Source organism: uncultured Thioclava sp., from assembly GCF_913064665.1.
GTDB lineage: Bacteria > Pseudomonadota > Alphaproteobacteria > Rhodobacterales > Rhodobacteraceae > Thioclava > Thioclava arctica.
Window position 1 is genome coordinate 1 of record NZ_CAJYBT010000020.1, and the last position, 55,806, is coordinate 55,806.

The 55,806-nt window shown below is 60.0% G+C and carries 57 protein-coding genes and 1 pseudogene (1 of these 58 only partly in view); 33 read left to right on the forward strand and 25 right to left on the reverse strand.

Translation table 11 applies throughout. The features are described 5' to 3' along the window. Nucleotides 1–304: 304 nt before the first annotated feature. The 6 genes and pseudogenes from QZ571_RS10105 to pip all read right to left on the reverse strand — a co-directional run. Nucleotides 305–1,354: pseudogene (locus QZ571_RS10105) on the reverse strand (translation initiation factor IF-2 N-terminal domain-containing protein); the annotation flags it as partial. Next, a complete protein-coding gene (locus QZ571_RS10110) occupies nt 1,351–1,980 on the reverse strand; it encodes an RNA-binding protein (RefSeq protein ID WP_295534054.1) in 630 nt (209 codons plus the stop codon). The gene QZ571_RS10110 and the pseudogene QZ571_RS10105, both read right to left, overlap by 4 nt. A 31-nt stretch (nt 1,981–2,011) precedes the next feature. Continuing rightward, nucleotides 2,012–3,619: a transcription termination factor NusA gene (gene nusA / locus QZ571_RS10115; protein WP_295534056.1), complete on the reverse strand. Its 1,608-nt coding sequence runs from the start codon at nt 3,617–3,619 to the stop codon at nt 2,012–2,014. A 3-nt stretch (nt 3,620–3,622) separates the two neighbouring features. Continuing rightward, entirely contained in the window at nt 3,623–4,204 is a 582-nt protein-coding gene (gene rimP, locus QZ571_RS10120) for a ribosome maturation factor RimP (protein ID WP_295534058.1), read from the reverse strand. A 136-nt stretch (nt 4,205–4,340) separates the two neighbouring features. After that, nucleotides 4,341–4,793 (reverse strand): TspO/MBR family protein, encoded by a 453-nt coding sequence (locus QZ571_RS10125; RefSeq protein WP_295534060.1) that lies wholly within the window; start codon nt 4,791–4,793, stop codon nt 4,341–4,343. Nucleotides 4,794–4,835: 42 nt separating this feature from the next. Beyond that, the gene (gene pip / locus QZ571_RS10130) at nt 4,836–5,807 is read right to left on the reverse strand and encodes a prolyl aminopeptidase (RefSeq protein WP_295534062.1); all 972 of its coding nucleotides are present in this window, start codon (nt 5,805–5,807) and stop codon (nt 4,836–4,838) included. A gap of 65 nt (nt 5,808–5,872) precedes the next feature. On the opposite strand from pip, the gene ubiG reads away from it, so the two are divergent. Further along, entirely contained in the window at nt 5,873–6,616 is a 744-nt protein-coding gene (ubiG, locus tag QZ571_RS10135; RefSeq protein WP_295534064.1) for a bifunctional 2-polyprenyl-6-hydroxyphenol methylase/3-demethylubiquinol 3-O-methyltransferase UbiG, read from the forward strand. Nucleotides 6,617–6,759: 143 nt separating this feature from the next. Here the strand turns inward: ubiG and mog are convergent, their stop codons facing one another. Beyond that, entirely contained in the window at nt 6,760–7,296 is a 537-nt protein-coding gene (mog, locus tag QZ571_RS10140) for a molybdopterin adenylyltransferase (protein ID WP_295534065.1), read from the reverse strand. Next, a complete protein-coding gene (locus QZ571_RS10145) occupies nt 7,293–8,522 on the reverse strand; it encodes an argininosuccinate synthase (protein ID WP_295534067.1) in 1,230 nt (409 codons plus the stop codon). The genes mog and QZ571_RS10145 overlap by 4 nt, the downstream gene beginning before the upstream one ends. Nucleotides 8,523–8,998: 476 nt before the next feature. Between QZ571_RS10145 and QZ571_RS10150 the strand changes: the two genes are divergently transcribed. Beyond that, nucleotides 8,999–9,622 carry a hypothetical protein gene (locus tag QZ571_RS10150; protein WP_295534069.1) on the forward strand — a complete coding sequence of 208 codons (624 nt, stop codon included), beginning with the start codon at nt 8,999–9,001 and terminating at the stop codon, nt 9,620–9,622. A 37-nt stretch (nt 9,623–9,659) separates the two neighbouring features. Further along, nucleotides 9,660–10,910, forward strand: a complete 1,251-nt coding sequence (gene ilvA / locus QZ571_RS10155; protein ID WP_295534071.1) for a threonine ammonia-lyase IlvA — start codon at nt 9,660–9,662, stop codon at nt 10,908–10,910. 4 nt (nt 10,911–10,914) lie between these two features. Here the strand turns inward: ilvA and QZ571_RS10160 are convergent, their stop codons facing one another. Continuing rightward, nucleotides 10,915–11,244, reverse strand: a complete 330-nt coding sequence (locus QZ571_RS10160; protein WP_295534072.1) for an Hpt domain-containing protein — start codon at nt 11,242–11,244, stop codon at nt 10,915–10,917. A 152-nt stretch (nt 11,245–11,396) separates the two neighbouring features. On the opposite strand from QZ571_RS10160, the gene QZ571_RS10165 reads away from it, so the two are divergent. Continuing rightward, nucleotides 11,397–12,659, forward strand: coding sequence for a SpoIIE family protein phosphatase (locus QZ571_RS10165; RefSeq protein ID WP_295534075.1), 1,263 nt, complete (start codon nt 11,397–11,399; stop codon nt 12,657–12,659). A 34-nt stretch (nt 12,660–12,693) separates the two neighbouring features. On the opposite strand, the gene QZ571_RS18500 is transcribed toward QZ571_RS10165, so the two are convergent. From QZ571_RS18500 to QZ571_RS10180, 3 genes are all read right to left on the reverse strand, one after another. Further along, complete coding sequence (locus QZ571_RS18500) at nt 12,694–13,101, reverse strand: hypothetical protein (protein ID WP_366929949.1); 408 nt, start codon at nt 13,099–13,101, stop codon at nt 12,694–12,696. 81 nt (nt 13,102–13,182) lie between these two features. Then, nucleotides 13,183–13,368 (reverse strand): hypothetical protein, encoded by a 186-nt coding sequence (locus QZ571_RS10175; protein WP_295534077.1) that lies wholly within the window; start codon nt 13,366–13,368, stop codon nt 13,183–13,185. A gap of 391 nt (nt 13,369–13,759) precedes the next feature. Continuing rightward, the gene (locus tag QZ571_RS10180) at nt 13,760–14,209 is read right to left on the reverse strand and encodes an NUDIX hydrolase (protein ID WP_295534079.1); all 450 of its coding nucleotides are present in this window, start codon (nt 14,207–14,209) and stop codon (nt 13,760–13,762) included. Between the two features lie 97 nt (nt 14,210–14,306). Here QZ571_RS10180 and QZ571_RS10185 point away from each other — a divergent pair, with 97 nt between their 5' ends. The 6 genes from QZ571_RS10185 (at nt 14,307) to QZ571_RS10210 (ending at nt 20,764) form a co-directional block, all read left to right on the forward strand. Further along, nucleotides 14,307–15,326, forward strand: coding sequence for an Hsp33 family molecular chaperone HslO (locus QZ571_RS10185; RefSeq protein WP_295534081.1), 1,020 nt, complete (start codon nt 14,307–14,309; stop codon nt 15,324–15,326). After that, nucleotides 15,319–15,915: a CoA pyrophosphatase gene (locus tag QZ571_RS10190; RefSeq protein ID WP_295534083.1), complete on the forward strand. Its 597-nt coding sequence runs from the start codon at nt 15,319–15,321 to the stop codon at nt 15,913–15,915. Before QZ571_RS10185 ends, QZ571_RS10190 begins: the two co-directional genes overlap by 8 nt. Beyond that, nucleotides 15,912–17,045, forward strand: a complete 1,134-nt coding sequence (locus QZ571_RS10195) for a CCA tRNA nucleotidyltransferase (RefSeq protein WP_295534085.1) — start codon at nt 15,912–15,914, stop codon at nt 17,043–17,045. The genes QZ571_RS10190 and QZ571_RS10195 overlap by 4 nt, the downstream gene beginning before the upstream one ends. 62 nt (nt 17,046–17,107) lie before the next feature. Further along, entirely contained in the window at nt 17,108–18,934 is a 1,827-nt protein-coding gene (locus QZ571_RS10200; RefSeq protein ID WP_295534087.1) for an ABC transporter ATP-binding protein, read from the forward strand. Nucleotides 18,935–18,983: 49 nt separating this feature from the next. After that, entirely contained in the window at nt 18,984–20,204 is a 1,221-nt protein-coding gene (locus QZ571_RS10205; RefSeq protein WP_295534089.1) for a class I SAM-dependent RNA methyltransferase, read from the forward strand. Between the two features lie 59 nt (nt 20,205–20,263). Continuing rightward, entirely contained in the window at nt 20,264–20,764 is a 501-nt protein-coding gene (locus QZ571_RS10210) for a L,D-transpeptidase family protein (RefSeq protein ID WP_295534091.1), read from the forward strand. Nucleotides 20,765–20,798: 34 nt separating this feature from the next. Here QZ571_RS10210 and QZ571_RS10215 read toward each other — a convergent pair whose 3' ends face one another. Continuing rightward, nucleotides 20,799–21,314: a CAP domain-containing protein gene (locus QZ571_RS10215; RefSeq protein ID WP_295534092.1), complete on the reverse strand. Its 516-nt coding sequence runs from the start codon at nt 21,312–21,314 to the stop codon at nt 20,799–20,801. A 176-nt stretch (nt 21,315–21,490) separates the two neighbouring features. On the opposite strand from QZ571_RS10215, the gene QZ571_RS10220 reads away from it, so the two are divergent. Then, a complete protein-coding gene (locus tag QZ571_RS10220) occupies nt 21,491–22,099 on the forward strand; it encodes a L,D-transpeptidase (RefSeq protein ID WP_295534094.1) in 609 nt (202 codons plus the stop codon). 47 nt (nt 22,100–22,146) lie between these two features. Here QZ571_RS10220 and QZ571_RS10225 read toward each other — a convergent pair whose 3' ends face one another. Both QZ571_RS10225 and QZ571_RS10230 read right to left on the reverse strand, forming a co-directional pair. Further along, nucleotides 22,147–22,593 carry a YqaA family protein gene (locus QZ571_RS10225; protein WP_295534096.1) on the reverse strand — a complete coding sequence of 149 codons (447 nt, stop codon included), beginning with the start codon at nt 22,591–22,593 and terminating at the stop codon, nt 22,147–22,149. 82 nt (nt 22,594–22,675) lie between these two features. Next, entirely contained in the window at nt 22,676–23,239 is a 564-nt protein-coding gene (locus QZ571_RS10230; RefSeq protein WP_295534097.1) for an NYN domain-containing protein, read from the reverse strand. Nucleotides 23,240–23,385: 146 nt separating this feature from the next. Here QZ571_RS10230 and folK point away from each other — a divergent pair, with 146 nt between their 5' ends. The 4 genes from folK (at nt 23,386) to QZ571_RS10250 (ending at nt 27,235) form a co-directional block, all read left to right on the forward strand. After that, entirely contained in the window at nt 23,386–23,940 is a 555-nt protein-coding gene (gene folK, locus QZ571_RS10235; protein ID WP_366929950.1) for a 2-amino-4-hydroxy-6-hydroxymethyldihydropteridine diphosphokinase, read from the forward strand. Nucleotides 23,941–24,027: 87 nt separating this feature from the next. Continuing rightward, nucleotides 24,028–24,384 carry a DNA-directed RNA polymerase subunit omega gene (gene rpoZ, locus QZ571_RS10240; RefSeq protein ID WP_295534102.1) on the forward strand — a complete coding sequence of 119 codons (357 nt, stop codon included), beginning with the start codon at nt 24,028–24,030 and terminating at the stop codon, nt 24,382–24,384. Between the two features lie 25 nt (nt 24,385–24,409). Beyond that, entirely contained in the window at nt 24,410–26,542 is a 2,133-nt protein-coding gene (locus tag QZ571_RS10245; RefSeq protein ID WP_295534104.1) for a bifunctional (p)ppGpp synthetase/guanosine-3',5'-bis(diphosphate) 3'-pyrophosphohydrolase, read from the forward strand. A 30-nt stretch (nt 26,543–26,572) separates the two neighbouring features. After that, nucleotides 26,573–27,235, forward strand: coding sequence for a DUF2062 domain-containing protein (locus tag QZ571_RS10250; RefSeq protein ID WP_295534106.1), 663 nt, complete (start codon nt 26,573–26,575; stop codon nt 27,233–27,235). Between the two features lie 12 nt (nt 27,236–27,247). Here the strand turns inward: QZ571_RS10250 and QZ571_RS10255 are convergent, their stop codons facing one another. Genes QZ571_RS10255 through QZ571_RS10270 form a run of 4 tightly spaced genes read right to left on the reverse strand, consistent with a single transcriptional unit; the run spans nt 27,248 to nt 30,403 of the window. Then, nucleotides 27,248–27,493: a WGR domain-containing protein gene (locus QZ571_RS10255; protein ID WP_295534107.1), complete on the reverse strand. Its 246-nt coding sequence runs from the start codon at nt 27,491–27,493 to the stop codon at nt 27,248–27,250. Between the two features lie 35 nt (nt 27,494–27,528). Then, entirely contained in the window at nt 27,529–27,738 is a 210-nt protein-coding gene (locus QZ571_RS10260) for a hypothetical protein (RefSeq protein WP_295534109.1), read from the reverse strand. A gap of 53 nt (nt 27,739–27,791) precedes the next feature. After that, on the reverse strand, nt 27,792–28,502 hold the full coding sequence (locus QZ571_RS10265) for a response regulator transcription factor (protein WP_295534111.1): 711 nt from the start codon (nt 28,500–28,502) through the stop codon (nt 27,792–27,794). Further along, nucleotides 28,499–30,403 (reverse strand): PAS-domain containing protein, encoded by a 1,905-nt coding sequence (locus tag QZ571_RS10270; protein ID WP_295534113.1) that lies wholly within the window; start codon nt 30,401–30,403, stop codon nt 28,499–28,501. The genes QZ571_RS10265 and QZ571_RS10270 overlap by 4 nt, the downstream gene beginning before the upstream one ends. A 213-nt stretch (nt 30,404–30,616) precedes the next feature. Between QZ571_RS10270 and QZ571_RS10275 the strand changes: the two genes are divergently transcribed. From QZ571_RS10275 to QZ571_RS10330, 12 genes are all read left to right on the forward strand, one after another. Next, nucleotides 30,617–32,593, forward strand: coding sequence for an AMP-binding protein (locus QZ571_RS10275; protein ID WP_295534115.1), 1,977 nt, complete (start codon nt 30,617–30,619; stop codon nt 32,591–32,593). Next, nucleotides 32,590–33,411 carry an ABC transporter ATP-binding protein gene (locus QZ571_RS10280; protein WP_295534117.1) on the forward strand — a complete coding sequence of 274 codons (822 nt, stop codon included), beginning with the start codon at nt 32,590–32,592 and terminating at the stop codon, nt 33,409–33,411. The genes QZ571_RS10275 and QZ571_RS10280 overlap by 4 nt, the downstream gene beginning before the upstream one ends. A 41-nt stretch (nt 33,412–33,452) precedes the next feature. Continuing rightward, on the forward strand, nt 33,453–34,439 hold the full coding sequence (locus QZ571_RS10285) for a branched-chain amino acid ABC transporter permease (protein WP_295534119.1): 987 nt from the start codon (nt 33,453–33,455) through the stop codon (nt 34,437–34,439). 133 nt (nt 34,440–34,572) lie between these two features. Continuing rightward, nucleotides 34,573–34,752 carry a hypothetical protein gene (locus QZ571_RS10290; RefSeq protein WP_295534121.1) on the forward strand — a complete coding sequence of 60 codons (180 nt, stop codon included), beginning with the start codon at nt 34,573–34,575 and terminating at the stop codon, nt 34,750–34,752. A 40-nt stretch (nt 34,753–34,792) separates the two neighbouring features. Next, a complete protein-coding gene (locus QZ571_RS10295; RefSeq protein WP_295534122.1) occupies nt 34,793–35,869 on the forward strand; it encodes a branched-chain amino acid ABC transporter permease in 1,077 nt (358 codons plus the stop codon). 79 nt (nt 35,870–35,948) lie between these two features. After that, nucleotides 35,949–37,235 (forward strand): ABC transporter substrate-binding protein, encoded by a 1,287-nt coding sequence (locus QZ571_RS10300; RefSeq protein ID WP_295534124.1) that lies wholly within the window; start codon nt 35,949–35,951, stop codon nt 37,233–37,235. 58 nt (nt 37,236–37,293) lie between these two features. Then, the gene (locus QZ571_RS10305) at nt 37,294–38,118 is read left to right on the forward strand and encodes an ABC transporter ATP-binding protein (RefSeq protein ID WP_295534126.1); all 825 of its coding nucleotides are present in this window, start codon (nt 37,294–37,296) and stop codon (nt 38,116–38,118) included. Nucleotides 38,119–38,205: 87 nt separating this feature from the next. After that, on the forward strand, nt 38,206–39,426 hold the full coding sequence (locus QZ571_RS10310; RefSeq protein ID WP_295534128.1) for a phenylacetate--CoA ligase family protein: 1,221 nt from the start codon (nt 38,206–38,208) through the stop codon (nt 39,424–39,426). A 53-nt stretch (nt 39,427–39,479) separates the two neighbouring features. Further along, nucleotides 39,480–41,138, forward strand: coding sequence for a peptidoglycan-binding protein (locus QZ571_RS10315; RefSeq protein ID WP_295534130.1), 1,659 nt, complete (start codon nt 39,480–39,482; stop codon nt 41,136–41,138). 122 nt (nt 41,139–41,260) lie between these two features. Beyond that, a complete protein-coding gene (locus QZ571_RS10320) occupies nt 41,261–41,902 on the forward strand; it encodes a TetR/AcrR family transcriptional regulator (protein ID WP_295534132.1) in 642 nt (213 codons plus the stop codon). An 11-nt stretch (nt 41,903–41,913) separates the two neighbouring features. Next, complete coding sequence (locus QZ571_RS10325; protein WP_295534135.1) at nt 41,914–42,906, forward strand: MDR family oxidoreductase; 993 nt, start codon at nt 41,914–41,916, stop codon at nt 42,904–42,906. Nucleotides 42,907–42,915: 9 nt separating this feature from the next. Further along, on the forward strand, nt 42,916–43,632 hold the full coding sequence (locus QZ571_RS10330; protein ID WP_295534137.1) for a dimethylsulfonioproprionate lyase family protein: 717 nt from the start codon (nt 42,916–42,918) through the stop codon (nt 43,630–43,632). Between the two features lie 13 nt (nt 43,633–43,645). Here QZ571_RS10330 and fmt read toward each other — a convergent pair whose 3' ends face one another. The 3 genes from fmt to def (QZ571_RS10345) are packed head-to-tail and all read right to left on the reverse strand — an operon-like array spanning nt 43,646 to nt 45,587. Beyond that, nucleotides 43,646–44,542 carry a methionyl-tRNA formyltransferase gene (gene fmt / locus QZ571_RS10335; protein WP_295534139.1) on the reverse strand — a complete coding sequence of 299 codons (897 nt, stop codon included), beginning with the start codon at nt 44,540–44,542 and terminating at the stop codon, nt 43,646–43,648. Continuing rightward, nucleotides 44,542–45,042 (reverse strand): peptide deformylase, encoded by a 501-nt coding sequence (gene def / locus QZ571_RS10340; protein ID WP_295534141.1) that lies wholly within the window; start codon nt 45,040–45,042, stop codon nt 44,542–44,544. Before def (QZ571_RS10340) ends, fmt begins: the two co-directional genes overlap by 1 nt. Beyond that, the gene (gene def / locus QZ571_RS10345; protein WP_295534143.1) at nt 45,042–45,587 is read right to left on the reverse strand and encodes a peptide deformylase; all 546 of its coding nucleotides are present in this window, start codon (nt 45,585–45,587) and stop codon (nt 45,042–45,044) included. The genes def (QZ571_RS10340) and def (QZ571_RS10345) overlap by 1 nt, the downstream gene beginning before the upstream one ends. 126 nt (nt 45,588–45,713) lie before the next feature. On the opposite strand from def (QZ571_RS10345), the gene QZ571_RS10350 reads away from it, so the two are divergent. Beyond that, nucleotides 45,714–46,889: a MalY/PatB family protein gene (locus tag QZ571_RS10350; RefSeq protein ID WP_295534145.1), complete on the forward strand. Its 1,176-nt coding sequence runs from the start codon at nt 45,714–45,716 to the stop codon at nt 46,887–46,889. 63 nt (nt 46,890–46,952) lie between these two features. Here the strand turns inward: QZ571_RS10350 and QZ571_RS10355 are convergent, their stop codons facing one another. After that, nucleotides 46,953–47,300: a hypothetical protein gene (locus tag QZ571_RS10355; protein WP_295534147.1), complete on the reverse strand. Its 348-nt coding sequence runs from the start codon at nt 47,298–47,300 to the stop codon at nt 46,953–46,955. Nucleotides 47,301–47,479: 179 nt separating this feature from the next. Here QZ571_RS10355 and QZ571_RS10360 point away from each other — a divergent pair, with 179 nt between their 5' ends. From QZ571_RS10360 to QZ571_RS10370, 3 genes are all read left to right on the forward strand, one after another. Then, nucleotides 47,480–48,646 (forward strand): lytic murein transglycosylase, encoded by a 1,167-nt coding sequence (locus QZ571_RS10360; RefSeq protein WP_295534148.1) that lies wholly within the window; start codon nt 47,480–47,482, stop codon nt 48,644–48,646. A 131-nt stretch (nt 48,647–48,777) separates the two neighbouring features. Next, nucleotides 48,778–49,551 (forward strand): VacJ family lipoprotein, encoded by a 774-nt coding sequence (locus QZ571_RS10365; protein ID WP_295534150.1) that lies wholly within the window; start codon nt 48,778–48,780, stop codon nt 49,549–49,551. Next, nucleotides 49,508–50,137 (forward strand): phospholipid-binding protein MlaC, encoded by a 630-nt coding sequence (locus QZ571_RS10370; protein ID WP_295534151.1) that lies wholly within the window; start codon nt 49,508–49,510, stop codon nt 50,135–50,137. The genes QZ571_RS10365 and QZ571_RS10370 overlap by 44 nt, the downstream gene beginning before the upstream one ends. A 74-nt stretch (nt 50,138–50,211) precedes the next feature. Here QZ571_RS10370 and QZ571_RS10375 read toward each other — a convergent pair whose 3' ends face one another. Next, nucleotides 50,212–52,422 carry a transglycosylase domain-containing protein gene (locus QZ571_RS10375; RefSeq protein WP_295534153.1) on the reverse strand — a complete coding sequence of 737 codons (2,211 nt, stop codon included), beginning with the start codon at nt 52,420–52,422 and terminating at the stop codon, nt 50,212–50,214. Nucleotides 52,423–52,693: 271 nt separating this feature from the next. Between QZ571_RS10375 and QZ571_RS10380 the strand changes: the two genes are divergently transcribed. Next, nucleotides 52,694–53,032: a P-II family nitrogen regulator gene (locus QZ571_RS10380; RefSeq protein WP_295534155.1), complete on the forward strand. Its 339-nt coding sequence runs from the start codon at nt 52,694–52,696 to the stop codon at nt 53,030–53,032. 25 nt (nt 53,033–53,057) lie between these two features. Further along, on the forward strand, nt 53,058–54,389 hold the full coding sequence (locus tag QZ571_RS10385) for an ammonium transporter (protein ID WP_295534157.1): 1,332 nt from the start codon (nt 53,058–53,060) through the stop codon (nt 54,387–54,389). A 69-nt stretch (nt 54,390–54,458) separates the two neighbouring features. Here QZ571_RS10385 and QZ571_RS10390 read toward each other — a convergent pair whose 3' ends face one another. Next, nucleotides 54,459–55,806, reverse strand: partial view of a DHA2 family efflux MFS transporter permease subunit gene (locus tag QZ571_RS10390; protein ID WP_295534178.1) — the 3' portion only. Its footprint extends 152 nt past the window's final position; the window shows 1,348 of its 1,500 coding nt (coding positions 153–1,500); its start codon lies beyond the right edge, outside the window — the gene reads right to left on this strand; its stop codon occupies nt 54,459–54,461.

Genomic DNA, 55,806 nt, shown 5'->3' on the forward strand with positions numbered 1-55,806 from the left:
CTGTTGGGCTGTGTGTGACAGGTATGAGGTACAGAGGTCATGTGTATAAGGATAATGTTAGTTTTGTGTTCGTGGGTGCGTGGCAGTTGTAGGTAGGAGATCGTTGTTGGAGGGTAGTGAGAGTGTGGCACGTAATGCTTTTTATTATAGTAGGAGGTATGACGATGCTGGTGAGTTTGGATTCTATGAAGTATGGGGCAATTGTCATTTTTGTTGTTTTTTATTTTTTTTTTTTTTTCAAGCAGAAGACGGCATACGAGATCGTTTCACGTGACTGGAGTTCAGACGTGTGCTCTTCCGATCTGATCGTGATGATCGGCGGGCGCGTGATCAATTCTTCGGGCTTGTCATCAACGGTGTCGATCACCTGTTCCACATCGGCATCGGACACACGCACAACTTTGTGGCCGAATTCCTCGATCACAAGCTCGGCGGTGTCGGCGTCGATGGTCTGGTTGCCCGTCACCATCATGCCCATGTTCATCAGCGATTTGACAACGTCAGCACCGCGTTCTGCCATCCGGTTGGCCAGTTCCGAGACAACAATCGTCTCGGGCAGGCGCACGTCGCGCACCTGCTTTTCAGCGCGGGTAGAGCCACCCATCGCCTTCTGGCGCTGGCGTTCCTGCTTGCGCTTCATCGCGGCCATCGAGCGCTGACGCCCTTCGCCACCACCCAGTGCATCATTCAGCGAAAGCTTGCCGGTGCGACGGTTGCCGCCATCGGTCTTGCCTTTGGTCGCGCGGGCGTCGCGTTCGGTGCGGGCGTCACGCTCACGGTCGGTCTTGCGCGGACCCGAGGCGACAACGCCCTTGGTCTCGGCGCGCGACGCCGCCGCTTCGACAGCCGCCTGATCCTGCACGGCGTCGTCCTTTTTCGGAGCGCCCTTGCGGATCTCTTCTTTCTTTTTGTCACGAAGTTCGGCTTCGCGCTTTTTGCGCTCGTCTTCTTCGGCCTTAGCCTTCAGCGCCTCTTCGCGCTCACGATCTTCGCGTTCCTTGGCCTCGGCCTCGGCACGACGGCGCTCGCGCTCTTCTTCGCGGGCCTTCTCTTCGGCTTCGCGGTTCGCGGCTTCTTCGACTTCGCGGATCTTGGCGGCTTGCAACGCCTTCATACGGCGATCCATCTCGGCATCGGAAATGCCAGCTGGACGCCGCGACGGATCACCGCCTGCAGAATTATTGCCACCAGGGCCTTTGGCGGCCCCGGCGCTTGGCTTGTTCAAGACACGCTTCTTGCCCTTCGTCTCGACCACAACATTTTTCGTGCGCCCGTGCGAGAAGCTTTGCTTCACCTGCCCGGGACGCGACGCCGCGCCAAGTCCGAGAGTCTTTTTGCCGTCCGTATCGCTCATGCCGTCTTCGTATCCTTCATAGCGGTCTTGCCGCCGTCCTGCCTGCGCAATCCCGCAAGCCTCGATATCTCTTCAATCACGCGAGGAGTGAGGCCACCGGCTGCAAGCGCGCCGTGTATCGCACGATCGCGACCGAATGCCAAACCCAATTCCTGTGAGGTGAGACAGCCGAACCAGCGCCCGCCCTCGGGCGTCCACAGCTTGCCTTTTCCTCTGTCCGAGCCGTCGCTGGCCTGAAGCAAAACTTTTGCCCGCCCATCTGCCAGCCAACCCTTGACCTTTTCGAACCCGATCACCGCGCGACCGGATTTCCGAACCAGAGAGATAAGCTCGACAACGCGGCTGGCAAGGGCTGATTCTACCATATCTGCCATATTTTCCGGGGTTTTCGCGGGCGCCTTGGCGGCGCGGGCAAAAAGCCCCTTCTTTATGGCCGTCTCCAGCACGTCGCGATCGGCTGTCACCCAGATCCCACGACCGGGCAGCTTCTCGGCGATGTCGGGATAAATCATCCCGTCAGGGCCAAGCACGAAGCGCACAAGCCCGGCCTTCGGCTGAACATCGCCAGTGACGATGCAGCGCCGTTCGGGATCATCCCGATCTTTGGCTTTGCCTGCGCGACTCATCTCTCTCTCCTGCCTGAGGCGGGGCCGGGGCTTACGCCTCGGCCTCCTCCTCGGTTTCGTCTTCGGCCTCGCCTTCCAACTCGGAGGGATCAACCCACCCCAGTTGAATGCGCGCGGTCATGATCAGATTTTGCGCCTCTTCAAGGCTCATGTCGAACTTTTCGAGCAAACCGTCATCCTTGACGCGCGCGCCATCCACGGTGGTCCAGCCGCCGGCCAGTTCCCAATCCGCGCAGGTCGCGAAATCTTCCAGCGTCTTGATGCCGTCTTGCGCAAGCGCTTCGGTCATCTGCGGGGTCAGACCCTCGAAATCGAACAGTGACTGCTCGACGCCCAGTTCCTTTGCCGCTTCCAGAGCCTTGCGATTTTGCTCTTCGATCACGTCACGTGCACGCGCCTGCAATTCGCTGGCGGTGTCGGGATCGACGCCCTCGATCGACAACAGCTCATCGAGATCGACATAGGCCACCTCTTCGAGCGAGGTAAAGCCCTCTGCGACCAGCAGCTGCGCGAAGAACTCGTCCAGATCGAGCGAGTTGACGAACAGTTGGGTGCGCTCGGTGAATTCGGCCTGACGGCGCTGCGATTCTTCGGCCTCGGTAAGGATGTCGATATCCAGCCCGGTCAACTGGCTTGCCAGCCGCACGTTCTGACCACGACGACCGATGGCGAGCGACAACTGCTCATCGGGCACCACGACCTCGATCTTGCCCGCTTCTTCGTCGATCACAACTTTCGACACTTCGGCCGGTTGCAGCGCGTTCACAAGGAAGGTCGCCTGATCTTCGTTCCACGGGATGATATCGATCTTTTCACCCTGCAACTCGCCAACAACGGCCTGCACGCGCGAGCCGCGCATACCGACGCAAGCGCCGACCGGGTCGATCGAGTTGTCATGGCTGATCACGCCGATCTTGGCGCGCGAACCGGGGTCACGGGCCACGGCCTTGATCTCGATGATGCCATCGTAGATTTCGGGCACTTCCATCTTGAACAGTTCGGCCATGAACATCGGATCGGTGCGCGACAGGAAGATCTGCGGGCCACGGGCCTCGCGGCGCACGTCTTTGACATAGGCGCGGATGCGGTCGTTGGGGCGATAGCTTTCGCGACCGATCTTTTCGTTGCGACGCAGAATCGCCTCGCCACGGCCCACATCGACGATGATATTGCCGTATTCTTCGCGCTTGACGACGCCGTTGATGATGGTGCCTGCGCGGTCTTTGAATTCTTCGTATTGACGATCGCGCTCGGCCTCGCGGACGCGCTGCAAGATCACCTGTTTGGCGCTTTGCGCGGCGATCCGACCAAGTTCGACGGGCGGAACTTCGTCAACGACGGTGTCGCCCACACTGGGGGTATCAAGATATTGCTTGGCCTGAGCAACGGTCAGCTCTGCCTGATAGTTTTCCAGCAAATCATCCTCGACCACGGTGCGCACACGGGTAAAGCGGGCGCGGCCGGTCTTGCGGTCAATCGTGACGCGGATATCCATTTCGGCGCCGTAACGCGACTTTGCAGCCCGTGCGAGGCTGTCCTCCATTGCTTCGATCACCAGCTCGGGGTCGATCATCTTCTCGCGTGCAACCGCCTCGGCGGTCTGCAGAAGTTCCAGCTGGTTGGCAGAGGTGATTGCCATGACTCAGGTCTCCTCGTCGGGGGATTCTTCAATTTCGTCAAAGTCGTCTTCGTTAATGCTGCCTTCGGCCTTTTTCTGCCGGAGCATCTCGGTGATCAATTCGTCGGTGAGCACCAGTTTCGCATCTGCAAGCCAGTCAAATTGCAGGCCAATGACGACCTGCGCGCCCTGATTCTCAATCTCGATCAGAACTTCATTGCCCTCAGTGCCGCGCAATTCGCCCTTAAAGCGTTTGCGCCCGTCAATCAGCTCAAAGGTCTCGAGCTTGGCCTCATGGCCCTCGAAACTGTCGAAATCCTTCAGCCGGGTCAGCGGCCGGTCGATCCCGGGGGAGGACACTTCAAGCGTGTAATTCTCTTCGATCGGGTCTTCCACATCTAGCGTGGCCGACACCGCAGTCGAAATCTTGGCGCAGTCATCCACCACGATCCCACCGTCGGGACGGTCGGCCATGATCTGCAAATTGGGGGTCTCGCCGCCTTGTAGGCGCAAACGCACCAGTTCAAAGCCCAGCCCCTCAATCACGGGGGTGACGATATCGGCCAAACGCCGGTCAATGGCGGTCTTGGCGATTAGGTCGGTCATCGTTTCCGATCCTCTAACACAAAAAAACGGGCCGCTGCGGCCCGTCACACGTTTCCGGTGGGCGCTGAGTTTGGACCTCAACGCACCGCTGTTGAAGGCGATATAGGCTTTTGCGCCCGAGTCCGCAAGCAGAACTTCATGCGGCGGGGTTATCGCGCCAGATCCGCCAGTTCAGCGCGCCCGCCAGACTAAGCCAGATGATATAGGGCAAGACCAACAGTCCCGCGATCAGATCAAGCCCGATAAAGGCAACCCCCATCGCCGCCACCGCGACCCACAGCAGCGCCAGCACGATCATCGCAAGACCCAGCCGATGCGCCCCGAAAAACAGCGGCGTCCACAGCGTGTTCAGCGCGATCTGCACGGCAAAAAGCGCCAGCGCCAACTGCGCGCCATCCTGCCCTGCCACCCGCGCCGTAGCGTAAGCGACCGAGATATAAAGATAGGTCCAAGCGATGGGAAATAGCCAATTGGGCGGTGTAAATCCGGGTCGGGTGAGCCCCTCATACCAATTGCCCGGCTTGAAAACGATGCCAGTGGCAGCGGCGGCAGCCGATGCGGCGAGAAAGAGCAGGAAAAAGATCAGCATGTGAGGCGTCCCGATCGAATGGTGTCGCGAATAAAATCGTGACTATGATCTAAGCGCGTCCATCGCCCGGACAAGCCCTCGGGTGATCCCCGGCTCGCTCAACGCGTGGCCAGCCGCCGGAACGAGATGCAATTGCGCCCGCGACCAGCCATCTGCCAGCCGGTAGGCCGAGAGGGGCGGGCAGATCATATCCAGACGCCCCTGCACGATCGTGGTCGGAATGTGCTCGATTCGGGAACGATCGCGCAGGATTTGCCCGTCCACCTCAAGGAAGGCGCGGTTCTGGAAATAGTGGTTCTCCAGCCGAGCAAAAGCGCGGGCGTAATCGGGGGATGCCTCACCGGGAGGGCCATCAAAGCCCACGGATGCCAGCGCATTCTCCCAGACCGCCCAATTTCGGGCATAGCGGGTTTCTTCCATATAATCGCCTGAGAACAGACGTTTATTATACGCGCCGATCAGGTCATTTTGCTCATCTTCGGGGATAAGCCTGCGGAAATTGGCCCAGAGATCAGGATAGAACTGCCCCGCGCCGCCGCCATAAAACCAATCAAGCTCTGCCTGCGTGGCGAGAAATACGCCGCGCAGAATCAGCGCCTGTGCACGCTCGGGATGAGTCTGGGCATAAAGCAGCGCAAGCGTTGCGCCCCAACTGCCGCCAAACACCATCCAGGAATCAACCCCCAGCGTTTCGCGAATCAGTTCCATATCGGCGATCAGATGCCAGGTCGTGTTGTCGCTCACGCTGGCATGGGGGCGCGACAGGCCGCAGCCGCGTTGATCAAACAGGATGATGCGATAATGTGCCGGATCGAAAAACCGCCGCATCGTGGGGCTGCACCCGCCGCCCGGCCCACCATGGCAAACAATAACTGGCTGCCCCTGCGGATGACCCGACTGCTCGACATACAGCACATGGCCACCGCCAACATCAATCTTGCGCTGATCGAAGGGTTCGATCGGCGCATAGAGCCGCGCTTCGGATGCGCGCTTTTGCCCTGCATTTCTGTCCATCCCTGCACTATATAGGTCAAACGAGACGCCCGCCATGGGCGTTTAACAGGGAAAACGGGGTAGCGATGGCAGAGGCTGCAAACAGCATCGATCTAGGCGAGGTCGCGAAATTTGAGGCGATGGCGGCCGAGTGGTGGGACCCAAACGGCAAGTTCAAACCGCTGCATATGCTCAACCCCTGTCGGCTGGATTACATCACCTCGCAGATCGCCACGCAATTTGGCCGCGACCTGACATCGCCCGAGCCGTTCAAGGGGCTGACCCTGCTTGATATCGGCTGCGGTGGCGGGCTTTTGTCCGAACCGATGGCGCGCCTTGGCGCAACGGTTGTGGGGGCCGATGCGGCGGGTGGCAACATTCCCGTGGCACAGCTTCATGCCGAACAATCGGGCCTCGAGATCGACTACCGCCATTGCGCTGCCGAAGACCTGGCCGCGCAAGGCGCGCAATTTGACGCCGTTCTGGCGATGGAAATCATCGAACATGTCGCTGATCCGCAGGGCTTCGTGAACACGATCGAAAGCTTGCTCAAACCCGGTGGTTTGATGATCTGCTCAACCCTCAACCGAAATCCCAAAAGCTACATGATGGCAATTTTCGGGGCTGAACGCGTCATGCGCTGGCTGCCTGTGGGCACGCATGAATGGTCGAAATTCGTCACTCCCGACGAGCTATATACCTTGGCGCAAACGGCCGGGATCGATCCGGTGGATCGGCGCGGCATGGTGTTCAACCCGATCAGCTGGCGCTGGTCGCTCTCAGATCGCGATCTGTCAGTGAATTATGCCATCACGGCGGTCAAAAGATAGCGCGAGGGGCTCTGCCCCGCCGAGGCGATGCCTCGGCCCCCGGGATATTTCGATCAAGAGGAAGCTAATTCCGCCGTCCCACTTCCTCTTGATGAAAATATCTCGGGGGAAGCTGCGTAGCAGGTGGGGGCAGCGCCCCCTAGTTACTTCGCCTTGGGACGAAACGCTTCGATCCGCGTGGGATCGGTCGCAAGATAAGCTGCGCCGATCAGATCAAGACAATAGGGGACAGCGGCGAAAACCGCATTGAGACAGGTCGCGATGGCCGAGGGTTTACCCGGCACCATGATGATCAACGATTTGCCCGCGATGCCCGCTGATTGGCGCGACAGAATTGCGGTGGGCACTTCGAGCAGGCTCGCGCGGCGCATTTCCTCGCCAAAACCTGCCAATTCTTTCTCGATCACTTCTGCGCAGCCTTCGGGCGTTTCGTCGCGTGGCGCGGGGCCGGTGCCACCGGTCACGAGGATCAGGTCGGCCTCTGCAGCGACCAATTCACGAAGCATGTTGGCCACGCTTTCGCGTCCGTCGGGGATGATGTGGCGCGTGATCGTTAAGTCCGATGTCACCACGTCACGCAAGTATGCTTCGCAGCCCGGGCCACCCTTGTCTTCGTATTCGCCGCGACTGGCGCGATCGGAGACGGTGACAATTGCGGCATGGGGCTGCGAAACGCTCATTTCTTGACCCGGGCGTTGCGCGTCGCGATCAGTTTCAAGCGCAGCGCGTTAAGCTGAATAAAGCCCGCCGCGTCTTTTTGATCATAGGCGCCCGCGTCTTCCTCAAAGGTCACATGCGCCTCGGAGTAAAGCGAATACTCCGACCAGCGCGCCACGGTGCGGGCCGCGCCCTTGAACAGCATCAGCTTGACGGTGCCGGTGACATATTCCTGCGTCTTGTCGATCAGGGCTTGCAGCGCCTCGCGCTCGGGCGAGAACCAGAAGCCATTATAGATCAGCTCGGCATAGCGCGGCATGATCGAATCCTTGAGATGCCCCGCGCCGCTATCGAGTGTGATTTGCTCGATCCCGCGATGCGCCTCTAGCAGGATCGTGCCGCCGGGGGTCTCGTAAATGCCGCGCGATTTCATCCCGACAAAGCGGTTTTCGACGAAATCGAGTCGTCCGATGCCGTGCTTGCGGCCCAATTCGTTAAGCTGCGTCAGGATCGTCGCGGGCGACATCGCCACACCATTGATCGAAACCGCATCGCCGCGCTCAAAGCCGATCTCGACATATTCGGGGGCGTCGGGGGCCTCGGTCACCGGATCGACGCTGCGCTGATAGACGTAATCAGGGGCCATCTCGCCGGGGTTTTCCAGAACCTTGCCCTCGGACGAGGTGTGCAAAAGGTTCGCATCAACCGAGAACGGTGCTTCGCCGCGCTTGTCCTTGGCGATCGGAATCTGGTTGGCCTCGGCAAATTCCAGCAATTTGGTGCGCGAGGTCAAATCCCATTCCCGCCAAGGCGCGATCACCTTGATCATCGGATCCAGCGCATAGGCGGCCAGTTCAAAGCGCACCTGATCGTTGCCTTTACCGGTCGCGCCATGCGCCACCGCATCCGCCCCGGTCTCATGCGCGATCTCGACAAGCCGCTTGGAGATCAGCGGACGCGCGATCGAGGTGCCTAGCAGATACAGCCCCTCATAAACCGCATTGGCGCGAAACATCGGAAAGACGAAATCGCGCACGAATTCTTCGCGGACATCTTCAATATAAATGTTTTCCGGCTTGATGCCGAGCAACTCGGCCTTCTTGCGCGCCGGGTCCAGTTCTTCGCCTTGGCCCAGATCGGCAGTGAAGGTCACGACCTCACAACCATATTCGGTTTGCAGCCATTTCAAGATGATCGAGGTATCGAGGCCACCCGAATAGGCAAGCACGACTTTCTTGGGCGCGGACATGAAGCAACTCCTGATGCGGATTTTAAGTCGCGCTTAGCGATTTTTGACGCCGAGGGCAAGGTAAGCGCGTTGACTGGGGCAATCGTGGCGCTCTTGACCTTTCGAGGCATCAAGACCGGAGTATTTGATGTCGCGATTGGCTGGCTCACGTCGATCCGATGGCTGGCGCACAAGACCATGCTTTGCGGCCCTCGTGCCAGCGCGCGCCAATGCGATCCGCCAGCATGCCGCAGAGTTTACCGTCACGTCTATTGGTTTGGAAAAGCATGAAGATTAGGATTTCGCAAATTTTAAAGTCTTTTTGACCGAAGGAATGTCCGATGCACCCATGGCATATACTTCAACATTCGTGGCGGCAGGTTTTTGGAAATTTTGGGTCGGCGACCCAGATCGTCTTTCCGCCTTTTGTCCTCGGGGCCTTGTGTAATCTATCTTTTCAAGAGGGGCTGCGACGGGCCGCACATGTGGGTCACAGTGTGGCTGTGCCACCGTCTAGCGCGCTGCTGTATTTTCTTCTCTTTGTGATCGCGCAGTTTGTGTTGGCCACTGCATCCGTGAACTGGCACCGCTTTATCCTGTGCAACGAAAGCTGTGGCTGGCTTCCTCGGATCAATCTGCGGCGCAGTCTGCGATATTTCCTGCGGGCTTTTATAATTGTGGCGATGCTGACGCTCGTCGGCATTCTGTTAGGTGTGGTGGTTATTGTCCTTTTAATGCTGTTCGAGAAGATTATCGGATCTGACACAGCGGGCCTGATCGCAGGCGGAGTGAGCACGGTCATCATTCTTGTTTGGATGGTGGCGTTGTTCCTGCGTTTCAGCGTGGCGCTGCCCGGCGCGGCGCTTGATACGCTTGGGCTGCGTGCGGCGCTGCGCGCGACCCGCGGCCAAGGTTGGCTGTTTGTGACGCTCAGCGTGATCGCAGTGCTCGTGGTGTTTCTGGGCGCGATATTCAATCCTTTGGTTGCGCTCTTGCCGGGGGTTGCGTGGGATGTCGGGTTTGTCGCCCAACTCGGGGTCGATTTTGTCGTGACTATGCTGGGATTGTCGCTGCTGACCACGCTCTATGGTGTTTTTGTGGAAAACCGTAAGCTGGTCTAAGCTTGCCAAACTGCTTGGCGCGCGTCACATCTGGCCTATGAGTGAATTTGCCCTCTCCGCCATTGCCGCGACGCGCGCCCTGCGTGCGCTGTTCGAGCCCACGCCCCTGCAGCGCAACGACCACCTGTCGGCGCGCTTTGATGCCGATATCTGGCTCAAGCGCGAAGACCTGACCCCGGTGCGCAGCTACAAACTGCGCGGCGCGTTTACCGCGATGCGAAAGCGGCGCGAGGTTGACCCGCAGGCCGATCATTTCGTCTGTGCGAGTGCGGGAAACCATGCGCAGGGCGTGGCCTTTGCCTGTCGTCATTTCGGGGTGCGCGGCACGATCTTTATGCCGGTGACGACGCCGCAGCAAAAGATCGACAAGACCAAGACCTTTGGCGGTGATGCGATCAAGATCGTGCTGACGGGCGATTATTTCGACGACACCTTGGCCGCAGCGCAGAGCTTTTGCGCCGAAGCGGGGGCGCAATTTCTCGCTCCCTTCGACGATGCGTCGGTGATTGAAGGGCAAGCCTCGGTCGCGGTGGAAATTCTTGATCAGATGGGGGACACGCCCCCGGATCTGGTGATCTTGCCGGTGGGTGGTGGTGGCCTTGCTGCTGGCGTGACAGGATATCTGCGCGCGACCTCACCGCAAACGGAGTTTCGCTTTGTCGAGCCGATGGGCGGGGCCAGTCTGACCGCCGCCGTTGCCGCTGGTGAACCGGTCGCCCTGCCGCAAGTCAATAGTTTCGTGGACGGCGCGGCGGTGGCGAAAATCGGCGCGCGCCCGTTTGACAATCTGCGCTGGGTCACACCCGAGCTGGTTTTGCGCGCCCCCGAAGACCGGATCTGCGTGACCATGCTCGAGATGCTCAATGTCGAGGGGATCGTGCTCGAACCGGCGGGGGCCTTGTCTATCGACGTTCTGCCCGAACTGGCCGAGCAGGTCCGCGGCAAGCGCGTTGTCTGCATCACTTCGGGGGGCAATTTCGATTTTGAACGTCTGCCCGAGGTAAAGGAACGCGCGCAACGCTTCAGTGGTCTGAAGAAATATTTCATCCTGCGCCTGCCGCAACGCCCCGGTGCCTTGCGTGATTTTCTGGAAATGCTGGGCCCGGATGATGATATCGCCCGGTTCGAATATCTCAAAAAATCCGCGCGCAACTTTGGCTCGGTTCTGATCGGGATCGAGACCAAACAGGCAGACGATTTCACCACACTGTTTGCCAAGCTCGACGCTGCCGGTTTCGTCTGGCGCGACATAACCGAGGATGAAACTCTTGCGGAATTTCTGATCTAGGCGCTCAGGCGGCGGTCGTGAATTCCTCGAGACGGGTCATGAAGCAAGTCTTGGACGCGCCATAAACGTCTAAGATATTTGAGACATCAACCTCATCCGAGCGTCCAGCGGCGGCCAGTTTCTCGCCGATCTGACACTGCGCCCCAAAGGCCCGAAACCCGAGGTTGAGCGCCGATCCCTTGAGGAAATGCAACTCGTCTTCAAGCTTTCCAGGCTTTTGGCCAAGCGCCATCACCACGGCCTCCACCTCATCAAGAAACAGTTCGACGACTTCGGCAAACCCCTCTGCCCCAATTTCCGAACGCAATTCGGCCACACGTTCCCAATCAATCATTTCACCCTCCAAGGTGCCCTTGGTTCACTCACCGCGCATCACATTAGCCTGCAAAGCTTGCCGAACCTTTAAGGCCGCATGTAATCAGGGATTCAGGAATTGTTAGGTGAGTTGTGAAACAACGGGGCAGTTTTGCCGATCGGACACCATCTATGTCACTTGCTCTGAAACCTCATATCATCTCGGACCCGCGGTTGAATGAAACCGTGCCGCGGCGCGTTTTGGTGGTTGATGACAGCCGGATGCAGCGCCGGATTCTGACTGCGCAACTTTCGCGCTCAGGCTATGAGGTGATTGAGGCGGCAAGCGCTGAAGAGGCTTTGCCGATCTGTGCAAAATGTGAGCCCGATATCGTGATTTCCGACTGGATGATGGCAGGAATGAACGGGCCGGATTTCTGCCGCGCATTTCGCCAGATGACCCGGTCCAGCTATGGCTATTTCATTCTGCTGACCTCAAAGACAGACAAAACCGATGTCTCGCACGGTCTCGAAAGCGGCGCAGACGATTTCCTGTCCAAGCCGGTTAATGGCGAAGAGCTGCGCGCAAGGCTTGTCGCGGGGCGGCGTATCCTTGCCATGCAAGAAGAATTAAGCGCCAAAAATGCCCTTCTGCGCGCCTCGCAAGACGCAATTGAGCGCGATTTACAAGAGGCGCGCAAGCTACAGCAAAGCCTTGTGCGCGAACGCCACCGTAGTTTCGGCTCTGCGGAAGTCGCGTTGATGTTGCGCCCGGCGGGGCATGTGGGGGGCGATCTGGTGGGGTTCTTCCCGATCAACGCGCGCCGTGTCGGGCTGTATGGGATCGACGTGTCGGGCCATGGCATTACCTCGGCGGTGATGATGGCGCGGCTTGCGGGCTATCTGTCCGGTGCGATGCCCGCGCAAAATATCGCAATGGTCGAATCCGAATTTGGCATTTACGAGGGGCGCCCGCCAGCGGAATTGGCTGAGATGCTCAATGAACTTGTTCTCGAAGAGATGCAGACCGAAAGTTATTTCACCCTCGTTTACAGCGATATTGATCTGGTGACTGGCCGGGTTGAACTGGTGCAAGCGGGCCATCCCTATCCGGTCGTGCAACGCCAATCGGGGGATATCGAGTTTTTGGGGGAGGGAGGCTTGCCCGTGGGTCTGATCCCGGGCGCGCGCTATCGAAGTATCAATACCGTTCTTGCCCCCGGTGATCGGCTGATCCTGCTGTCTGATGGCATGACCGAAGCAACCAACCGCGCTGGAAAAATGATTGATCACGCCGGACTGAGCGCAATTTTTACCAAATTCGCGCAATTGCGCGGGCGCGCCTTTCTGGATGCGGTGTTTTGGGATCTTGAGAATTACACAGATGCGCAAATGGAAGATGACGTTTCTGCGGTCATCTTCAGTTTTGATGGCGCGAAGATGTATCGCGATTAAGGCTCGCGCGATTTGTAGAACGGCTTCAAAGGGATCACAGCACGGCCTTCTCGCCAGTGTGCAATTCAACGGTCGCTTGCATCCCGGGGCGGATTTCCGGATGGCGCAGCCGCGCGTTCAGATGGCTCAGATCGACCGTCACGGTCACTTCAATCAGTGGGGCCACGCCTTTTTCATACATCGCCTCTGTCAGATCGAGCTCTTGTCGCGCCTGAACCTTGACGTTTTTCGTGCCGGTTTCGCGCCCATAATCGCATCCAGCCCGCTCAATGCCGCTTTGACGTTGAGGTCTCCGCGCGAGCGTTCCCGCCAGTTGCGTCAGAGGCGCTCGCGTGCGCGAGGGTAGAATGCTGATCGTGATGATCGAGCCCACGGTGAAATCGCCTGCGAGCACCTTGTAGGTGCCGATCACCGCGGCAGCGATATAAGTGGCCTGCTGCACCATTTTCGCCCAATAGGTCAGCGCCGATGCCAGCTCGCGTTGCTCGAAACTCTTCGCAGCCGTCCGGGTTATGCGGTCCTCCTAGATCCGCATGACCCGGACGCCGCCGTGCGCAGTGGTCACGGTCATGTTCATAATCGCCTCATGCAGCACGGGCGAGGCGCGGGTCGAAGCACCTTGCGTGGACTGTGTCAGCGCGATCATCTTTTTCTGAAACAGAACACCGGGCACCACCATCAACGCCGAGCACGCCAGTTTCAGCCCCATCTCCAGCACCAGTGCCAGACCTGCGGCGACTACGACATCGGCAAATTCGCGTTCGGCCTTTTCGCGCCATCCAGTTTTTCGAACTTGCCTTGGCCGTCAGGCGGGCAGCACCGAGCGGCGCGCCGCAAGGCGCGCATGTCTGATGCCCATCGAGTCGATGATTGGTGTTTGAGCCCTCCCCACGCGCCCCGATCAGATCGTCAGGTGGCTGATATCGTCATCCACAATAAGTGTGGCATCGCCCCGCGTATACACGCTGTTGCTATGCCCAGCTGTGATGCTTGCTTGCTACTGCGTGAGAGGCGCATGAATTCATGCAGTATTGCTAGACTACCTCATTCCCTTAACGTCAACTTGTAGCGCGCAATATTATACGTTGAATTTGTGACGCCTAGCGCCTTGCAATCTGCAAAAATCTTTGCAGAAAGTGACGATCTCCATCATTTCCAAGCGCTTCAACGGCCTCTTCGGGCGCCATCCAGGCAGCGCGATGGTCGGGCTCGCTGGGCAGGCCACGCCGGATCACCGGGCGGGCGGCGTAAATCGTGCAAAGTTTCTCGGCCCAGACTTCGTATTCGGGCATGTAGGCAAATCGGCGGAACGCCCCGATCCTGATGGGGGCGGCGATAGCCCAGCCGGTTTCTTCAAACACCTCGCGATGCAGCGCTCTGATAGCGCCCTCGCCAGGATCAACGCCACCGCCGGGCAATTGATATTCAGGCAGCGGCGCGCGTTGATGGGTCAGCAAGACCCGACCTTCGCGCATCAAGACACCATACGCACCGGGTCGAAGTTTGTAGCGCTGTCCTGTTTTCATGCTCTCGCCAAATCTGCGGATCATGATTGCCCCCTTGGGTCTATGGTTGCCTCGCCTATATAGGGTCTATATGGCAGGCCGCGCGCCGCCCGAAAACCCCATTGAGCCCGTCAGGAGCACCATGTCGAAGCTTTCCCAAATCGCCTGGGACGATACCGTTCTGCCGTTCCAACTTGACCGATCCGATATTCGCGGTCGGGTCGCGCGTCTTGATGGGGTGCTGGAAGAGGTGCTCTCGCAGCATGACTATCCGCGCATCGTTGAAATGCTGGTTGCCGAGGTGGCGTTGCTCACCGCGATGATCGGCCAGACAATCAAACTGCGCTGGAAACTCTCGATCCAAGTGCGCGGCAATGGCCCGATCCGTATTATCGCCACCGATTACTACGCCCCCACCGCTGACGGCGCGCCAGCGCGCATCCGCGGCTGGGCGAGTTACGACGCGGAGGCGCTTGATCTGGCAGCTGATCCGTTTAGCCAGATCGGTCAGGGCTATTTCGCCATTCTGATCGATCAAGGTCAGGATACCACGCCCTATCAAGGGATCACGCCTCTGACCGGTGGTTCGCTGAGCGCCTGCGCCGAGGCCTATTTCGCCCAATCCGAGCAACTCGCCACCCGGTTCGAGCTGTCCTTCGGGCGCTCGATCTTGCCGGGGCAGGGCGAAAGCTGGCGAGCAGGGGGGGTGATGTTGCAACATATGCCGCCCGCCTCGCCGCTGCATATTGTCCCTGAAGGATCGGGCGATGAGAGCCTTCTAAACCCCGAGGATTTGCTGGAAGGCGAAGAGGGCGAGAATTGGGTGCGCGCGAATGTGCTGCTGGATACCGTCGAGGACATGGAGCTGATCGGCCCGACCGTGCAGCCCACCGATCTGCTGGTGCGGCTGTTTCACGAGGAACGCCCGCGTGTCTTCGATCCGCAGCGCGTGGAATTTGGCTGCACCTGTTCTGCTGATCGCGTGCGCAACTCGCTCTCGATCTATTCGGCGCGCGACATCGCCACGATGACCACGGATGACGGACGTGTCACCGCTGATTGCCAGTTCTGCGGCGCGCATTATGAATTCGACCCTGCGACGCTGGGATTTGAGGCCGCGAAAAACCCCGATGGTAGCCCGCGTGAGGGTGATGATGACTGATCCGCTCGCCCCGGTTCTGGCCGCGCTGGGCCGGGCGGGGCGGCCCTCGTCGGACTATGACCTGAACCCCGAAACGGTTCTGGCGGAAGGGCGCACGCTGCGTTCGGCGGGGGTGCTGGTGGCCTTCGAAACCTCTGGCCCCGAGCCGCTGCTCTATCTTACCAAGCGCAGCTCGCATCTGCGCCACCACCCCGGCCAGATTTCTTTTCCCGGTGGCAAGGTCGATCCCGGCGACGCTGGGCCCGTCGGGGCGGCTCTGCGCGAGGCACACGAGGAAATCGGCCTTGATCCCGCCAATGTCGAAGTGTTGGGCACGCTTGAGCCGCATGAGACGGTGACCTCGTTTCTGGTGACGCCGGTGTTTGCGCGCATCAAGGCGCCGTTCACGCCACGCCCGGAAGCAGGCGAAGTGGCCGAGGTGTTTACCGTGCCACTGTCGCACATCGCGAACCCTGCGAATTTCCGCGTTGAATCGCGGCGCTGGCGCGGTGCACGGCGCTACTATTTCGTCGCGCCTTACGGACCCTACTACATCTGGGGGGCAACCGCGCGTATGCTGCGGTCCTTGGCAGATGGGATGGCGGGATGAAACTGACAGGCGATTGGCTGCGTGCGGGGCATGTGCAAGCCGTCTTGGCGATGCTTTCGGCTGGAGGGCATCAGGCGTTGCTGGTGGGCGGATGCGTGCGCAACGACGCCATCGGCGCGCCGGTCAGCGATATTGATATTGCCACGGATGCGCGCCCCGAACGGGTGATGGAGCTCGCCAAAAGGGCGGGGCTGAAATTCGTTCCAACCGGATTTGAGCATGGCACGATCACCGTGATCGCCGAAGGCCACCCACACGAGATCACCACATTTCGCCGCGATGTCGAAACACATGGCCGTCATGCAACGGTCGCGTTTTCCGAGGATCTGGTCGAGGATGCTGCGCGCCGCGATTTCACGATGAATGCCTTATATGCGCGCGCCGATGGCGAGGTGCTTGACCCGCTCGGAACCGGAATTGCGGATTTGCGCGCGCGTCATGTGCGATTTGTGGGCGACGCGCAGGCGCGCATCCAGGAAGATTATCTGCGGATCTTGCGATTTTTCCGCTTTACCGCGTGGTTTGGCCACGATCTTGATCCCGAAGGGTTGGCTGCCTGTGCAGCGAATTCCGCTGAAATAGAGACGCTTTCGCGCGAACGCCTCGGCGCTGAGATGAAAAAATTGCTGGCTGCGCCCGATCCTGCGCCTGCTGTCGCGGCGATGGCGCAAGCCGGTATCCTGATGGCGGTTTTGCCCGGCGCAGATGCGCGCGCTTTGGCCCCGCTGATCCATCTTGAGGACCGCCCAGCCAATCCAATGCGGCGTTTGGCTGTGCTGGGCGGTGTCAACGTCGCGCACCGTCTGCGCCTGTCCAAAGCCGAAGCACGCCAGTTGGCGCGATTGCGCGAGGCAATGGTGTCGCCCGAACGCCCCGAGGTTCTGGGCTACAGATTAGGGGCGCAAGAGGGCGCGGATGCGTTTCTGCTCCACCACGCGCTGATCGGTCAGGAACTACCACAGAACTGGCAAAACAGGCTCTGTTTCGGCGCAAATCAGGTTTTTCCAGTGACGGGTGCCGATCTGATGCCAGCGCTGCAAGGCCCGGAACTGGGCGCGCGTTTGCGCCAGATCGAGGCGCACTGGATTGCGTCAGATTTCACGCTGACCCGCGACGAGCTGCTGGCGTGATCTTTGCGGCGCTTTCCCCCGCCTGATCGGGGGCTATATTGCAGTCGTGAAAGCGAGCCCGCATGTTTGATCCATTCCAAAAGGCCGACGGCCCGCCCCCGCAAAGCCTTGCTGCATTTTTCCGCTGGTGCCTGAAAGGCGCCGGCACTCTGATCGTGATTTCTGGGGCAGCCTCCGTGTTGGCTGGCGCGATGGAGGTGGTCTCGGCGTGGCTGTTGGGGCGCGTGATCGACGCAGCCCTTGGCAGCGCACCTGCTGAGGTGATTGCCCGGAACGCAGGGCTTCTGGTGCTGTTCGTGAGCTTCTATCTTATCATCCGGCCCGCGGCTTTCGCGCTGAGTTCGGCGACAACCAACCTGCTGATTGCTCCTAACGTTCTTCCGCTTGTGCTGTCGCGCCTGCATCGCTGGACGATGGGGCAATCTGTGACGTTCTTTGACAATGATTTCGCAGGCCGTATTGCGCAAAAGCAGATGCAGACCGCGCGCGCCGTGACGGACACGGTTTCCGAGGTGATCAATACCGCGCTCTTTGCGCTGGCCTCGATCCTGGGGTCGGTTTTGCTGCTGATCGGGATTGATCTGTGGGGAGCCTTCGCGCTGGTGATCTGGACGCTTGGCCTTGGGGTGCTGATCCGGGCTTTCCTACCCCAAATCCGGGCGCGATCGCGTGCGCGCGCCGCGTCGCGGGCGATGGTGACCGGGCAAGTCGTTGACACGATCACCAATATCAAGACGGTGAAGCTGTTCGCGCATGCCGCGTATGAGGATCGCTCGGCACTTGCTGCGATGTCGACGTTTCGCACGCGAACGATCCGTTTTGGGCAAGTTCAGAGCCTATATCGCACCGTCCAGATGGCGTATTCCGGGTTGCTGCCCGTGATATTGGTTGGCGGAGCGATCTGGCTTTGGTCGCGCGGGCAGGCAAGTGCGGGCGATATCGCCACGTCTGGGGCGATTGCGATCCGATTGGCGCAAATGTCGGGCTGGGTGTCGAACGCGCTGATGGGGCTTTGGACCAATATCGGCGAGGCTGAGGACGGGATGCGCACGCTTGCGCGCCATCACGGGCTAACCGACGCCCCCGATGCGCGCGATCTTGGGCAAGTGGCCGGGGCGATCCGCTTTGATCATGTGGGCTTTGCCTATGGGCGCGAAAAAGGGGGCGTCGAGGGGCTGGATTTGCACATTGCCGATGGCGAGCGAATTGGGATTGTGGGCGCATCCGGGGCCGGGAAGTCGACGCTCGTGGCTTTGCTTCTAAGGCTCTATGATGCCGAAACAGGCTCTATTTTGATCGACGAAACCGATATTCGCGACGTCACCCAAGAAAGCCTGCGCCGCCAGATCGCGATGGTCACGCAAGAGACGGCGATGTTCAATCGCTCGGCCCGTGAAAACATCCTGTATGGCCGTCCCGATGCCAGCGAGGCGGAACTGATCGCAGCGGCGAAACAAGCCGAGGCGCATGAGTTCATCCTCGCGATGCAAGATCACGAGGGAAACCGCGGCTATGAGGCCAAACTGGGCGAGCGGGGCGTCAAACTGTCGGGTGGTCAGCGCCAGCGGATCGCCTTGGCCCGCGCCTTTCTGAAAGACGCACCGATTTTGGTACTGGATGAGGCGACCTCGGCGCTTGATTCCGAGGTTGAGGCCTCAATCCAATCGGCGCTGCACCGGGTGATGGCGGGCAAAACGGTGCTTGCGATCGCGCATCGGCTGTCCACGATTGCCGAGATGGACCGCATCATCGTGCTGGAACAGGGTCGTATCGTGGAGCAAGGCAGCCATAATGACTTGCTGGCCGCGCAGGGGTTGTATGCTCGTTACTGGGCGCGCCAATCCGGTGGGTTCCTGAATTGCGATGAGGACAGTCAAGCGGCGCAATAGCCCAAAACAGGGCCTTTCCAGTGCCGCCCCATCCCGCTATGGCACATCCATGACATATACGATCGACCGACTTTCGCTCCATGCTGATGGCGTGGCCCATGGTCCCGAGGGGACCGTGCATGTCGCCATGGCGCTGCCCGGAGAGGTCGTGTCGGGTGAGCCGATAGCCGGTCGGATCGCCGCGCCCAAGATCGTCACGCCCAGTGCGGATCGGGTCTCGGCCCCTTGTCCGCATTACCGGGCTTGCGGGGGCTGCGTGATGCAGCACGCCTCGGATGCTTTCACAGCTGGCTGGAAGGTTGACGTCGTGCGCCACGCACTGAGCGCGCGCAATGTCGCGGTGCCCGAAATGACGATCGCGACCTCGCCGCTCCACTCGCGCAGGCGCGCAACTTTGGCAGGGCGGCGTACCAAAAAGGGGACGTTGGTCGGGTTTCACGCCCGTGCTTCGGACACGCTGGTCGAGGTGCCGGGCTGTCTGATCTTGCGGCCGGAACTATTGGCAGCGATCCCGATCTTGCATGAAGCTACCGCGATTGGCGCCTCGCGCAAGGGCGAGGTCGCCTTTGCAATGAGCCTGTCGCAGAACGGCCTTGATATCGCGGCGACCGGTGGAAAAGACACTGATCCCGCCCAATTCGAGGCCTTGGCCGATCTGGCCCGCCGCCGGGACTTGGCGCGGCTCACTTGGAATGGTGAGGTGATTGCCGCGCGGCGCGCGCCACTCCAAAGCTTTGGTGCGGCCAAAGTTGCCCCGCCGCCGGGTGCGTTTTTACAAGCGACCGCGCATGGCGAGGCGGCGCTGGTCGCCTTCGTGCGTGAGGCGGTGACCGGGGCCTCAAAGGTCGCCGACCTGTTTGCAGGGTGCGGCACCTTCGCCCTGCCTTTGGCCGAGGATGCAAGCGTGCATGCGGTTGAAAACGCGACGGCGATGATTGAGGCGCTTGATCTGGGCTGGCGGCAGGCCAAAGGGCTGCACCGCGTGACCTCGGAAGTGCGCGATCTGTTTCGCCGCCCGCTTTTGTCCGATGAAATCGACCGCTACGATGCCGTCGTGATCGACCCGCCCCGGGCCGGGGCCGAGGCGCAGGTTGCACAGATCTGTGCGTCGCGCCTCAAGCGATTGGTGCATGTGTCGTGCAATCCGGTGACTTTCGCGCGCGAAGCGGCGGCGCTGATTGATGCTGGCTTTACACTGGATCGGATCTTGGTCGTCGATCAGTTCCGCTTTTCTGCTCATGTTGAGGTCGCGGCCTGTTTCAGCCGCTAGAATCGGCCTTGGAAATCGCGTATGACTGAACAAAACAAGCAGTTGCGAACAGGCAAATCATGAACCGCAGAACTCTATTTCTGGGCGCCAGCGCCCTTGCCGCTTTGGCCGCCTGTGGCGATTCAAGCAAATTCTTATCCTATAGCGGGCCGCAAGTGACCCAGATTCAGGTCTTCAAGGGCAAGCGGATGATGTATCTGCTGCATGGCGACACGGTGCTGGAAAGCTACAAGATCAGCCTTGGCGGGGACCCGATTGGCCCCAAGCATTTCGAGGGCGACGGTAAGACCCCCGAAGGGCTGTATTACATCAACCGGCGCAACCCGAATTCCGCCTATTACCTGTCGATCGGGATCAGCTATCCCAATCCGCAGCAGGTGGCCTATGCCGCAGCTCAGGGCAAAAAGGCCGGCGGTGATATCTTCCTTCATGGTCGTGATGGCAAGAACAAAGGGCGCGGGCGTGATTGGACGGCGGGCTGCATCGCTGTGAAAGACAAGGAAATCCGCGAGATCTACGCGATGGTGCGAGAGAACACGCCGATCTTTATCTTCCCATGATGTGCAAAGGGCCCCGCGTTGGGGCCCTTTTGATTTAGTTGCCGGTGACCATCGTCCACCAGATTTTTCCCGAAGGTTCCTGATACCACGAAAAGCCCATTTGCGTGGCCGCCGGGTTCAAGATCACGTCACGGGTGTCGGGCACATTCATCCATGCCGACAAGGTTTCCATCTCGGTCTCGTAGGTCTCCGAGATATTCTCGCCCAGCACGGTGCCGGTATAGCCCGCACGTTGCGCGCGTTCGAGGGGCGAGGAGCCGTCAGACCCCCAGTGCCACGGCCGATTCTGCGCGGCCATGTCCTTGGAATGGGCCAGCGCGGCCGTGGTGAGCGAGGCGTTCAGCACCAATGGGGCCGCCCCGCGCGCCGAGCGCAGCGAGTTGACCGATTCGAGAACCCGTTGCGGGATCACCTGGGCTTCGCGCCCGGTGATCGAATACACCTTGGGCAAAGGCAGGCCATCGGGGCCAAGCTTGGGCTGTTGATCGACAGGATCGCAGGCCGCTAGGGCGAGCGTGGCGGAAATCGCAAGGAAAGTGGCGCGCAGCATGGTCTTGGGGGCCCCCTGATAAAGCTGCGTTTCCCTTTACACGTTCGTCCTTGGCCGCGCAAACCCTCCTAGCACGCGAAAGACACATCTTTCAGGGTTTGATTTGCACCAACGCCGTACTCACACTATGTTGATGCTGGTTTCTGACGCCAATAGTTCCGCCACATTCGGAGGGCATGATGTCCAACGCGCGTACCAAATTCGATCGCCGCGCTTTTCTCGGCGCGGCTGCACTTAGCGGTGCAGGGCTTGCGCTGCCAGCATGGGCCCAAACGCCCGATGCCGGGGCGGAGCAATTCGAGACCAACGCCTATACCAATCAGCGGCGCAATATCTCAAGCTTTCAGGCGCGCCAGTGGCAGCCCTATTTCAGCACGCTGCGCAATGGGGCGATCCTTGTGGATACGACCTCGCGCGATCTGCATTACTGGTCGGAAGATCAAACGATCTATCGGTTGTATCCCACGTCGGTGCCAGTATCAGAGGATCTGACGCGACGCGGCCGCACAGAGGTGATCCGCAAGGTCGAGGGGCCAAGCTGGGCGCCTACGCCTTCGATGAAACGGCGCAACCCCGAATGGCCGTCCTACGTGCCGCCCGGACCTGACAATCCGCTGGGCACCCATGCGCTTTATCTGTCGTGGAAATATTACCGCATCCACGGCACGCATGACACGCGCAAGATCGGGCGCAAAAGTTCGAACGGATGTATCGGGCTTTATAACGAACATATCCAAGAGCTGTTCGGGATGGCCAAGATTGGCACGCAGGTTCTGTTGATTTAGCATCTGTCAAAGCGTGACGTTTCAAAGGGCCCTCGCGTGGGCCCTTTTTATTGCGCCAGCGCCAGGGCTTGCGCGGTGATCCAAGCCAGCGCCGCATACCGCCCCGTTTTGGCGATGAATACGAGCGACAAGAACAGCCACAGGTTCATGCGCAATACGCCCGCGACAAGGCAGATCAGATCACCGCCGGGGGCCCAGCTGAGCAGCAGCAAAGGCGCGCCCCATCTGTCCAGCCAGCGATGTCCGCGCTCAAGCTGTTTGCCTGAGGCAGGAAACCATTTGCGGTCTTTCCAATGGTTCATGCCGCGGCCCAAAGCATAGGTAATCAGTGCGCCCAGCGTATTGCCGATGCTCGCGACCAAGATCATCTGCCACACTGCAACCCCGCCCGCAGTTTGCAGTGCGACGAACAGAATTTCGGATTGCATCGGGATCGGCGTTGCGGCGAGCATTGCCGAGACAAACAGGCCGATCAAAGAGGCGCTTAAAGCCATAAAGGTCCTGTTCGCTCAAATGAAAAAGGGCGTGCGGGGCAATCCGCACGCGCCTTGTAGCGTAAACTTCGATGACACGCGATCAAGTCTCGGAGGGGTAGTCCTCTTCGCGCGGCTCGCGCGGCGGGCGCCCGATGACATCGCGCAGCGCGTCCAGCTCGATGAAGTTGTCGGCCTGACGGCGCAGCTCATCTGCGATCATCGGCGGCTGGCTGCGGATCGTTGAAACGACCGAAACGCGGCAACCCTGACGCTGCAGACTTTCAACCAGCGGGCGGAAATCACCATCGCCCGAGAACAGCACGATATGATCAAGGCGCGGCGCAAGTTCCATCGCATCCACGGCCAGTTCGATATCCATATTACCTTTGACTTTCCGCCGACCCATCGAATCGGTGTATTCTTTGGCAGGTTTGGTCACCATTGCGTAACCATTGTAATTTAGCCAATCGACAAGCGGACGGATCGGTGAGTATTCTTCATTTTCCAGAAGCGCAGTATAGTAGAAGGCCCGCAATAATTTGCCGCGCCGTTCAAATTCCTGACGCAATAATTTATAGTCGATATCGAACCCGAGCGCTTTTGCAGCGGCATACAGGTTTGAGCCATCAATAAACAATGCGAGACGTTCGTCTTTGTAAAACATGCAACCCTCGTGCTGATGTGCCCGCCTTGTTCACTCGGATCGCGAAACGAATTTGATCATATCGCTTGCTCAAGAGAACAGGGCCGACGAGATATGTCTACTGACATATGCATTACGCAAGGAATTTGGAGCCTGTCTAAATGGACATGTCAGTGATTTGCGCCCTTGGGGCGAACCTGTCAGGGTCGCAGGGCGGCCCGCGCGACACGCTTTGTGCTGCGGTATTGCGGTTAATAAATGCAGGTTTTTCAGTCCTTTCGGTTAGTCGCTTTTGGCGGACACCCGCATATCCAGAAGGCTCGGGGCCGGACTTTGTTAACGCGTGTTGCAAATTGCAAACCACCCTTGGCGCAGAAGCCACACTTGCTGCGTTTCATCAGATTGAAGCGCAGCTTGGCCGAGAGCGATCAGCGCGGTGGGGTGCGCGCGCGATTGACCTCGATCTGCTTGCATATGGCAATGCGGTGTTGCCGGATCAATCTGAGTATGAACACTGGCGCGATCTTCCACTGGACGCGCAGCAAACCGCCGCGCCAGACAATCTGATCCTGCCCCATCCACGACTTCAGGATCGCGCTTTTGTGCTGATTCCCTTGGCCGAGATTGCGCCGCTCTGGCGCCATCCCGTCTCGGGCAGGACGGTCACGCAGATGCTCGCGGCGCTGCCAGATTCGGAAAAAGCGGGAATACGCCCGGTTTGACTGGGTTTTGACGCGATTGCGCGCTTGTCAATGTAGACCCAAGCGCCTAAGTAGGGCCTTCGATCGAAAGTCCTACTGGAGTTGCCCATGGCCCGCGTGACGGTTGAAGATTGCGTCGATAAGGTTCCGAACCGATTCGAGCTGGTAATGCTCGCGTCCCATCGTGCACGTGAAATCGCCGCTGGTTCCTCGATCACGGTTGAGCGTGATAACGACAAGAACCCGGTTGTGGCGTTGCGCGAAATCGCGGACGAAACCCAATCGGCGGATGATCTGCGCGAGCGCCTGATCGAAAGCAACCAGACCCAGATCGAGGTTGACGAGCCCGAAGACGATTCGATGTCCCTGCTGATGGGCGGCGAAAGCCCCGATCGCGCTGTCGAAGACGATATGTCCGAAGAGCGCATGTTGCGTGCCCTGATGGACGCGCAGGGCCGCGAATAAGCAATAGGGGCGGAAACGGGCGCGCATGATCGACGTCGAAGACCTGATCGCGCTCGTTCGCAACTACAATCCGCAGACAGATGCCGATCTGATCCGCCGGGCCTATGCCTACGGGCTGGAAATGCATGCGGGTCAACTGCGCCATTCCGGTGAGCCCTATTTCACCCATCCAGTGGCTGTTGCCGCCATCTTGACCGAACAGCGGCTGGATGATGCGACCATCGTCACCGCGCTTTTGCACGACACGATTGAAGACACTCGCTCGACCTACACTGAGGTGACCGAGCTGTTTGGCGAGGAGATCGCCGAACTCGTCGATGGCGTGACCAAGCTGACCAATCTGCAACTCTCCAACGCCGCCTCTAAGCAGGCCGAGAATTTCCGCAAGCTGTTCATGGCGATGTCCAAGGATTTGCGGGTGATCCTCGTCAAGCTGGCCGACCGTTTGCATAACATGCGCACGATCCGCTCGATGCGGGTGGAAAAGCAGGTGCAAAAGGCGCGCGAGACGATGGAAATCTATGCGCCGCTTGCTGGGCGCATGGGGATGCAATGGATGCGCGAAGAGCTTGAGGATCTTGCCTTCAAGGTCATCAACCCCGAGGCGCGCACCTCAATCATCCGCCGCTTTGTCAGCCTGCAAAAAGAAACGGGCGATGTGATTCCGAAAATCACCGCTGATATCCGTGCGCTTCTGGAAGATGAGGGCATCGAAGCGATGGTGTTCGGGCGCGCCAAACGCCCCTATTCGATCTGGCGCAAGATGGAAGAGAAGCAACTCGCCTTCTCGCGGCTTTCCGATATTTACGGATTTCGCGTCATCACCGACTCCGAAATGGATTGCTACCGGGTGTTGGGGTTGATCCACCACCGTTGGCGCGCCGTGCCGACCCGGTTCAAAGACTATATCAGCCAGCCCAAGACGAACGGGTATCGCTCTATTCACACCACAGTCTCGGGGCGCGATGGCAAGCGGGTCGAGGTGCAAATCCGCACCCGCCAGATGCACGAGGTCGCAGAGGCCGGGGTGGCTGCGCATTGGTCCTATCGCGATGGTGAGCGGGCGAAAAACCCCTTTGCCGTGGACCCGGCGAAGTGGCTGGCATCGCTGAATGAGCGGTTTTCGGAGGGTGATGGCGAGGGCGATCACGATGAATTCCTCGAGAACGTCAAGCTCGAGATGTATTCCGATCAGGTGTTTTGTTTCACCCCAAAGGGCGATGTGGTCAAACTGCCCAAGGGCGCAACGCCGATTGATTTCGCCTATGCGATCCACACCCGCATCGGCAATAGCTGTGTGGGCGCCAAAGTCGATGGCATCCGCGTGCCGCTTTGGACACGGTTGAAAAACGGTCAATCGGTCGAGGTGATTACAGCGGCTGGCCAGCGTCCTCAGATGACCTGGCTTGATATCGTGGTCACCGGGCGCGCCAAGGGGGCGATCCGCAAATCCCTGCGCGAGGAAGATCGCGATCGCTTTATCAAGCTGGGGGCGGAACTTGCGCGCGTGGCTTTTGAACATGTCGGGCGCAAGGTCACGGACAAGGCGCTGCGCACCGCCGCCAAGACCTTGGGTCTGCCCGATGAAGATGAGGTGCTTGCCCGTATCGGATCGGCGGAAATGGCGGCCTCAGAGGTGTTGGCCGCTCTCTATCCCGAACTGGCCGCACGTCAAAATGAAGGCGAGATCGAACCGACCCGCGCCGTCTTGGGCCTTGAGGCGGATCAGACGTTTACCCGCGCGAATTGCTGCCAGCCCCTGCCCGGAGAGCGGATCGTTGGCATCACCTATCGTGGGCAAGGTGTGGTTATTCACGCCATCGACTGTCCCGCCCTTGAGGAATTTGAGGATCAACCCGAACGCTGGGTCGATCTGCATTGGAAAACCGGGCGCCATCCGCCCGCCTACACCGCGACGCTCAAGGTCACAATTTCCAATGATGCGGGCGTTTTGGGCCATATCTGTACCTTGATCGGGCAGCAAAAGGCCAACATTTCGGATCTGAAATTCATTGATCGAAAGCCCGACTTCTATTCGCTTCTTGTTGAGGTCGAACTGTGCGATGCCGAGCACATCCACCGTTTGCTCAATGCACTCGAAGCGGAAAGCGATGTTGCACAAGTGGCGAGAATCCGCGAATTGTCACGCAAGCCATAGCCGTTTCGGCGGCGCGAAGGGGAGAGAAGCGTGGTTTTTAGGCGGCGCGAAAAGCGAAGCGTTCTAGAGAACCTGCGCGAGGCGGTCTGGCCGCGCTCGGGGTGGGGCCGTGCTTTTCAATACGTCAAACACCGCGTAAATCGCCTGCCAGATCGACCCCACCGCATTGCGCGCGGCGTCTGGGCCGGGGTGTTGGTGTCGTTCACCCCGTTCTTCGGGTTTCACTTTCTGTCCGCCGCAGCGGTCGCGTGGATCATCCGCGGCAATATCTTGGCGGCATTGCTGGCGACCTTTTTTGGCAATCCGATAAGCTTTCCCATCATCGCGGTGTTCTCGGTCAAGCTGGGCCACTACATCCTTGGAGGGCGACTGGATAGCGGGCATCCCGAGGGCTTGCTGCGCACGTTTCAGGCGGCCAGCCATGATTTGCTGCACAATTTCTGGGCCATGTTCACGCCAGATCATGCGGAATGGGGTGGGCTGGAGCGGTTTTTCACCGATGTCTGGCTGCCCTATCTGGTGGGGGGGATTGCGCCGGGGATCATCGCGGCGACGATTTGCTATTATGTCTCGCTTCCCATCATCACCGCCTATCAGAACCGCCGTCGTACCCGGCTGAAAGAGCGGCTGGAAAAAATCCGCGCCAAGATCAAACGCGACGATAAAAACGGCGAGAAAAAGCCCCGCGAATAGGCTTTTTGCCGATCAGGGTCGGCCCTTGGCCGCCCCCGCTTCACTAAGGCGATAGCCGCGCGTCTGGGCGTGGCGCCGGGCCGTTTCGGCGACGCTCACCGCGTCGCGCAGATTGGAAAACCAGCGCAAGCATTGGCGACCCGCGCGCCCATGCTGGCCCCATTCGCGCAGCACTGTGTATTCCCCGAACAAATTGTCGGAGATCTCAACGCGGTAGAAACGCCGCGTATTCGGCGTGTGCAATATGAGGTTGAGCATGGCAGTGCTCCCGCATCCCAGTTTTGTGAACTGAATCAGAGACGCGCGCCCTTTGCCAGCGAAAAAGGGTTAACGAAAAGGGCCGCGCGTTCTGCGACCGAACCTTTTGCGACATCGGTGAAATCGCCCAGATTGTCGCCCATCAACAGCGCGACGCGGTAATCCTTGGTGCGGTTGGGGATGTAGAAAATCTTCACGCCTTTGGAAGTCGCATATTTCAGGAAATCGACCGCGCAGCGCCTCAAAAAGGCACTGCAGATGCAAGAACTGCAAGCGCGCGAGTTGCCTTGGCGTGAGCCTAGCTCCAGCGAACCTCGCCCAAAAAGATATAGCCTGCGCCGTAGATCGTCTTGATCAGTCGGGGATTTTTCGGATCTTCCCCAAGCTTGGTGCGCAGTCGTGAGATCCGCACATCCATCGCGCGATCAAAGCTGTCGCCTGCCGCACCGCCTAAGCTTTCCTGCATCTGCGCGCGGCTGATCAGGCGGTTCGGGCTTTCGAGAAATAGACGCAGAACCTCGCCCTCGGCATGGCTGAAGGAGGTCTCGTGTCCGGTCTCATCGACAAGCATATAGCGGTCGAAATGCGCCTTCCAGCCCGCGAAACTGGCGCTGTTGGCCGTGTTCGCCGCCCCCGAACGCCCCTTGCGCAGCCGGGCGCGAATGCGCGCGACGACCTCGGCGGGATCAAAGGGCTTGATGATGTAGTCATCCGCGCCCAGCTCAAGCCCCGTCACCCGGTCTTGCACTTGCGCGCGCCCCGAGATGATGATGATCGCCGCCCCGGATTCCAGCGCCAGACGATGCACCAGCGCCAGCCCGTCGCGATCGGGCAAACCCAGATCGACAAGGCAGACATCGGGCGCGGTGCGGCGCAGCGCGGCCTCGAACTCGGTCGCGCGCCCGTAACAGGTGGTGCGAAACCCCGCCTCTTGCAGCGCATCCGACAGCATCCGGCGAATTTCCGGCTCATCATCAAGAATCGCGACATGGGGTTGATCGGCGGTCATGGTCTGGGTCCAGCAAGAAACGCGCCAAGATGTGCGGCGTCAAAGGGTTTCTGGATGACGGGGCAGGGGGCCGCCAAGCGCAGCGCATCCCCCGGAGGCAGCGACGTCATCAAGATCACTGGCACCTGATCGCCGATTGCGTGTGCAAGGTCCACCCCTGTGCGCGATCCGGCGAGTTGAATATCTGATAATACGAGATTGATATCAGGCAGCGCCATCAGGGCCAGCGCCTCGGTCACGTTGCGCGCTTCGATGATAGTGTGGTCCATCGCGCGCAACATATCGCGGGTCGTGGTGCGAATATCTTCGTCATCCTCGACCAACAGCACCAGCATCGGCGTGGTGGACACCGCCGCAGGGCGCAAAGGCAGGCGCAGCGTCACTCGTGCGCCTTCGGGCATGTTGGTCAGCCGCACCGTGCCGCCTGCCAGCTTGGTTTGATCATAGACCATCGACAGGCCCAGGCCCGACCCCTCGCTACCCTTGGTGGTAAAAAACGGATCGAGTGCATGGCTGAGCGCCGTCGGTGAAAACCCGGGCCCCTCATCGCTGACGGAAATTTCCACCCAAGTATCGCGCACCGGATGGGCCGCGATGCGGATGCATCCGCCCGTGTCGCGCATCGCGTCATTGGCGTTCAAGATCAGATTGAGAATGCTGTCTTGCAACGGGCCGGGGTCAAGCAAGACCGGGCTGTCCAGCCCATCTATCGCGATCTCAAGGCGGACCGCCTCGCGCAAGGTTGGCCCCGCCATCGCGGCCAGATCGTCAAACAGATCGGCGAGGACAACAGCTTGTGGACGCAATTCGCGCGGGCCGGAAATCGCGGCGAGGCGGTCCAGCAAAGTGCCGCCGCGCCGCGCCGCGCCCAAGGTCGCGCGGATCGCGTCTTGCGCGTCTTCCGGCAGGCCTTCCATGCGCTCCAGCCGACCTTGCAGCCCCAGAATGATCGTCAGCAGATTGGCGAAATCATGCGCGAGCCCTGACGACAGTTTGGCGGCCAATTCGCGCTTGGCGGTCTGGGCAAGGGCGGCACGCGCCTGCGCCTCATCGGTCACATCGGTGGACAGGATGAACACGCCCCCCACCGGGCCCGTACCAATTCGGTCGGGCGTCAGCGCGATGCGGATGCGCCGCCCCGAAGGGTCATGCGTAATCTCGATCACGCTCGCCTCGCCATCCAAGGCGCGTTCAAACGCGGGGCGAATTTTGGCGAATGTCGCAACCCCCAGCGCATCGCTTGCCTCTTGTCCAACGACATCGGCATGGGATCCGGGCATCACCGAAGACAGTTTGCGATTGGAAAACGTATAGACGAAATTGCGATCCATATGGGCGATATGGGCGGGCATCATCTCGGTTACTTGTCGGGTGCGCGCCTCGGTGATGGTGAGCTGGCGCTGGGTCTCTTGCAGCGCGGCATTGGTCGCGCCCAAGGCGCGGTTGGCGGCGCCCAACGCCTCGGCATGATCGAGCACCTGTTCGGACAGTTCCTCAGATCGGGCACGCAGCAACGCCTCTTGGCGTTTGATCTCGGTGATGTCGGTATAGACGGTGATCCAGCCGCCTTGCGGCAGTGGTGCGCCCTCAACCGAAATTGTGCGGCCATTGGCGCGGGTGCGCTCCATGTAATGCGGGGCGAAGGCGCGCGCGGTTTCCACGCGGTCGCGCACGGCAGCCTCGATATCGTCCACCGGGCCATATTCGCCCTGCTGCACCAGATAGCGCACGGTATCCTCAAACGAGGCCCCGGGCTGGGTCAGCGGATCGGGGAGGTTGAACATTTCCTTATACGGCGCGTTTGACACTGCCAGGCGTAGATCACTGTCAAAGATCGACAATGCCTGAGCGATCAGGTTCAGCCCCGCCTGTGTCAGCCTGTCATGTGCGCTTTCAGCCACCCGTTTCCCCCCTTGGCGTGATCATGGCTAACACCCCACCGGGCCCTGCGCAAATTACGTCTTTCGAAGTTGAGCCGCGCTGTAAGAATTCGTTACAATCACGAAAACATCACGAAAACTTTGACAGCGAGCCTAGCGCCATGCCGAACTGGGCGCGGAGGATTCGCCTTGGGCGGAGAGGGACGCCGGTCAACCGGCGCGAGGGAGGATAATTTGGCTGAGGCAGTCACGAAGGGGCACGAGTCTGCCCAATCGATTCCTGCGCTGTTGGCGCGCAACGTAGCCCGTTTCGGGGGCTATCCTGCCTATCGCGAAAAGGAATTCGGGATTTGGCAAAGCTGGACATGGGCCGAGACCGCCGATGAAATCCGCGCTATGGCGCTTGGGTTTCTCAGTCTTGGGGTCGAGCGTGGCGATCATATCGCGATTATCGGGCGCAACCGCCCGGCGCATTACTGGGCGATCGTGGCGGCGCAGATGTGCGGTGCTATCCCGGTATCACTGTATCAGGACGCGGCCGCCGATGAGATGGCCTATGTGATGGACCATTGCGGCGCGCGCTTTGTTGTGGCGGGCGATCAAGAGCAGGTCGACAAGATCCTTGAGATCGGTGATCGCATCCAAGACATCACCCATGTCATGTATACCGACAAGCGCGGCATGCGGAAATATGACCACTCGCAGATGAACGCGCTTGAAGACGTCAAGGCCGAGGGGCGCGCGGGCCATGCGCGCTATGACGCAGAGCTGGATCGCCGCATCGCCGAGCTGACTTACGACACCACCTGCGTGATGCTTTATACCTCGGGCACGACCGGTAAGCCCAAGGGCGTGGTGCTTTCGAACCGCAATATCATCGAGACCGCCAAGGCGAGTTCCGACTTCGATCATCTGGATCACAACGACGAGGTTCTCGCCTATCTGCCGTTGGCTTGGGTGGGCGATTTCATCTTTTCCATCGGGCAAGCGTATTGGACGGGCTTCACCGTGAACTGCCCGGAATCGCCCGAGACGATGATGACGGATCTGCGCGAAATCGGGCCGACCTATTTCTTCGCCCCGCCGCGGGTATTCGAAAATCAGCTGACCACCGTGATGATCCGTATGGAAGATGCCGGGCGGGTCAAGAAATGGCTGTTTGATCACTACATGGAGGTCGCGCGCAAGATTGGCCCAGATATTCTTGATGGCAAGCCGGTCAGCTTTGGCAAGCGGCTGTCTTATGCGCTGGGCAATCTGTTTGTTTATGGCCCGCTCAAGAACACGCTGGGCTATTCGCGTATCCGCGTCGGCTATACGGCGGGCGAGGCGATCGGCCCCGAGATCTTCAGCTTTTACCGCTCGCTCGGGATCAATCTGAAACAGCTTTACGGGCAGACCGAAGCGTCGGTGTTCATCACGCAACAACCCGATGGCGAGGTGCGCGCCGATACCGTGGGCGTTCCAAGCCCCGGCGTCGAGGTGCGGATCGGCGAGAATGGCGAGGTCTATTATCGCAGCCCGGGCACTTTCGTGGCCTATTACAAGAATGCCGAAAGCACCGCCTCGACCAAAGATCCCGAGGGCTGGGTGGCGACGGGCGATGCTGGTTTCTTTGAGCCCGACACAGGCCATTTGCGCATCATCGACCGCGCCAAAGACGTTGGTAAAATGTCCGATGGTCGGATGTTCGCGCCGAAATATGTCGAGAATAAACTGAAATTCTATCCCGCGATTCTGGAATCCGTGGTGTTTGGGGCGGGCCGTGACCGCTGCACCGCTTTCATCAATATCGACCTTGCGGCAGTGGGCAACTGGGCCGAGCGCAACAACATTTCCTACGCCTCATATCAAGAGCTGGCCGGTCATCCGCGTGTCTATGAAATGATCCGCGAGCATATCGAAGAGGTGAACGAGAGCGTCGCGCAAGACCCGATCCTGTCGGGCTGTCAGGTGCATCGCTTCTTGATCTTGCACAAGGAACTGGACGCCGACGATGGCGAGTTGACCCGCACCCGCAAAGTGCGCCGCAACATTATCGCCGAGAAATTCGCCGACCTGATCGGCGCGCTCTATGACGGTAGCTCGGACATCTACACCGAAACCGAAGTGACCTACGAAGACGGCCGTAAGGGCGCGATCAAGGCCACGTTGCGGATCGAGGATGCCAAGGTCATGCCGATCAAACCAATGGCGGAGGCCGCGGAATGAACGATATGAGCGACGGTTACATGACCGCGGATGGCCGCCAGATTGGTGGCGTTCTGATGGAGTTGAAGAACATCACGCTGAAATTCGGCGGCGTGACCGCGATCGAGAACATCTCGTTTGACATTCGCGAAGGCGAAATTCGCGCGATCATCGGGCCGAACGGCGCGGGAAAATCTTCGATGCTGAACGTGATCTCGGGGTTCTATGTGCCCACCGAGGGCGAGGTTTGGTTCAAGGGCTACAAGCGCGGGCCGATGAAGCCCTATGAAATCGCACGCCTTGGGATTGCTCGCACGTTCCAGAACATCGCCTTGTTCGACGGGATGTCGGTGCTCGATAACATCATGACGGGCCGCTTGACCAAGATGAAGAAGGGCCTTCTGGCGCAAGCCGGTTGGTGGTGGACGGGCGCTGCCAAGGAAGAACATGAGAACCGCGAAAAGGTAGAGCGGATTATCGACTTTCTGGAGATCCAGAATATTCGCAAAACGCCCGTCGGTCGCCTGCCTTACGGGCTGAAAAAACGGGTCGAACTGGCGCGCGCCTTGGCCGCCGAGCCGAAAATCTTGCTGCTCGATGAGCCGATGGCGGGAATGAACGTCGAAGAGAAAGAGGACATGTGCCGCTTTATCCTCGATCTCAACGATGAATTCGGCACCACCATCGTCTTGATCGAGCACGATATGGGCGTGGTCATGGATATTTCGGACCGCGTCGTCGTGATGGATTACGGCAAAAAGATTGGCGATGGCGCGCCGACTGAGGTGCGCAACAATCAGGCCGTGATCGACGCCTATCTGGGGGTGGCCCATGACTGATTTCTCACAAACGCAACGCGGTCAAACCGGGGAGGCGCATCATGCCTGATCAACTCGTCTATGCGATGGAAGTGACGCTGAACGGGCTGATGGCGGGGGTGTTGTACTCGCTGGTTGCGCTTGGCTTTGTGCTAATTTTCAAGGCCTCGGGCATCTTCAATTACGCCCAAGGGGTGTTGGCGCTGTTTGCCGCGCTCACGCTGGTGGGCATCCAGAACGGCCAAGTTCCGTTCGCCCATATGATCAACGCAATGACGGGCGGGCATCTGACCAATTTCGGCTGGCAAGTGCCATCGGTGATTGCGATTTTGTTGACGGGCGTCGTGATGGTTCTGCTGGCGATCGTGATCGAGAAGCTGGTGCTCAAGCACCTCGTCAACCAAGCGCCGATCATCTTGTTCATGGCGACCATCGGCATGGCTTATTTCCTCGAAGGCTTCGGCGATGTGATGTGGGGGGCTGATATCAAAACGCTTGATGTCGGCCTGCCCCAAGGCATCAACGAAACCATTGAGAGCCTGACCGACCGCTGGTTCGGCTATGGGTTCTTCATCGACAATCTCGATATCGTGGCGACGTTGCTCGCGATCTTGTTGGTCACCGCGCTGACGCTGTTTTCGCAATATTCCAAGCAGGGCCGCGCCTTGCGCGCGGTGGCCGATGACCATCAGGCCGCGCTGTCAGTGGGCATCTCGTTGCGCTTTATCTGGGTGCTGGTCTGGTCGATTGCGGGCTTTGTCGCGCTGGTTGCGGGCATCATCTGGGGCACGAAGTCGGGTGTTCAGTTCTCCCTCAGCCTGATCGCGCTCAAGGCGTTGCCGGTGTTGATGCTGGGCGGGTTTACCTCGATCCCCGGTGCGATTGTCGGCGGGTTGATCATTGGCGTTGGCGAAAAGCTGTTCGAATTCTCGATAGGTCCGATGATCGGTGGCGCCACCGAGAACTGGTTTGCCTATGTGCTGGCGCTCGTCTTCCTCGTCTTCCGTCCGCAAGGGCTGTTTGGCGAAAAGATCATCGAGAGGGTCTGAACAATGTCACGGAGCTGTGAGAATTTTCTTGATCGGGATGCGGGGCTGCGACAAGCTGCCGCATATCGTAGCGTCAAGGCAGGGGAGGCCCGTCGTTGCGAGAGCGTAACGAGCAAAGGGAGGACCGTTGCCCATGAAAATCTGTGCGACCGTATTCACCATCGGTTGGGGGGCCGCGCTTGCCTTCGGCTGGATCGCATTGGCGGCCCCGCCAGAAGAGGCGTCACAATTGCAAACCATCAATATCGCACTGGCCGCCTTGGGCGCCGGGGCCGGGCTTTGGGCTTGGCTCAGGATACGACGCGGCTGCTGACGGAAGAGATCGCTCTCTTCCCAAATAAGGGGAGAGGCTAATGTTTTACCGCGAAGCTGGTGATTTCAAGACGTCGTATAGTGAAGACGGGCAGACCTTTCCGATCAAATTCGATCGGTTGCGGTTTTACGCCGTGCTGGCCGTGGCCTTCGGGGTGATCCCGCTTTTCATCAATGATTACTGGGCCAACGCAGTGGCGGTGCCGTTTCTGATCTACGCAATTGCGGCGATCGGGCTGAACATTCTGGTGGGATATGCCGGTCAGGTGAGCCTTGGCACGGGCGGCTTCATGGCCGTCGGGGCCTATGCTGTTTACAAGCTGATGACTGCGTTCCCCGAAGTGTCGATCTTCATTCACGTCATTTTGGCGGGCCTCATCACGGCCGCCGTTGGTGTGGTGTTTGGCCTGCCCAGCCTGCGCATCAAGGGGTTCTATCTGGCCGTCGCTACGCTGGCGGCGCAGTTCTTCCTAGTCTGGCTGTTCAACAAGGTGCCGTGGTTTTACAACTACTCGGCTTCCGGCCAGATCAACGCGCCCGAGCGCACGGTGTTTGGCGTGTTTGTGACGGGCGCGCAGACCTCGGCGATGGCGAAATACATGTTCTGCCTCGTGATTCTGACACTGGTGGCATTGGTCGCGCGCAACCTGACGCGCGGCACCGTCGGGCGCAAATGGATGGCGATCCGTGACATGGATATCGCCGCAGAAATCATCGGGGTGAACCCGTTGACCACCAAACTTACCGCTTTCGCCGTGTCCTCGTTCTTCATCGGTATCGCAGGGGCGCTGTTCTTTGCAGTCTATCTGGGCGCGGCAGAGGTGGGCGAGTCCTTCGGTATCCAGAAATCGTTCCTGATCTTGTTCATGGTGATCATTGGCGGGCTTGGCTCGATCTTCGGGTCTTTCGCGGGGGCTGCGTTCCTCGTGCTGCTGCCGGTGTTCCTCAAGAACGTGCTGGTGGGAACGCTGGGTTGGCCGACCGATCTGGCCGCGCATATCGAGTTGATGATCGTGGGCGGGCTGATCGTGGTGTTCCTGATCGCCGAACCCCATGGCATCGCGCAGCTTTGGCGCGTCGCGAAAGAGAAACTCCGGCTTTGGCCCTTCCCGCACTGACGCGAAGGCGCTGCCCAACATCGAAGAACCGGGATCAACCCGGCAAGGTATTCGACTGACTCTCTGGGAGGAGATGCATATGAGAAAGACACTAACCGCCTTGGTGGCCGCCGCGATGACGCTAGGCGCTGCCCCGGTCATGGCCGAACTGGTCGTGCCGAACCTGAGCTACCGCACCGGGCCCTATGCCGCGAACGGCATTCCCTACGCGGACGGCTTTAACGACTATTTCACGCTGCTGAATGAACGCGATGGCGGGATTGGCGGCGAGATGATCAAAAGTCCCGAATGCGAGACCGCCTATAACACCGAGAAAGGCGTGGAGTGCTACGAGGCCACCAAGGGCGAAGGTGCGCTGGCCTATAACCCGCTCTCAACCGGCATCACCTATCAGCTGATCCCGAAAATGGCCGAAGATGGCATCACGCTGTATACGCCCGGCTATGGGCGCACCTCGGCGGCCAATGGCAAAGTGTTCAAATGGGTGTTCAACTACCCGGCGAACTACTGGGATGGCGCTTCGGTCGCGGTCAAATACCTGATGGATCAGAACGGTGGATCGCTTGAGGGCAAGAAGATCGCGCTGGTCTATCACAACTCTGCATACGGCAAAGAGCCGATCCGCACGCTCGAAGAACTGTCCAAGAAACACGGTTTCACGCTGTCTACCTTGCCGGTCGATCACCCGGGCCAAGAGCAGAAATCGCAATGGCTGCAAATTCGTCGCGAAAAGCCTGACTATGTCATCATGTATGGCTGGGGCGTGATGAACCAGGTCGCCATTCAAGAGGCCGTCAACATCCGCTTCCCGATGGAGAACTTTATCGGCATCTGGTGGTCCGGCTCTGAAAATGACGTTCAAGCCGCTGGGGACAAGGCGACTGGCTACAAGGCGCTTTCGTTCCACGGTACTGGCATGGATTACCCGGTTTACGCGGACATGAAAAAATATGTCGTGGATACGGGCAAAGCCAGCGGTGCGGGCGATCAGGTCGGCACGATGCTGTATTCGCGTGGCATGTATGCGGCGATCATCATCTCTGAGGCGATCCGCAAGGCGCAGGAACTGGCGGGCAAATCGGCGGTGAACGCAGCCGAGGTGCGCGACGGTTTCGAAAACCTCGATCTGACCGAGGCACGCTTGGTCGAACTTGGCCTGCCCGACTTTTCGCAGCCGATCAAGGCAAGCTGTGAGAACCACGGTGGTCCGGGGGCTGCGCGCGTCTTCCAGTGGGATGCGGCGAGCAAGAAATGGAACGCAGCTTCGGATTGGATCACGTCTGACAAGGACGTGCTGGATCCGCTGATCGCGGAAGACTCGGCTGCTTTTGCCAAGGAATCCGGCATTGAGGAACGCTGCAAATAACAGACTGGCTCCCGGCCTGCGGGTCGGGAGCCACCTCTAACCCCTCGGAGTTTTTCCCATGCTCGATGACGTCAAAACCGATGCGGCCCTGCTTGAGGTCAACAATATCGAAGTGATCTACAATCACGTCATCCTTGTTTTGAAAGGCGTCAGCCTCAGCGTGCCCAAAGGCGGGATCACTGCGCTTCTGGGTGGCAACGGCGCGGGCAAGACGACGACGCTCAAGGCGATCTCGAACCTGCTGAGATCCGAACGCGGCGAGGTCACCAAGGGCAGTATCATCTACCGTGGCGAGCGGGTTGAAGATGGCGCCCCGGCGGATCTGGTGCGCAAAGGCGTGATCCAGGTGATGGAGGGTCGGCATTGTTTCGAACACCTCACCGTTGAAGAGAACCTGCTGACCGGGGCCTATACCCGCAAGGATGGCCGCGCCGCCGTGCAGGCAGATCTTGAGATGGTCTATAATTATTTTCCCCGCCTGAAAGAGCGCCGCAAATCGCAAGCGGGCTACACTTCGGGCGGCGAGCAACAGATGGTCGCAATGGGCCGCGCGCTGATGAGCCGCCCCGAGATGATCTTGCTGGACGAGCCCTCGATGGGGCTGGCGCCGCAATTGGTTGAGCAGATTTTTGAGATCGTGAAATCGGTCAATGAGAATGAAGGCGTGACCTTTCTGTTGGCCGAACAAAACACCAATGTCGCGCTACGATACGCGCATTACGGCTATATTCTGGAAAGCGGGCGCATCGTGATGGACGGCCCGGCCGCCGATCTGCGTGAAAATCCGGACGTGAAAGAGTTCTACTTGGGCGTTGGCGATGACGGGCGCAAATCGTTCCGCGATGTGCGTAGCTATCGTCGCCGCAAACGCTGGCTGGCGTGACTTTAAGTCTTTGAAATTGAACAATTGCTGCGCAGAATTTCTGAGCGGCAGGGGGCAGTTTGCCCATAACAGGAAAAGGGTCGAGAGATGGGTAAGCATTTCGACGAATTGGAAACCCGATCGGCTGATGCGCGTGAAGCCGCTTTGGCTGCCGCTCTTCCGGGCGTGATCGCCAAGGCGCTGCAAGCCCCGGGGATGGCCGCGCATTTGGCGGGCGTGGATGCCTCGCAAGTCACATCGCGTGCGGCGCTGGCGTGTCTTCCCGTGCTGCGCAAATCCGATTTGGGCGCGGCCCAGAAAGGGGCGCCCCCCTTGGGCGGGCTAATCACCAAACCACTGACCGCTTTCGCCCATATCTTTCAATCTCCCGGCCCAATCTATGAACCCGGCGATGTCAGCCATGACTGGTGGCGGCTGGGGCGCTTTGCCCATGCCGCGGGGGTGGGCCCCGGTGACATTGTGCAAAACTGCTTTGGCTATCACCTGACGCCCGCGGGCATGATGTTTGAAAATGCCGTGCGGGCGGTGGGTGCCGCTGTGCTACCTGCGGGCACGGGTCAGACCGAGCTGCAAGTGCGTGCCGCCGCCGATATTGGCACGACCGTCTATGCGGGCACGCCCGATTACCTGCGTATCATCCTCGAGAAGGCCGACGAGATGGGCGAGCGGTTGGCGCTGACCAAAGCCACCGTTTCGGGGGGCGCGCTCTTTCCCAGCTTGCGCCAGCTTTATGCCGATCGCGGCATCGCCTGTCTGCAATGCTATGCCACTGCCGATCTGGGCAATATCGCCTATGAAAGTGCCGCGATGGAAGGGATGATCGTCGATGAAGGCGTGATCGTCGAAATCGTGCGTCCCGGCACGGGTGACCCGGTCGCCCCCGGCGAAGTGGGTGAGGTCGTGGTGACAACGTTGAACCCCGATTATCCGCTGATCCGTTTTGCGACGGGCGATCTTTCGGCTGTGATGGAGGGCGCCTCCCCCTGTGGACGTAGCAATATGCGCATCAAGGGGTGGATGGGGCGCGCCGATCAAACGACCAAGATCAAGGGCATGTTCGTGCGCCCCGAACAGGTTGCTGCCTTTGTCGCGGCCCATCCGCAGGTGCAAAAGGCCCGCGTCATCGCCAGTCGTTCGGGCGAGATGGATGTGATGACCGTGCAGGTCGAAACCGAGAGCAGCGATGCAGCTCAATTCGACGCTGGCATTCGCGCTGCACTCAAGATGAAAGGGGTGATCGAACTGGTTGCTCCGGGCACTTTGCCCAATGACGGCAAGGTCATTGACGACCAACGCAGCTATGATTGAGGAACTTTTACGCGTGCTTCTGTGTTAATCCGTTTAGAGAGACGGAGGATAGCATGCGTAAACTATTGTTGACGGGGGCCGCGATTGCGGCGCTTGCCGTGCCTGCGAATGCGGCCGATTTGGCGCTGATCTTGGGCAATGCGAATTACGACCGAATGGGCGATGTCAAAGCGGGGGATGCCTCGATTGCCGCCCAGTCGGGTTTGAAACAGGCCGGGTTCGCGGTTTTCGATCAGGACAATGCCGATGCGGGCGAGATCCGCGCGCGCTTTCGCGATTTTGTCGCGGAGTCGCAGGGGGCGGACACGGTTGTCGTCGCGCTGTCTGGGCGCTTTGTCCACAGCAATTCCGAGACGTGGTTTTTGCCCGTGGATGCGCGCGATGCCACTTTGCCAGAAGCGGTCAGCGAGGCTTTGCCGCTGTCCGCCGTGATGACCGTTTTGGCGGCCCATCCGGGGAAAGCGGTGTTGCTGTTGGGCGCGTCGGACCCCGAGGGGGGCATGTCCGGGCTGACGATGCCGGGCATTGGCATGCTCGACATTCCTCAGGGCGTGAGCGTCCTGCGTGGAGAGCCCAAACAAGTGGCTGCCGTTATGGGCGGCGCGCTGGTGCAACCCGGCATGCCCCTTGCTCAGGCGGCGCGCGAAGCGGGGCTGACGGCCTCGGGGTTTGTGATGCCGGAACGTGCGTTAGTCAATGTGCAAAGCCAGCCGAACACCCCTGCACCTGCGCCGGTCAAAACGCCCGCCGCCGATCCAGCCTCACCTTATTGGGATCTCGCGAGCTCCGAAGACACGATTGACGCCTATCAGCTCTATCTCAAGCGCTATCCCAATGGCGCAAACGCGGCGGATGCCAAGGCGCGCATCGCGACGCTCAAGGCGGAACCCGAGTTGCAGGCCAAGGCGGTCGAAAAGGCGCTCAACCTGTCGCGCGATCAACGCCGCGAGGTGCAGCAGAATCTGACCATCCTTCAGTTTGACCCGAAGGGCGTTGACGGGATTTTCGGCCCCGGTTCGCGCAGCGCGATTTCGCGTTGGCAGCAGGCAAACGGGTTTGATGGCACATCCTATCTAAGCTCCGAGCAGCTGACCAAACTGTCTGCACAGGGCGAAAAGCGCTCTGCCGAACTGGATGCCGAAGCCAAGGCGCGTCAGGCAGAGATTGACACGCAGGATCGCGCCTATTGGGAGCAAACGGGCAAGGCCGGGGATGAGCCGGGCCTGCGCGCTTATCTCAAGAAATATCCCGATGGGCTGTTTGCGGATTTGGCGCAAGAGCGGCTTGATACGATCGAGGCCGCTCGTCGGGCGGATGCGCAATCGGCGGATCGTGGGGATTGGGATGCTGCGCGCAAGGCCGACACGGTCGCGGCCTATCGCGAGTATCTCTCAAGTCGCGACAAACCTGCCTTCCAAGCCGAGGCCGAGGCCCGCATCTCTGAACTGCAGCAGGAAAACCAGGACAGCGCACAGGTGGCCCAAGCCAAGGCAACCGAAGATGCCTTGGGTTTGCCCAGTGTAGCGCGGCAGTTGGTGGAACAACGGCTATCGCAGATGGGGTTGAAGCCGGGCAAGGTGGACGGCGCCTTTACCCCCGAAACCCGCCGCGCGATCCGGCGCTATCAAACAGCCGGCGGGCTGCCTGCGACGGGCTATCTGACACAGGCAACCGTGGCACAGCTTTTGGCCGGTGCCATCGGGTTTCGCTAAGGCAAAAGGGGCGGCTTGGTCGCCCCTTTTTCATGACGATTTCGGGCGCGCGCAGCGACGCCACGGCAAGGTCTCAATACACTCCGCTTTATTTAGCATACCGATTGGTATATTAAATATGTATGCATGATTCTAACCCCTCGTCCGCCAAGCCCCGCCCCCGTGGTCGCCCGCCCCTTGCGCCTGATGCGCAGGCGTCGCGCAAAGCGTTGCTGCGCGCGGGGCTCGCGCAGCTGACAGAGAGGGGCTATGTCGCGGTGCGTCTGGACGATGTCGTCTTGAGTGCGGGTGTGACCAAGGGCGCGTTCTATCATCATTTCCGCTCAAAGGCGGACTATGGCACGGCGCTGATCGCGGAATATGACGCGTATTTTCAGGCCCAGATCGCGCGCAGTTTGGGGCGTGCCGACCTAACGCCACTGGCGCGTTTGCAGGACTTCGCCACGATGGCCGAGGCCGGGATGGCCCGGTTCGGATTTCGGCGCGGCTGCCTGATCGGCAATCTTGGTCAAGAGATGGCCTCGCTGCCCGAAGACTATCGCGCCAAGCTGATCGCGGTGCTTGAGGGCTGGCAAGACATGACCGCAACCTGTCTGCGCGCCGCTCAAGACGCAGGTGAGATCGCATCAGATCAAGACCCAGAGACCCTTGCCGCGCTGTTCTGGACCGGCTGGGAAGGCGCGGTCCTGCGCGCCAAACTCGAACGCAACCCCGCGCCGCTGCGGCAGTTTACTGCCGGATTCCTGCGCCTCGTATCGAAATGACGGAGTTCCCCATGACCAAAGCCATCGTGATTGAAAAGACTGACGAGACCCAAAGCGTTTCGTTGCGCGACATTGATCTGCCGCCGTTGGCCGAGGGCGAAGTGGCCGTCGACGTCGCCTATTCCACGCTGAATTACAAAGATGCGCTGGCATTGACCGGGGCCGCGCCGGTTGTGCGCAGCTTCCCGATGGTGCCGGGGATTGATTTGGCCGGGATCGTGCGCGAAAGCCTGCATCCCGATTATGCGCCCGGCGACCGCGTTGTTCTCAACGGTTGGAGTGTGGGTGAGAAATACTGGGGCGGGCTGGGTGCGCGCGCGCATCTGCGCGGCGAGTGGCTGGTGCCGCTGCCCGAGGGAATCTCGATGCGTCAGGCGATGGCGATCGGCACGGCGGGCTATACCGCGATGCTGTGCGTGATGGCACTTGAGGCCAATGGCGTGACGCCCGAGAGCGGCGAAGTGGTTGTGACCGGGGCCTCGGGCGGTGTCGGCAGCGTGGCCATCGCGCTGCTCGCGGCCAAGGGCTACACCGTGGCTGCGGTCACCGGGCGCGAAAGCGAGGCGGAGTATCTGAAATCGCTTGGGGCGTCGTCAATCGTGGCGCGCGAGGAGTTGTCGGGTAAGCCGCGCGCCCTCAACAAAGAGCGTTGGGCAGGCGCGATTGATGTGGTGGGCAGCACGGTTCTCGCCAACCTGATCTCGATGATGAAATATCACGGCACGGTCGCGGCGTGCGGTCTGGCAGGCGGGATGGATCTGCCCAGCTCGGTTGCGCCTTTCATTCTGCGCGGTGTCACCCTTGCCGGGGTCGATAGCGTGATGTGCCCGCGCCCCCGGCGGATCAAGGCGTGGCAACGCTTGGCGCGTGATCTTGACATGGCAAAGCTGGAATCGATGGTGGTCGAGGTCGCTCTGAAGGATGTGATCGCCACGGCCCCGAAATTCCTCGAAGGGCAGGTGCGCGGCCGGATCGTCGTACCCGTCGCCCCCGAGCTTGGCTAAGAGGGGGCGATGAGCGACACCAACCCGCCCACCGAAATAGAGGCCGCGCAACCGGGGCAAGCCCGGTTGCGTGACTGCCCGGCTTGGACCTACCTGTTGCAAGAATTCCACGGCATCTACGCGCGGGGCTCTGCAGGGGGCAGCAAGGCGATCCGCGGGCATCGAAAGAAGGTGCGCGACAGCCTGTCCTACACGATTGATTCCAATCCGCTCATTGCGCCGCGTCAGCCGGTGAACAAACCGGTCACTGCACATTTGCCGCGTGCTTTCGACCTCGCGGCGAGCGGCCCAATGGCCAGAATGAGCCGGGCGTTAGAACGCGCCAGCGCGCAGCTGACGTGGGATTATGGGTATGAGCGCGTGCCACAGCATTTGGCGCAGAAATACGCCTATTGCGAGGTGCTCGGCCCGCAAGGTCCGATCCTGTCAGAGCGGCTGACACTGGGTTTCGTGCTGTTTGCGCCGCGCACCACCTATCCTCAGCACAGCCATCTCGATATCGAGGAAAGCTATATCTCGATTGCGGGCGATTGGTCGGAAAACGAGTTTGCGGTGTTTGCGCCGGGCTCGCTGATTCTGAACAAGCCGGGGCATGAACATCGCATCACTACGGGTGATTTCGACCCGTGCCTGCTGGCCTATGCCTGGATCGGTCCAAGCGACAAGTTGGCGACACCGGGGATGAAATTTTCCAAGACACGCAAGCGGAGTGTGCAGGGGATCTAAGCGGGCGCTTTGTTCAGTTCAGCGTCTCGGGCAAATCCAATCCGCGCAGAATGTCTTGCGCGGCCATCGGGCGCTTGCCGGGGCGCTGGGCCTGCAACACCTCCAAAGCACCGATGCCGCAGGCGATGGTGAACCCATGCAGCACGCGGCCAGCCGGGCCGTTCCCCTCGGTCAAGGCGGCATGAAGCAGCTTCACCCGTTCGTCTCCAATCGCGACCCAAGCGCCGGGGAGCGGGGACAGCCCGTTGATATGGCGCACCAGCTCGGCGGCGGGGCGGGACCAGTCGATGCGCGCCTCGGCTTTGTCGATCTTGGCGGCGTAGGTCACGCCCGTCTCGGGCTGCACCTCGGGTGTGAGGCTGTCGATCCGCGCGAGCGCATCCAGAATCAACCGCGCACCCATGTCCGACAGCCGGTCATGCAGCACGCCGGTGGTTTCGGTTGCGCCGATATCGGTGGCTTCGCGCAGCAGCACAGGGCCGGTATCCAGCCCCGCCTCCATCTGCATGATACAGATCCCGGTCTGCGCATCGCCCGCCATCACCGCGCGGTGGATCGGTGCCGCCCCACGCCAGCGCGGCAACAGCGAGGCATGAATGTTCAGACAGCCCTTCGCGGGCGCATCCAACACCGCTTGCGGCAAGATAAGCCCATAGGCGACGACCACGGCGATATCGGCATTGAGCGCGGAGAAAGCCTCGCGATCCGATGGCGCTTTGAAATTGCGCGGCGTGCGCACCTCAATCCCCAGCTTCTCGGCGCAAAGCTGCACCGGCGAGGGGCGATCTTTCTTGCCGCGACCAGCAGGGCGCGGAGGCTGCGAATAAACCGCGACGACATCATGGTCGCGCGCCAGAGCCTCGAGCACCGGAACCGAGAAATCGGGCGTGCCCATGAAGATCACCCGCATCAGGCTTTCCTCAGTTTCTTAGATTTCTGCACCAGCATTTTGCGGCGCAGCGGCGTCAGGTGATCGACGTAAAGTTTGCCGTTGAGATGGTCGATCTGGTGCTGCACCGAGGTTGCCCAAAGCCCGACAAAATCGCGATCTTCGCTTTCGCCGCTTTCGTTGAGAAACCGCACCGTCACCGCGCGCGGGCGTTCGATCGCGGCGAAAACTCCGGGCAGGTTGGGCGAGGCCTCGTCATGTTTGCGCATCTGCACCGAGGCATGCAGCACCTCGGGATTGGCCATGCGCACGGCTTGCCCGCGCTTGTCCGAGGCGTCGACAACGGCCAGACGCAGGGTGATCCCGATCTGCGGTGCGGCCAAGCCAACACCGGGCATCGCATCCATCGTTTCGACCATGTCGTCCCAGATCATGCGAACGGTTTCGGTGATCGCCTCGACCGGTTCGGCGGGGCGATGCAAGCGGCGGTCGTCATAAGGCAGGAAGGCGCGCACGGCCATCAGGAAAGGAAATCCTTCGAGCCCGCTTCACGTGCGCGCTCGCGTTTCAGCTTTTCCATCTTGCGGGTGATCATCTTGCGTTTCATCGGGCCAAGATAGTCGATGAACAGCTTACCGTTGAGATGGTCGAATTCGTGCTGCGCGCAAGTTGCCCAGAGCGCGTCGAACTGCTCTTCGTGGCTTTGCCCATCCAGACCCAGCCAGCGCATGCGCACCTCGGCGGGGCGGGTGACTTCGGCATATTGCTCGGGGATGGACAGACAGCCTTCCTCGTAGACATTGCTTTCGTCCGAGACCCAGCTGACCTCGGGATTGATCAGCACCATCGGCTCGGGCGTGGCGTCTTGTTCCTTGACGCAATCCATCACGAACAGCCGTTTCATCACGCCAACCTGCGGCGCGGCCAACCCGATGCCGGGGGCCTCATACATGGTCGCAAGCATGTCATCGGCGAGTTTGCGGATCTCGTCGGTGACCTCGGCCACGGGGTCGCACACCTTTTTCAGGCGCGGATCGGGATGGATCAGGATCTGTCTTAGCGTCATGACAGGGGATTTAGGCGAACTGTTCCGTCCTTGCAATGGCACGCGATTGTGTCTGAGACAAATCGGGGTTTGAACCTGTCTGCGCGATTTGCTCTGTTGCGCGCGTAACATAGGAGAGCCCGACATATGACCGCGCCCAATTTCGACGAGATGATCGACCGCATCGGAACCCATTCTGCGAAGTGGGACGCGATGGAGGGGATTTTTGGCGTAGCCCCCGAGGACGGGATCTCGATGTGGGTCGCAGACATGGATTTCCGCCCGCCTGCCTGTGTGCAGCGCGCGCTGGAATCGATGACGGCGCATGGGGTTTATGGCTATTGGGGCGATATGCGCGATTATCACGCAGCCATTCAGTGGTGGATGTCCAATCGCCACGGCTGGCAGGTCGAACCCGAATGGATTTTCACCACCCATGGGCTGGTGAATGGCACGGGGCTGTGTGTCGACGCCTTCACCAAGCCCGGCGAAGCCGTGGTGCTGATGACGCCAGTTTATCATGCCTTCGCACGCACCATCAAAGCGGCGGGGCGCGAGGTGCGGGAATGTCCGCTGGCGCTGGAAGATGGCCGCTATGAGATGGATTTCGATGCGTGGGACGCCCAAATGACGGGCAACGAAACCATGCTGCTCTTGTGTTCGCCGCATAATCCCGGCGGGCGTGTCTGGAGCCAATCAGAGCTAGAGGCCACGGCCGCGTTCTGTCGCCGCCACAACCTTGTGCTGGTCTGCGATGAAATTCACCACGACCTGGTGATGCCCGGCCACACCCATATTCCGATGACCGTGGCTTGCCCTGACCAACCGGTCGTCATGATGACTGCGACGACGAAGACATTTAACATTGCGGGCACGCATACGGGCAATGTGATCATCGCCGATCCCGCGCTGCGCGAACGCTTTGCCGCGCGGATGATGGCGCTGGGGATCTCGCCCAACAGCTTTGGGCTGGCGATGGCGACAGCCGCCTACAGCCCAGACGGGGCGGCTTGGGTTGACGCGTTGACCGCCTATCTTGAGGGTAATCGCCATATTTTCGACGCGGGTGTGAATGCGATCCCCGGTCTGCGCTCGATGCCGCTGGAATCGACCTATCTGGCTTGGGTCGATTTTTCCGGCACCGGAATGGCGGCTGAAGACTTCACGGCCCGCGTCGAGAAAGACGCGAAAATTGCCGCCAATCATGGGGAAACCTTCGGGCGGGGGGGCGAGAGCTTCCTGCGCTTCAACATCGCGACCCCGCGCGCGCGGGTGCAAGAGGCCGTGGGCCGACTGCAAGCCGCCTTTGGTGATCTGCAATAACGAAAGGCGCCCGTTCGGGCGCCTTTTTCCAAAGCCATTCAGGGGGCAACGGCGCGCCCCGCCTTAGGCTTTTGACAGGTAGCCTGCAATCTCGGGCCCTTCGAACACGAAATCGAGCGGCGCGCGATCGGCGACAGCGGTCTCGCGTTTGACGTTGCAGATCAACTCGCCGTCAGCAACCTCTGAGGCGATGATCAGGCAGGTCGCGATATGGGTCGACCCGTCATATAGATCGACATACCCCCGCAGATGGCTGACCCGATCCGCATCAAGCGCAAACCCGCCTTTGAACCTGCGCAGCACCCGCCAGCTTGCGCCATCCGCCAAGACGCGCAGACGCGATGTTTTCGCCGACTTGCGTTTCTGCGCGACGCGCAGCCCTTCGAGCAGTTCCTTGGGCAGAAATTCCATCACAGCCTCCAGCAGCATCCCCGCACTCTATGCTGCTCACGCGAATGTAAAATTCAAGTTAACCATTTGTCCGATCTCATGCCGCACCTGCATGGAGTGCTGTATTTGCAACGTCTTGGCTGTTGTCGGACCTGTGAGTGCGCGTTAGCCTCTCGGTAATCTCATAAGAAAGTCTGCTCATGCGCCTGCCGATTCTCGCCCTCAGCTTGTCGATTCTTGCCGCGCCCGTGATGGCACAATGCGGAGGGAGTTGGTCTGGGTTTCTCAGTGGCATCCGCAGCGATATCCGTGCCGCTGGCCTGAGCGCGGCGCAGGCCGATGCCTTTCTCAATGGTGCGCGCCAAGACCCAAAAGTGCTGCGGGCTGACCGCGCGCAGGGCGTGTTTCGCAAGGATTTTCTGCAATTTTCCAGCGCGGTGATCAGTCAGAACCGCCTCACCAACGGGGCACGCAACGCCAAGCGCTACAAATTGACTTTTGATCGGATCGAGCGGGACTACGGCGTCTCGCGCGGGGTGCTGCTGGCGTTTTGGGCGCTTGAGACCGATTTCGGGCAGGTGCAGGGCGATTTCAACACCCGCAATGCGTTGCTGACGCTCGCCCATGATTGCCGCCGCCCCGAGCTGTTTCGCCCGCAGGTGATCGCCGCCGCCAAACTGTATCAACGGGGTGATTTTGATCCCCAGCGCGAAAAAGGCGCTTGGGCCGGAGAGATCGGGCAAGTGCAGATGCTGCCTGATGACATCTTGCGCAACGGGGTGGATGGCGATGGCGATGGGCATGTACGGCTGAAAACCTCTGCGCCGGATGCGCTGATGTCGGGGGCCAAGATGCTGCACGATCTGGGCTGGCGCAAAGGTGAGCCGTGGATGCAAGAGATCGTGCTGCCCGCCACGCTTGATTGGTCCAAAACCGGGTTGAACACGCAAGCCTCCACCGCCGATTGGGCGCGGATGGGTGTGCGGGCACGCAGCGGGAGACTGGCGCAGGGGGTGCCGGGTTCGGTGTTGCTGCCGATGGGGCGCAAGGGGCCGGCCTTTATGGTCTATCCCAATTTCCGCGTGTTATTTGAGTGGAACAAAAGCTTTGTCTATGTCACCTCGGCGGCCTATTTCGCGACCCGGCTTGAAGGCGCGCCGCGCCTTGACCCCGGCCATCCCGATGCGGGGCTCAGCAGTGCGCAGATGTCGGCGCTGCAACAAAAGCTGACGGCGCGTGGTTATGATGTGGGTAAGGTTGACGGGATTTTAGGGGCGAAAACGCGCCCCGCCGTCCAAAGCGAACAGAAACGGTTGGGCCTGCCTGCCGATGGTTGGCCCACCAAGGCGCTGCTGAACGCGCTTTGAATTCAGGTGGCGCGACTGCGGAGTTCCAGAATTGTACAGCCCTTTTCATTGCGAGTGAGGGCTGCGCGCATTATGTCAAAGGGCCGGGGCACCCCGTGCTGCTCTGGCGGTAGGGTTCGAAAGGGGATCGTGTGACAGGTACAACCACCCAGCGCCTTGGCATAAGGACACTCGGGATTGCGACGTTGATCCTGAGCATGGCCGCAGGTCTTGCCGGCTGTGGGCCCGCCCCGCGCGGTAGCGGCATCAACGATCCATATGAGGCGTCAAATCGCCAGACCCACGCGTTCAACAAAAAGGCGGACAGCGTGCTGTTTCGCGCGCCTTCGTCGGATGATACCCGTCCCCCCGTGGGGCCGGTGGGGCATGCGATTGGCAATGTGGGCAACAATCTTGGCCTGCCAAGCATGGTTCTCAATTCGCTTTTGCAAGGCCGCCCTGAACCGGCGATCAAGAATACCTTCCGCTTCATCATCAATTCGACGCTGGGTCTGGGTGGCATATTTGACCCCGCTGGCACCCGTTTCTCGCTTCCCGAGTCCACTACGGATTTCGGCGAAACGCTGCATGTTTGGGGGGTGGGCGAGGGCACCTATCTGGAGCTGCCGATCTTTGGCCCCTCGACGGAGCGTGACGCACTGGGCAAGGTGGTTGATCTGGTGATTGACCCGCTCAACGCGCTGGACCCCGATCCGCGGTTGGTGGCCAAGGCGTTCCGCTTGGGCGCGCGCGTCGAAACCCGCAAGAAATATAGCGCTACCGTCGATTCGGTGTTGCATGACAGTGCCGATAGCTATGCGCAAAGCCGCCTGTTGTATTTGCAGAACCGGCGCTTCGAACTTAACGGCGAGGAGAGAAACGATGCCGCAGCCTATGATCCCTATGACGACCCTGCGCTACAATAGACGTTTCATTTTGGGGGCCGGGGTTGCCGGGCTGGCCGGGGCGCTGGTGCCGGGTCAGGCTTTTGCGCTGAATGATTCACAGGCGAGGGCGCTGATTGAGCGCGCCGTGACCGATACCAACGCAGCCATCCGATCTGGCAAGACGGGCCCCGCGCTTTATGCCATGTTCGAGCGGATTTTCTCGAAATATGCGGATGTGAACGTGATCGCCCGCTCGGCGCTGGGGGTCGCGGCGCGTCAGGCGAGTGCTGCGCAGATGGCCGCCTTCACAAAGGCCTATCAGGGCTATCTTTCGCGCAAATATGGCAAGCGGTTCCGCGAATTCATCGGCGCGCAATTCGAGGTGAAGGGCGCGCGTGCGATCAAGACGTTCTATGAGGTGAAAACCACAGCGATCCTCAAGGGCCAAGCGCCGTTCGAGGTGCTCTGGCAGGTCTCGGATCGGTCTGGCCAAGACAAGTTTTTCAACCTGATCGTTGAGGGCGTGAATATGCTGGCCTCTGAGCGCGCCGAAATTGGTGCGATGCTTGATCGCCGTCGCGGTAACATCGACGCAGTGATTCAAGATTTGAAAACGGCTGGCTAGGGCTTGCCTTACGGCTGATATGACAACGCCCGGTGGAGACACCGGGCGTTGTCATATCAAAGCGCCGTCACACCTCAGTTTCGATTGCCGCCAAACACGCCCAGCAGGCTTTTGAGAATCGAATCAGATGGGTTACGGCGTTGTGCTTGGGGCTGAGGCTGCTGGGGTTGCGCGCTTTGCTCGGGCAGTTGCCCCGCACTTTGCGAATCGCCCGAATATTGCTGCGTCTCTGCCTGCCAATCCGAGGGCTGCGCCATCGGCAGTGGTTTTGCGGGCTGGCCGTCTTCCACGCGCGCCATCGTTTCGTGGAAGATCTCGGCGGGCAATCCACCGCCCGTGACGCCCTTCAGCGGCGTGTTGTCGTCATTGCCCATCCAGACGCCGACGACATAGTCCGCCGTAAACCCGATAAACCAGGCATCCCGCGAGCTTTGCGTCGTGCCAGTTTTCCCAGCAATTTCATAGCCTTTGATATTAGCCCGCCCGCCCGTGCCATGCAGCACAACCTGACGCATCATATAGATCAACTCGCGCGCTGATTTTTCCGAGATCACGCGCTCGCCAATGCCGCCGGGTTTGCTGAAAAGCGGGTTGCTATCGCCCTTGAGCGTAAGCGTGTTCAGCCCGTAGGGCGTCACCGAAGAGCCGCCATTCAAGATGCCTGCATAGGCGCCCGTCATGTCCAGCAGATCCGATTCCCCGACCCCCAAAGCGACAGAGGGCAGGTTTGGCAGGTTCTGCGCAAAGCCAAGCCCCTCGGCGACCTTGATGACATTCTCGCGCCCCACCGCCTCAGAGACACGCACCGTTGCAACGTTTACCGAATGCTCAAGCGCGGTGGTCAGGGTGATCGGGCCGCTGAAGTTGCGTTCATAGTTGCGCGGCGTCCAGTCCGGGGAGCCGGGCATTTTCACGGTCAACGGGGCATCATCTACCATCGAATCGGGGGTGTAGCCCAGATCCAGCGCGGTGGCATAGACAAAGGGCTTGAAGGTCGAGCCGGTCTGGCGCTGCGCCATCGTGGCGTGGTTGAACGCGCCGGTCACCTTGGTTGCGCGCCCGCCCACCATGCCACGCACGGCCCCATCGGGCGACATCACGACGATCGCAGCCTCGGCGGTGCTGTCTTTGGCGACCTTATCGCTAAAGACGGACTGCATCGCCTCTTCGGCGGCGGATTGGATGCGCTGATCCAAAGTCGTGTGAATCACCACATCTTCGGTCGTGCCGCGTGACAGGAAATCGGGGATCGTATCCATCAGCCAATCGGCGAAATAGCCCCCCGCGCGACGTTGCGCAGCCTCGCTCAGAGTGGCGGGATTGGCCTTGGCATCCAGATATTGCCGGTCCGTCAGATAGTGTTGCTGATGCATCAACATCAGCACGGTTTCCGCCCGCGCCTGAGCGCGCTCAAGGCTGTTGGTGGGCGCGTAATAGCTTGGCGCTTTGAGCAGGCCCGCCAGCATTGCAGCTTGCTGCGGATTGTCATTGGCGGCCGAAATCCCGAAATACCGCTCGGATGCGGCCTCAAATCCGCGCGCCCCGGCGCCCAGATAGGCCCGGTTGAGGTAGATCGAAAGAACTTGGTCTTTGGTATATTTCAGATCCAGCGCAAAGGCATAGGGCACTTCCTTGATCTTGCGCTTGAGCCCGCCAGAGCGGCAATCATCTTCATAGGCGGATTCGTTTTTCCATTGCTTTGGGTCGAACTTCACACCAAGGCACAAAAGCTTTGCTACCTGTTGCGTGATCGTCGAACCGCCATTGCCCTGAAACGGGCCGCGCCCATCCTTGAGGTTGATCGCGATCGCCGAGGCGATGCCGCGCGGGCTGATCCCGATATGGTGGTAAAAACGGCGATCCTCGGTCGCGATTACCGCGTTGCGCAGATGGGGCGAGACGTTTTTGGCGTCGATCAGCCCGCCATAGGTTTCGCCGCGCCAGGCAAAGACCTTGTTTTGATCGTCAAGCATCGTGACCGACCCACGGGTGCGCCCATCCAGAAGCTTTGTGTAGTCAGGCAGCGTCGAATAGAAATACAGCGTCGCCGCGCCCACAACGAGCGCGATCACCATGGAGAAACGCCAGAACGCCCCCCAGAGGAGGCGCCAGATAAACCGCACCATCCCTGCGATTGCGCCGCTGAACCCACCGCGCCGGGGCGGGCGCGGTTTTTGCCCGCGTGGTTTGCGGGGTTTCGGCGTCTTCGAGGGGCTCGCATTTTTCGACGTGGCGTAGCGCTTATCCGCTACCAACGACCCGCGTCGTCCGCCCTTCTGTGTCATTTGCCTGATCCGCTGCCTTGTTTTCGTTGGCGCCAATTTACACGCAGCTTCACAGGATGTGGACCCGCATAAATTCACGTTTCAGTTTCACATTTCGCCCAATAATTAGCCGATGCGCCTAAAATGTATAATTATTAGGCAGATTACTGGCAAGCTTCCCGATCTCTCTGCCTCTGTTTCCTTGTGCGCGTGCAGCGAACTTGGCCTTCTGACGCCAGATGGTGTCGATCGCTCACGACATTGAGATGTGCTGAACAAGGAAGGGACGACAGTGAAACTCATCATTGCAGCAATCAAGCCGTTCAAGCTCGAGGAGGTGCGCGAAGCGCTCACCACCATCGGCGTGCGCGGTATGATGGTTACCGAGATCAAAGGCTTTGGCGCACAGTCGGGTCACACCGAAATCTATCGCGGCGCGGAATACGCCGTGAACTTCGTGCCCAAGGTGAAACTGGAAATCGTGGTTGCGGACGGCCTGGCAGACGAGGTCGTCGATACGATCCTCAAGGCCGCCAAGACCGACAAGATCGGCGACGGCAAAATCTTCGTGCTCGATGTGGGGCAGGCAGTGCGCGTGCGCACGGGCGAAACCAATGACGACGCGCTCTGAGACGCGACAGAGGGAAAGTAGGACAATGAAAAACCTTTCTAAAATTGCAGGTCTCGCCGGGGTTCTCGCCCTTGCTGGCCTTCCGGCTCTGGCGCAGGATGCTGCGGCCCCGGCTGAAGTCATCGACAAGGGCGACGTGGCGTGGATGATGACGTCTTCGTTGCTGGTTCTGTTCATGATCATTCCGGGTCTGGCGCTGTTTTACGGTGGCCTCGTGCGCACCAAGAACATGCTGTCGGTTCTGATGCAGACCACGATGATCGCGTCGATCGTGATGATCGTCTGGGTGCTGTGGGGCTATTCCTTTGCCTTCGGTGGCGGCACATCGCCGTTCTGGGGCGGTTTGGGGAAAATCTTCCTCTCGGGCGTGACGATGGATTCGACCGCAGCGACCTTCACCGATGGTGTCGTGCTGCCGGAATATGTCTTCATCGCTTTCCAGATGACCTTTGCAGCCATCACCCCCGCGCTGATCGTGGGTGCTTTTGCCGAGCGCGCTAAGTTCTCGGGCATCGTGCTGTTCATGATCTTGTGGGTGACCTTCGTTTACTTCCCGATCGCACATATGGTTTGGGACGGCGCCGGTCTGATCTTCAACTGGGGCGCTATCGACTTTGCTGGTGGCACCGTGGTTCACATCAATGCTGGTATCGCCGGTCTGGTCTGGGCAATCGTCCTTGGTCCGCGCCTCGGTCTGGGCAAAGAGAACATGGCTCCGCACTCGATGACGCTGACGATGGCTGGCGCTGCGATGCTCTGGGTCGGTTGGTTCGGCTTCAACGCGGGGTCCAACCTCGAAGCGACGGCGAATGCGACGCTTGCGATGCTCAACACCTTCGTGGCCACGGCGGCTGCGGTCGTCTCTTGGTCGATCGTCGAAGGATGGGTGCGCGGCAAGGCCTCGGGTCTGGGGGCTGCGTCGGGCATGGTTGCGGGTCTGGTTGCGATCACCCCGGCTTGTGGCACCACCGGTCCGGTTGGTGCGATCTTCCTGGGCCTTCTTGTCTCTCCGATCTGCTTCTTCTTCGTCACCGCCATCAAGTCGAAGTTCAAGTATGACGACAGCCTTGATGCTTTCGGTGTCCACGGTGTTGGCGGTATCGTCGGTGCCATCATGACCGGTATCCTCTGCGCCCCCTCGCTTGGTGGCACGGGCTTTGTGGTCGAAGCTGGCACCATGGGTGCGCAGGTCTTCGCCCAGATCAAAGCGGTTCTCTTGACCATCGTCTGGTCGGGTATCGGGTCGCTGGTCATCATCTACATCGTCAAGGCGATCACCGGTATCCGGGTCAGCGCCGATGATGAGCGTCAGGGTCTCGACCTTACGGCGCATGGCGAAAGCGCCTATCACAGCTAAGACGCGATAAGATCAACAAAGAAGGCCCGGAGTTCGCTCCGGGCCTTTTGCGTTGTGAGGGTAAGGCGCTTATTCCGCAGTCACAGCTGCGCCGCCTTTCTGTGGGGCAGAGCTTGAGTAATCGGGTTTGCGCAAGAACACGACAAGCGGGATCGCAGCGATCGTGATCCACATCATGAACTTGAAATCATCCAGATACGCGATCATCGCAGCCTGTTGCGTCGTCAGCGAATTCAGCACCTCATAGACCGCTGTTTCCCCATAATGCGCCAGCGAAGAACTGCCCGAGGCCAGCCCTTGCAGGTTCTGCGGGTTCATCCCCGAGGCCAGCTCGGAATGGTTGACCGCAATCATATGGGTCAGCAGCGCCGTCACGATCGAGATCCCGATCGACGAGCCGATATTACGCACAAGGCTGAACAGCGCCGTTCCGTCGCCGCGAAATTTCGGCTCGAGCGTGGCGAAGGTGAGCGTTGAAATCGGCACAAAGACCGAGCCCAGACCAAAGCCCTGAACGATCCCCGAAATGACGAACCATTTTGCCCCCATCAGCGGCGAGAAAGTGGACATCATATGCAGAGAGTAGGCGGTCAAAGACAGCCCGACCACCACCAGAATACGCAGGTCGACAAATTTCATCAGCCGCCCGATCAGCAGCATCATGATCATCGCCCCGACACCGCGCGGCGACATCACCAACCCGATGGTCAGCGTTGGATAGCCGTAGATGCTGGAGAGCATTGGCGGCAGGAGCGCAAGCGATGCCAGCAAGACGATCCCGACGACAAAAATGAACAGCAGCCCCATCGACAGGTTGCGATCCAGAAACATCCTCGGGTCCAAGAAGGGTCGCTCTGCCCCCAAGATCCAGACCACGAAAATCCAGAACCCGGACACCGACAGCGCCAACTCGATCCAGATTTCAACCGACGAGAACCAGTCGACGTCAGAACCGCGATCAAGCATCAACTGCAACGCCCCGATCCCCACGGCAAGGGCCGCAAAGCCGAAGAAGTCGAACTTGATCTTGCGCTTGGGCATCTCGGGCAGAAACGACCACGCCCCCGCAATTGCGATCATCCCCAGCGGCACGTTGATATAGAACACCCAACGCCAGTTGAGCGACTCGGTCAGATAGCCCCCGAGCGTCGGCCCGATGATCGGCCCCAGCATGATGCCTGCGCCAAACATAGCCATGGCTTGCCCGTGGCGTTCCCGCGGGTTGATATCGAGCATGAAGTTCTGCGCCAGCGGCACGATTGCAGCGCCAAACACGCCCTGAACCAGACGAAACGCAACCATCGTGTTGAGGGACCATGCAGCCCCGCACAGCATCGAGAACACAACAAAGCCAACCACCGAGATCATGAAAATCTCGCGCCGTCCAAACTGGTTGGACAGCCAGCCCGACATCGGC

Excerpts from the sequence above, each read along its gene's own strand:
- QZ571_RS10110 (WP_295534054.1), bottom strand. The coding sequence starts at position 1,980 with ATGAGTCGCGCAGGCAAAGCCAAAGATCGGGATGATCCCGAACGGCGC.
- nusA (WP_295534056.1), bottom strand. The coding sequence starts at position 3,619 with ATGGCAATCACCTCTGCCAACCAGCTGGAACTTCTGCAGACCGCCGAG.
- rimP (WP_295534058.1), bottom strand. The coding sequence starts at position 4,204 with ATGACCGACCTAATCGCCAAGACCGCCATTGACCGGCGTTTGGCCGAT.
- QZ571_RS10125 (WP_295534060.1), bottom strand. The coding sequence starts at position 4,793 with ATGCTGATCTTTTTCCTGCTCTTTCTCGCCGCATCGGCTGCCGCCGCT.
- pip (WP_295534062.1), bottom strand. The coding sequence starts at position 5,807 with ATGGACAGAAATGCAGGGCAAAAGCGCGCATCCGAAGCGCGGCTCTAT.
- ubiG (WP_295534064.1), top strand. The coding sequence starts at position 5,873 with ATGGCAGAGGCTGCAAACAGCATCGATCTAGGCGAGGTCGCGAAATTT.
- mog (WP_295534065.1), bottom strand. The coding sequence starts at position 7,296 with ATGAGCGTTTCGCAGCCCCATGCCGCAATTGTCACCGTCTCCGATCGC.
- QZ571_RS10145 (WP_295534067.1), bottom strand. The coding sequence starts at position 8,522 with ATGTCCGCGCCCAAGAAAGTCGTGCTTGCCTATTCGGGTGGCCTCGAT.
- ilvA (WP_295534071.1), top strand. The coding sequence starts at position 9,660 with ATGAGTGAATTTGCCCTCTCCGCCATTGCCGCGACGCGCGCCCTGCGT.
- QZ571_RS10160 (WP_295534072.1), bottom strand. The coding sequence starts at position 11,244 with ATGATTGATTGGGAACGTGTGGCCGAATTGCGTTCGGAAATTGGGGCA.
- QZ571_RS10165 (WP_295534075.1), top strand. The coding sequence starts at position 11,397 with ATGTCACTTGCTCTGAAACCTCATATCATCTCGGACCCGCGGTTGAAT.
- QZ571_RS10175 (WP_295534077.1), bottom strand. The coding sequence starts at position 13,368 with ATGGGGCTGAAACTGGCGTGCTCGGCGTTGATGGTGGTGCCCGGTGTT.
- QZ571_RS10180 (WP_295534079.1), bottom strand. The coding sequence starts at position 14,209 with ATGATCCGCAGATTTGGCGAGAGCATGAAAACAGGACAGCGCTACAAA.
- QZ571_RS10185 (WP_295534081.1), top strand. The coding sequence starts at position 14,307 with ATGTCGAAGCTTTCCCAAATCGCCTGGGACGATACCGTTCTGCCGTTC.
- QZ571_RS10190 (WP_295534083.1), top strand. The coding sequence starts at position 15,319 with ATGACTGATCCGCTCGCCCCGGTTCTGGCCGCGCTGGGCCGGGCGGGG.
- QZ571_RS10195 (WP_295534085.1), top strand. The coding sequence starts at position 15,912 with ATGAAACTGACAGGCGATTGGCTGCGTGCGGGGCATGTGCAAGCCGTC.
- QZ571_RS10200 (WP_295534087.1), top strand. The coding sequence starts at position 17,108 with ATGTTTGATCCATTCCAAAAGGCCGACGGCCCGCCCCCGCAAAGCCTT.
- QZ571_RS10205 (WP_295534089.1), top strand. The coding sequence starts at position 18,984 with ATGACATATACGATCGACCGACTTTCGCTCCATGCTGATGGCGTGGCC.
- QZ571_RS10210 (WP_295534091.1), top strand. The coding sequence starts at position 20,264 with ATGAACCGCAGAACTCTATTTCTGGGCGCCAGCGCCCTTGCCGCTTTG.
- QZ571_RS10215 (WP_295534092.1), bottom strand. The coding sequence starts at position 21,314 with ATGCTGCGCGCCACTTTCCTTGCGATTTCCGCCACGCTCGCCCTAGCG.
- QZ571_RS10220 (WP_295534094.1), top strand. The coding sequence starts at position 21,491 with ATGATGTCCAACGCGCGTACCAAATTCGATCGCCGCGCTTTTCTCGGC.
- QZ571_RS10225 (WP_295534096.1), bottom strand. The coding sequence starts at position 22,593 with ATGGCTTTAAGCGCCTCTTTGATCGGCCTGTTTGTCTCGGCAATGCTC.
- QZ571_RS10230 (WP_295534097.1), bottom strand. The coding sequence starts at position 23,239 with ATGTTTTACAAAGACGAACGTCTCGCATTGTTTATTGATGGCTCAAAC.
- folK (WP_366929950.1), top strand. The coding sequence starts at position 23,386 with ATGTCAGTGATTTGCGCCCTTGGGGCGAACCTGTCAGGGTCGCAGGGC.
- rpoZ (WP_295534102.1), top strand. The coding sequence starts at position 24,028 with ATGGCCCGCGTGACGGTTGAAGATTGCGTCGATAAGGTTCCGAACCGA.
- QZ571_RS10245 (WP_295534104.1), top strand. The coding sequence starts at position 24,410 with ATGATCGACGTCGAAGACCTGATCGCGCTCGTTCGCAACTACAATCCG.
- QZ571_RS10255 (WP_295534107.1), bottom strand. The coding sequence starts at position 27,493 with ATGCTCAACCTCATATTGCACACGCCGAATACGCGGCGTTTCTACCGC.
- QZ571_RS10265 (WP_295534111.1), bottom strand. The coding sequence starts at position 28,502 with ATGACCGCCGATCAACCCCATGTCGCGATTCTTGATGATGAGCCGGAA.
- QZ571_RS10280 (WP_295534117.1), top strand. The coding sequence starts at position 32,590 with ATGAACGATATGAGCGACGGTTACATGACCGCGGATGGCCGCCAGATT.
- QZ571_RS10285 (WP_295534119.1), top strand. The coding sequence starts at position 33,453 with ATGCCTGATCAACTCGTCTATGCGATGGAAGTGACGCTGAACGGGCTG.
- QZ571_RS10290 (WP_295534121.1), top strand. The coding sequence starts at position 34,573 with ATGAAAATCTGTGCGACCGTATTCACCATCGGTTGGGGGGCCGCGCTT.
- QZ571_RS10295 (WP_295534122.1), top strand. The coding sequence starts at position 34,793 with ATGTTTTACCGCGAAGCTGGTGATTTCAAGACGTCGTATAGTGAAGAC.
- QZ571_RS10300 (WP_295534124.1), top strand. The coding sequence starts at position 35,949 with ATGAGAAAGACACTAACCGCCTTGGTGGCCGCCGCGATGACGCTAGGC.
- QZ571_RS10305 (WP_295534126.1), top strand. The coding sequence starts at position 37,294 with ATGCTCGATGACGTCAAAACCGATGCGGCCCTGCTTGAGGTCAACAAT.
- QZ571_RS10310 (WP_295534128.1), top strand. The coding sequence starts at position 38,206 with ATGGGTAAGCATTTCGACGAATTGGAAACCCGATCGGCTGATGCGCGT.
- QZ571_RS10315 (WP_295534130.1), top strand. The coding sequence starts at position 39,480 with ATGCGTAAACTATTGTTGACGGGGGCCGCGATTGCGGCGCTTGCCGTG.
- QZ571_RS10320 (WP_295534132.1), top strand. The coding sequence starts at position 41,261 with ATGCATGATTCTAACCCCTCGTCCGCCAAGCCCCGCCCCCGTGGTCGC.
- QZ571_RS10325 (WP_295534135.1), top strand. The coding sequence starts at position 41,914 with ATGACCAAAGCCATCGTGATTGAAAAGACTGACGAGACCCAAAGCGTT.
- QZ571_RS10330 (WP_295534137.1), top strand. The coding sequence starts at position 42,916 with ATGAGCGACACCAACCCGCCCACCGAAATAGAGGCCGCGCAACCGGGG.
- fmt (WP_295534139.1), bottom strand. The coding sequence starts at position 44,542 with ATGCGGGTGATCTTCATGGGCACGCCCGATTTCTCGGTTCCGGTGCTC.
- def (WP_295534141.1), bottom strand. The coding sequence starts at position 45,042 with ATGGCCGTGCGCGCCTTCCTGCCTTATGACGACCGCCGCTTGCATCGC.
- def (WP_295534143.1), bottom strand. The coding sequence starts at position 45,587 with ATGACGCTAAGACAGATCCTGATCCATCCCGATCCGCGCCTGAAAAAG.
- QZ571_RS10350 (WP_295534145.1), top strand. The coding sequence starts at position 45,714 with ATGACCGCGCCCAATTTCGACGAGATGATCGACCGCATCGGAACCCAT.
- QZ571_RS10355 (WP_295534147.1), bottom strand. The coding sequence starts at position 47,300 with ATGGAATTTCTGCCCAAGGAACTGCTCGAAGGGCTGCGCGTCGCGCAG.
- QZ571_RS10360 (WP_295534148.1), top strand. The coding sequence starts at position 47,480 with ATGCGCCTGCCGATTCTCGCCCTCAGCTTGTCGATTCTTGCCGCGCCC.
- QZ571_RS10370 (WP_295534151.1), top strand. The coding sequence starts at position 49,508 with ATGCCGCAGCCTATGATCCCTATGACGACCCTGCGCTACAATAGACGT.
- QZ571_RS10375 (WP_295534153.1), bottom strand. The coding sequence starts at position 52,422 with ATGACACAGAAGGGCGGACGACGCGGGTCGTTGGTAGCGGATAAGCGC.
- QZ571_RS10385 (WP_295534157.1), top strand. The coding sequence starts at position 53,058 with ATGAAAAACCTTTCTAAAATTGCAGGTCTCGCCGGGGTTCTCGCCCTT.